This is a genomic window from Marimonas arenosa, from assembly GCF_030848945.1.
Taxonomy (GTDB): domain Bacteria; phylum Pseudomonadota; class Alphaproteobacteria; order Rhodobacterales; family Rhodobacteraceae; genus Marimonas; species Marimonas arenosa.
This window is the reverse complement of sequence record NZ_JANHAX010000005.1, coordinates 165,825-220,495: the sequence shown is the minus strand read 5'-3', so window position 1 is coordinate 220,495 and position 54,671 is coordinate 165,825. Positions and strand designations below refer to the sequence as shown.

At 64.7% G+C, this 54,671-nt stretch carries 62 protein-coding genes (2 of these 62 cut by a window edge); 54 read left to right on the top strand and 8 right to left on the bottom strand.

Translation table 11 applies throughout. The features are described 5' to 3' along the window. From NO357_RS16270 to NO357_RS16065, 42 genes are all read left to right on the top strand, one after another. Window positions 1-332, top strand: partial view of an isovaleryl-CoA dehydrogenase gene (locus tag NO357_RS16270; protein WP_306736763.1) — the 3' portion only. It extends 832 nt beyond the left edge of the window; the window shows 332 of its 1,164 coding nt (coding positions 833-1,164); the start codon falls outside the window, past its left edge; it ends in the stop codon at window positions 330-332. Next, window positions 329-823: a hypothetical protein gene (locus tag NO357_RS16265; RefSeq protein WP_306736762.1), complete on the top strand. Its 495-nt coding sequence runs from the start codon at window positions 329-331 to the stop codon at window positions 821-823. Before NO357_RS16270 ends, NO357_RS16265 begins: the two co-directional genes overlap by 4 nt. Continuing rightward, window positions 824-2,431: a carboxyl transferase domain-containing protein gene (locus tag NO357_RS16260; RefSeq protein ID WP_306736761.1), complete on the top strand. Its 1,608-nt coding sequence runs from the start codon at window positions 824-826 to the stop codon at window positions 2,429-2,431. Further along, window positions 2,428-2,805: a YybH family protein gene (locus NO357_RS16255; protein WP_306736760.1), complete on the top strand. Its 378-nt coding sequence runs from the start codon at window positions 2,428-2,430 to the stop codon at window positions 2,803-2,805. Before NO357_RS16260 ends, NO357_RS16255 begins: the two co-directional genes overlap by 4 nt. Window positions 2,806-2,877: 72 nt before the next feature. Next, window positions 2,878-3,831, top strand: a complete 954-nt coding sequence (locus NO357_RS16250; RefSeq protein ID WP_306736759.1) for an NAD(P)H-dependent flavin oxidoreductase — start codon at window positions 2,878-2,880, stop codon at window positions 3,829-3,831. Beyond that, window positions 3,825-4,265 (top strand): thermonuclease family protein, encoded by a 441-nt coding sequence (locus NO357_RS16245; protein WP_306736758.1) that lies wholly within the window; start codon window positions 3,825-3,827, stop codon window positions 4,263-4,265. The genes NO357_RS16250 and NO357_RS16245 overlap by 7 nt, the downstream gene beginning before the upstream one ends. Beyond that, the gene (locus tag NO357_RS16240) at window positions 4,265-4,675 is read left to right on the top strand and encodes an ASCH domain-containing protein (RefSeq protein WP_306736757.1); all 411 of its coding nucleotides are present in this window, start codon (window positions 4,265-4,267) and stop codon (window positions 4,673-4,675) included. The genes NO357_RS16245 and NO357_RS16240 overlap by 1 nt, the downstream gene beginning before the upstream one ends. Next, complete coding sequence (locus tag NO357_RS16235) at window positions 4,672-5,205, top strand: thermonuclease family protein (protein WP_306736756.1); 534 nt, start codon at window positions 4,672-4,674, stop codon at window positions 5,203-5,205. Before NO357_RS16240 ends, NO357_RS16235 begins: the two co-directional genes overlap by 4 nt. Window positions 5,206-5,263: 58 nt before the next feature. Continuing rightward, the gene (locus tag NO357_RS16230; protein ID WP_306736755.1) at window positions 5,264-5,755 is read left to right on the top strand and encodes an O-acetyl-ADP-ribose deacetylase; all 492 of its coding nucleotides are present in this window, start codon (window positions 5,264-5,266) and stop codon (window positions 5,753-5,755) included. A 96-nt stretch (window positions 5,756-5,851) separates the two neighbouring features. After that, window positions 5,852-7,798 carry an acetyl/propionyl/methylcrotonyl-CoA carboxylase subunit alpha gene (locus tag NO357_RS16225; protein ID WP_306736754.1) on the top strand — a complete coding sequence of 649 codons (1,947 nt, stop codon included), beginning with the start codon at window positions 5,852-5,854 and terminating at the stop codon, window positions 7,796-7,798. Window positions 7,799-7,981: 183 nt separating this feature from the next. Then, the gene (locus NO357_RS16220) at window positions 7,982-8,653 is read left to right on the top strand and encodes a glutathione S-transferase family protein (RefSeq protein WP_306736753.1); all 672 of its coding nucleotides are present in this window, start codon (window positions 7,982-7,984) and stop codon (window positions 8,651-8,653) included. 60 nt (window positions 8,654-8,713) lie between these two features. Next, window positions 8,714-9,580, top strand: coding sequence for a hydroxymethylglutaryl-CoA lyase (locus NO357_RS16215; protein ID WP_306736752.1), 867 nt, complete (start codon window positions 8,714-8,716; stop codon window positions 9,578-9,580). After that, a complete protein-coding gene (locus NO357_RS16210) occupies window positions 9,573-10,364 on the top strand; it encodes a crotonase/enoyl-CoA hydratase family protein (RefSeq protein WP_306736751.1) in 792 nt (263 codons plus the stop codon). Before NO357_RS16215 ends, NO357_RS16210 begins: the two co-directional genes overlap by 8 nt. Window positions 10,365-10,593: 229 nt before the next feature. Continuing rightward, a complete protein-coding gene (locus tag NO357_RS16205; RefSeq protein ID WP_306736750.1) occupies window positions 10,594-12,258 on the top strand; it encodes a vWA domain-containing protein in 1,665 nt (554 codons plus the stop codon). Between the two features lie 362 nt (window positions 12,259-12,620). Then, window positions 12,621-12,977 (top strand): NADH-quinone oxidoreductase subunit A, encoded by a 357-nt coding sequence (locus NO357_RS16200; RefSeq protein WP_306736903.1) that lies wholly within the window; start codon window positions 12,621-12,623, stop codon window positions 12,975-12,977. Then, complete coding sequence (locus tag NO357_RS16195) at window positions 12,968-13,498, top strand: NuoB/complex I 20 kDa subunit family protein (RefSeq protein WP_306736749.1); 531 nt, start codon at window positions 12,968-12,970, stop codon at window positions 13,496-13,498. Before NO357_RS16200 ends, NO357_RS16195 begins: the two co-directional genes overlap by 10 nt. A gap of 48 nt (window positions 13,499-13,546) precedes the next feature. Further along, window positions 13,547-14,152 carry an NADH-quinone oxidoreductase subunit C gene (locus NO357_RS16190; RefSeq protein ID WP_306736748.1) on the top strand — a complete coding sequence of 202 codons (606 nt, stop codon included), beginning with the start codon at window positions 13,547-13,549 and terminating at the stop codon, window positions 14,150-14,152. Beyond that, window positions 14,149-15,114: a sulfotransferase gene (locus tag NO357_RS16185; RefSeq protein WP_306736747.1), complete on the top strand. Its 966-nt coding sequence runs from the start codon at window positions 14,149-14,151 to the stop codon at window positions 15,112-15,114. Before NO357_RS16190 ends, NO357_RS16185 begins: the two co-directional genes overlap by 4 nt. Further along, complete coding sequence (locus NO357_RS16180; protein ID WP_306736746.1) at window positions 15,111-16,166, top strand: sulfotransferase family protein; 1,056 nt, start codon at window positions 15,111-15,113, stop codon at window positions 16,164-16,166. Before NO357_RS16185 ends, NO357_RS16180 begins: the two co-directional genes overlap by 4 nt. Window positions 16,167-16,170: 4 nt before the next feature. Next, complete coding sequence (locus NO357_RS16175; protein WP_306736745.1) at window positions 16,171-17,388, top strand: NADH-quinone oxidoreductase subunit D; 1,218 nt, start codon at window positions 16,171-16,173, stop codon at window positions 17,386-17,388. Then, the gene (locus NO357_RS16170; RefSeq protein WP_306736744.1) at window positions 17,385-17,669 is read left to right on the top strand and encodes a hypothetical protein; all 285 of its coding nucleotides are present in this window, start codon (window positions 17,385-17,387) and stop codon (window positions 17,667-17,669) included. The genes NO357_RS16175 and NO357_RS16170 overlap by 4 nt, the downstream gene beginning before the upstream one ends. Continuing rightward, the gene (locus NO357_RS16165; RefSeq protein ID WP_306736743.1) at window positions 17,669-18,862 is read left to right on the top strand and encodes an NADH-quinone oxidoreductase subunit E; all 1,194 of its coding nucleotides are present in this window, start codon (window positions 17,669-17,671) and stop codon (window positions 18,860-18,862) included. Before NO357_RS16170 ends, NO357_RS16165 begins: the two co-directional genes overlap by 1 nt. Window positions 18,863-18,919: 57 nt before the next feature. Then, entirely contained in the window at window positions 18,920-19,756 is an 837-nt protein-coding gene (locus NO357_RS16160; protein ID WP_306736742.1) for a helix-hairpin-helix domain-containing protein, read from the top strand. Window positions 19,757-19,768: 12 nt separating this feature from the next. After that, window positions 19,769-19,993 (top strand): DUF5337 family protein, encoded by a 225-nt coding sequence (locus NO357_RS16155; RefSeq protein ID WP_306736741.1) that lies wholly within the window; start codon window positions 19,769-19,771, stop codon window positions 19,991-19,993. A gap of 4 nt (window positions 19,994-19,997) precedes the next feature. Continuing rightward, the gene (gene nuoF, locus NO357_RS16150) at window positions 19,998-21,293 is read left to right on the top strand and encodes an NADH-quinone oxidoreductase subunit NuoF (RefSeq protein WP_306736740.1); all 1,296 of its coding nucleotides are present in this window, start codon (window positions 19,998-20,000) and stop codon (window positions 21,291-21,293) included. Window positions 21,294-21,298: 5 nt separating this feature from the next. Then, entirely contained in the window at window positions 21,299-21,658 is a 360-nt protein-coding gene (locus NO357_RS16145) for a hypothetical protein (RefSeq protein ID WP_306736738.1), read from the top strand. Window positions 21,659-21,813: 155 nt separating this feature from the next. Further along, window positions 21,814-22,212, top strand: coding sequence for a DUF5333 domain-containing protein (locus tag NO357_RS16140; RefSeq protein ID WP_306736737.1), 399 nt, complete (start codon window positions 21,814-21,816; stop codon window positions 22,210-22,212). Between the two features lie 20 nt (window positions 22,213-22,232). Next, window positions 22,233-24,260: an NADH-quinone oxidoreductase subunit NuoG gene (nuoG, locus tag NO357_RS16135; protein ID WP_306736736.1), complete on the top strand. Its 2,028-nt coding sequence runs from the start codon at window positions 22,233-22,235 to the stop codon at window positions 24,258-24,260. Beyond that, a complete protein-coding gene (locus tag NO357_RS16130) occupies window positions 24,257-24,688 on the top strand; it encodes a YNQ4 family lipoprotein (protein ID WP_306736735.1) in 432 nt (143 codons plus the stop codon). Before nuoG ends, NO357_RS16130 begins: the two co-directional genes overlap by 4 nt. Window positions 24,689-24,695: 7 nt before the next feature. Further along, the gene (gene nuoH / locus NO357_RS16125; RefSeq protein ID WP_306736734.1) at window positions 24,696-25,733 is read left to right on the top strand and encodes an NADH-quinone oxidoreductase subunit NuoH; all 1,038 of its coding nucleotides are present in this window, start codon (window positions 24,696-24,698) and stop codon (window positions 25,731-25,733) included. A gap of 2 nt (window positions 25,734-25,735) precedes the next feature. Next, window positions 25,736-26,230: an NADH-quinone oxidoreductase subunit NuoI gene (gene nuoI / locus NO357_RS16120; protein ID WP_306736733.1), complete on the top strand. Its 495-nt coding sequence runs from the start codon at window positions 25,736-25,738 to the stop codon at window positions 26,228-26,230. Next, window positions 26,227-26,634 carry a carboxymuconolactone decarboxylase family protein gene (locus tag NO357_RS16115; RefSeq protein ID WP_306736732.1) on the top strand — a complete coding sequence of 136 codons (408 nt, stop codon included), beginning with the start codon at window positions 26,227-26,229 and terminating at the stop codon, window positions 26,632-26,634. Before nuoI ends, NO357_RS16115 begins: the two co-directional genes overlap by 4 nt. Next, a complete protein-coding gene (locus tag NO357_RS16110) occupies window positions 26,631-27,239 on the top strand; it encodes an NADH-quinone oxidoreductase subunit J (protein WP_306736731.1) in 609 nt (202 codons plus the stop codon). Before NO357_RS16115 ends, NO357_RS16110 begins: the two co-directional genes overlap by 4 nt. Before the next feature lie 98 nt (window positions 27,240-27,337). Further along, window positions 27,338-27,724, top strand: coding sequence for a hypothetical protein (locus NO357_RS16105; protein ID WP_306736730.1), 387 nt, complete (start codon window positions 27,338-27,340; stop codon window positions 27,722-27,724). Window positions 27,725-27,869: 145 nt separating this feature from the next. Then, window positions 27,870-28,175, top strand: coding sequence for an NADH-quinone oxidoreductase subunit NuoK (nuoK, locus tag NO357_RS16100; RefSeq protein ID WP_306736729.1), 306 nt, complete (start codon window positions 27,870-27,872; stop codon window positions 28,173-28,175). 9 nt (window positions 28,176-28,184) lie between these two features. After that, window positions 28,185-30,344, top strand: coding sequence for an NADH-quinone oxidoreductase subunit L (gene nuoL / locus NO357_RS16095; RefSeq protein ID WP_306736728.1), 2,160 nt, complete (start codon window positions 28,185-28,187; stop codon window positions 30,342-30,344). Continuing rightward, a complete protein-coding gene (locus NO357_RS16090; RefSeq protein WP_306736727.1) occupies window positions 30,344-31,888 on the top strand; it encodes an NADH-quinone oxidoreductase subunit M in 1,545 nt (514 codons plus the stop codon). The genes nuoL and NO357_RS16090 overlap by 1 nt, the downstream gene beginning before the upstream one ends. A gap of 12 nt (window positions 31,889-31,900) precedes the next feature. Continuing rightward, window positions 31,901-33,340 carry an NADH-quinone oxidoreductase subunit NuoN gene (gene nuoN, locus NO357_RS16085; RefSeq protein WP_306736726.1) on the top strand — a complete coding sequence of 480 codons (1,440 nt, stop codon included), beginning with the start codon at window positions 31,901-31,903 and terminating at the stop codon, window positions 33,338-33,340. Window positions 33,341-33,445: 105 nt separating this feature from the next. Next, the gene (locus tag NO357_RS16080) at window positions 33,446-34,189 is read left to right on the top strand and encodes a biotin--[acetyl-CoA-carboxylase] ligase (RefSeq protein WP_306736725.1); all 744 of its coding nucleotides are present in this window, start codon (window positions 33,446-33,448) and stop codon (window positions 34,187-34,189) included. Between the two features lie 12 nt (window positions 34,190-34,201). Beyond that, window positions 34,202-34,981, top strand: coding sequence for a type III pantothenate kinase (locus NO357_RS16075; protein ID WP_306736724.1), 780 nt, complete (start codon window positions 34,202-34,204; stop codon window positions 34,979-34,981). Beyond that, window positions 34,978-36,648 (top strand): ribonuclease J, encoded by a 1,671-nt coding sequence (locus NO357_RS16070; protein WP_306736723.1) that lies wholly within the window; start codon window positions 34,978-34,980, stop codon window positions 36,646-36,648. The genes NO357_RS16075 and NO357_RS16070 overlap by 4 nt, the downstream gene beginning before the upstream one ends. After that, entirely contained in the window at window positions 36,645-37,199 is a 555-nt protein-coding gene (locus tag NO357_RS16065; protein ID WP_306736722.1) for a DUF4166 domain-containing protein, read from the top strand. Before NO357_RS16070 ends, NO357_RS16065 begins: the two co-directional genes overlap by 4 nt. On the opposite strand, the gene NO357_RS16060 is transcribed toward NO357_RS16065, so the two are convergent. The 5 genes from NO357_RS16060 to NO357_RS16040 all read right to left on the bottom strand — a co-directional run bounded on the left by NO357_RS16060 (window position 37,196) and on the right by NO357_RS16040 (window position 42,510). Further along, window positions 37,196-37,756, bottom strand: coding sequence for an HD domain-containing protein (locus NO357_RS16060; RefSeq protein WP_306736721.1), 561 nt, complete (start codon window positions 37,754-37,756; stop codon window positions 37,196-37,198). The genes NO357_RS16065 and NO357_RS16060 overlap by 4 nt on opposite strands. Before the next feature lie 88 nt (window positions 37,757-37,844). Further along, window positions 37,845-39,248, bottom strand: a complete 1,404-nt coding sequence (locus NO357_RS16055) for a DEAD/DEAH box helicase (protein WP_306736720.1) — start codon at window positions 39,246-39,248, stop codon at window positions 37,845-37,847. A gap of 171 nt (window positions 39,249-39,419) precedes the next feature. Next, window positions 39,420-40,394, bottom strand: a complete 975-nt coding sequence (locus NO357_RS16050) for a glycosyltransferase family 2 protein (protein ID WP_306736719.1) — start codon at window positions 40,392-40,394, stop codon at window positions 39,420-39,422. A 32-nt stretch (window positions 40,395-40,426) separates the two neighbouring features. Further along, complete coding sequence (locus NO357_RS16045) at window positions 40,427-40,864, bottom strand: DUF6869 domain-containing protein (RefSeq protein ID WP_306736718.1); 438 nt, start codon at window positions 40,862-40,864, stop codon at window positions 40,427-40,429. Window positions 40,865-40,902: 38 nt separating this feature from the next. Continuing rightward, complete coding sequence (locus tag NO357_RS16040) at window positions 40,903-42,510, bottom strand: peptide chain release factor 3 (protein WP_306736717.1); 1,608 nt, start codon at window positions 42,508-42,510, stop codon at window positions 40,903-40,905. Between the two features lie 164 nt (window positions 42,511-42,674). On the opposite strand from NO357_RS16040, the gene NO357_RS16035 reads away from it, so the two are divergent. The 3 genes from NO357_RS16035 to NO357_RS16025 all read left to right on the top strand — a co-directional run bounded on the left by NO357_RS16035 (window position 42,675) and on the right by NO357_RS16025 (window position 45,466). Beyond that, a complete protein-coding gene (locus NO357_RS16035) occupies window positions 42,675-43,028 on the top strand; it encodes a BrnA antitoxin family protein (RefSeq protein ID WP_306736716.1) in 354 nt (117 codons plus the stop codon). Window positions 43,029-43,556: 528 nt separating this feature from the next. Further along, window positions 43,557-44,336, top strand: coding sequence for an SDR family oxidoreductase (locus tag NO357_RS16030; protein WP_306736715.1), 780 nt, complete (start codon window positions 43,557-43,559; stop codon window positions 44,334-44,336). Continuing rightward, entirely contained in the window at window positions 44,336-45,466 is a 1,131-nt protein-coding gene (locus tag NO357_RS16025) for a YhaZ family DNA alkylation repair protein (RefSeq protein ID WP_306736714.1), read from the top strand. Before NO357_RS16030 ends, NO357_RS16025 begins: the two co-directional genes overlap by 1 nt. A 327-nt stretch (window positions 45,467-45,793) precedes the next feature. On the opposite strand, the gene NO357_RS16020 is transcribed toward NO357_RS16025, so the two are convergent. The 3 genes from NO357_RS16020 to NO357_RS16010 form a co-directional block, all read right to left on the bottom strand. After that, complete coding sequence (locus tag NO357_RS16020) at window positions 45,794-46,849, bottom strand: YeeE/YedE family protein (RefSeq protein ID WP_306736712.1); 1,056 nt, start codon at window positions 46,847-46,849, stop codon at window positions 45,794-45,796. Between the two features lie 67 nt (window positions 46,850-46,916). Continuing rightward, window positions 46,917-47,258, bottom strand: coding sequence for an ArsR/SmtB family transcription factor (locus tag NO357_RS16015; RefSeq protein WP_306736711.1), 342 nt, complete (start codon window positions 47,256-47,258; stop codon window positions 46,917-46,919). A gap of 83 nt (window positions 47,259-47,341) precedes the next feature. Further along, on the bottom strand, window positions 47,342-47,740 hold the full coding sequence (locus tag NO357_RS16010) for a thioredoxin family protein (RefSeq protein ID WP_306736710.1): 399 nt from the start codon (window positions 47,738-47,740) through the stop codon (window positions 47,342-47,344). Between the two features lie 86 nt (window positions 47,741-47,826). On the opposite strand from NO357_RS16010, the gene NO357_RS16005 reads away from it, so the two are divergent. From NO357_RS16005 to NO357_RS15965, 9 genes are all read left to right on the top strand, one after another. Continuing rightward, on the top strand, window positions 47,827-48,564 hold the full coding sequence (locus tag NO357_RS16005) for a cytochrome c biogenesis CcdA family protein (RefSeq protein WP_306736709.1): 738 nt from the start codon (window positions 47,827-47,829) through the stop codon (window positions 48,562-48,564). Window positions 48,565-48,593: 29 nt separating this feature from the next. Next, complete coding sequence (locus NO357_RS16000; RefSeq protein WP_306736708.1) at window positions 48,594-49,172, top strand: thioredoxin family protein; 579 nt, start codon at window positions 48,594-48,596, stop codon at window positions 49,170-49,172. Between the two features lie 141 nt (window positions 49,173-49,313). Further along, window positions 49,314-49,781: a sulfur oxidation c-type cytochrome SoxX gene (gene soxX / locus NO357_RS15995; protein WP_306736707.1), complete on the top strand. Its 468-nt coding sequence runs from the start codon at window positions 49,314-49,316 to the stop codon at window positions 49,779-49,781. A 50-nt stretch (window positions 49,782-49,831) separates the two neighbouring features. Next, complete coding sequence (gene soxY, locus NO357_RS15990; RefSeq protein ID WP_306736706.1) at window positions 49,832-50,254, top strand: thiosulfate oxidation carrier protein SoxY; 423 nt, start codon at window positions 49,832-49,834, stop codon at window positions 50,252-50,254. A gap of 19 nt (window positions 50,255-50,273) precedes the next feature. Continuing rightward, window positions 50,274-50,603 (top strand): thiosulfate oxidation carrier complex protein SoxZ, encoded by a 330-nt coding sequence (gene soxZ, locus NO357_RS15985; protein WP_306736705.1) that lies wholly within the window; start codon window positions 50,274-50,276, stop codon window positions 50,601-50,603. 60 nt (window positions 50,604-50,663) lie between these two features. Beyond that, on the top strand, window positions 50,664-51,518 hold the full coding sequence (gene soxA, locus NO357_RS15980) for a sulfur oxidation c-type cytochrome SoxA (RefSeq protein ID WP_306736704.1): 855 nt from the start codon (window positions 50,664-50,666) through the stop codon (window positions 51,516-51,518). 172 nt (window positions 51,519-51,690) lie between these two features. Beyond that, window positions 51,691-53,388 (top strand): thiosulfohydrolase SoxB, encoded by a 1,698-nt coding sequence (gene soxB, locus NO357_RS15975; protein WP_306736703.1) that lies wholly within the window; start codon window positions 51,691-51,693, stop codon window positions 53,386-53,388. A 200-nt stretch (window positions 53,389-53,588) separates the two neighbouring features. Next, window positions 53,589-54,209, top strand: a complete 621-nt coding sequence (locus NO357_RS15970) for a thioredoxin family protein (protein ID WP_306736702.1) — start codon at window positions 53,589-53,591, stop codon at window positions 54,207-54,209. Further along, window positions 54,199-54,671: the 5' portion of a c-type cytochrome gene (locus NO357_RS15965; RefSeq protein ID WP_306736701.1), read on the top strand. It continues 247 nt past the right edge of the window; only the first 473 of its 720 coding nucleotides appear in the window; it begins with the start codon at window positions 54,199-54,201; its stop codon lies beyond the right edge, outside the window. Before NO357_RS15970 ends, NO357_RS15965 begins: the two co-directional genes overlap by 11 nt.

Here is a 54,671-nt window from a genome sequence, read left to right as displayed (position 1 = left end):
AGCCGATCGGCAACTTTCAACTGATGCAGGGCAAGATCGCCGACATGTATACCGCGATGAACTCGTCGCGGGCCTATGTCTACGAGGTCGCCAAGGCCTGTGACCGGGGACAGGTCACCCGCCAAGACGCAGCGGCCTGTGTACTTTACGCCAGTGAAGAGGCGATGAAGGTGGCGCACCAGGCGGTGCAGGCCTTTGGCGGGGCGGGGTACCTCTCCGACAACCCGGTGGGCCGCATCTTCCGCGACGCCAAGCTGATGGAGATCGGGGCGGGGACGTCCGAGATCCGCCGCATGCTGGTAGGCCGTGAATTGATGGGGCTGATGGGATGAGGCTATCCTGGCTTGCCGTTTCCTGCTCGATAACGATCGCGCTGTCTTTTCAGGTCCAAGCGGAAGAGACAGCGACGCTCGATGTGCCGGATTGGTTCATGAAGTGCCTGTCGATTTCCGCCGATGCGCCGGGCGCGCAGGCCCGGGAGATGGATTGCGTCAACTTGGCAGAGCACTATTGCCGAACGACCAGAGAAGATGCTGCCGTTACGCCCTGTTTGGAAGGGCTGGAACGGGATGCGCTGGCGCGGAGCGAAGCGCTTTCGGCTCGGCTTGCTGGTTCGGAGGCCCCGCATGGGTTTAAGCCGCGGGAGCAGAGCCTTTTCGAGCGGCGTTTGAAGCGGGCGCTTGGAGGGGAAGAGTATACCTATACGGGTTGCGGCTCTGCCGGGACACAGGGAAGCTGTGGTTTTCTTGAAGTTGGCTTGCGGTTCGTGGAACTGCGTAGCCTGGCGCGGCAAGTCGGACTTACTTCAGACGAGAGTGATTGAATGAAACTGCAATCCCAAGCCATACCGTCTTCGGACGCGTTCAAGACGAACCGCGAGGGGCATCTGGACGCATTGCGCGTTGCGCAGGAAGCCGCTGAATTGGCAGCCGCGGGCGGCGGCGAGAAGGCACGCGAACGACATGTCAGCCGCGGCAAGATGTTGCCGCGGGAGCGGGTGGCGAACCTGCTCGATCCCGGCTCGCCTTTTCTCGAGATCGGCGTGACGGCGGCGCATGCGATGTATGACGGCGCAGCGCCCTGCGCGGGGATCATCTGTGGCATCGGGCAGGTACATGGCCGCGAGGTTATGGTGGTGTGCAACGACGCCACCGTGAAGGGCGGCACCTATTACCCGATGACGGTGAAAAAGCACCTGCGCGCCCAGGAAGTCGCCGAGCAGAATCATCTGCCTTGTATCTATCTGGTCGACAGCGGTGGCGCCAACCTGCCTAACCAGGACGAGGTCTTCCCCGATCGCGAGCATTTCGGCCGGATCTTCTTCAACCAGGCCAACATGAGCGCGATGGGCATTCCGCAGATCGCGGTGGTGATGGGATCGTGCACCGCCGGTGGCGCCTATGTGCCGGCGATGTCGGACGTGTCGATCATCGTCAAGGAGCAGGGCACGATCTTCCTCGCCGGTCCGCCGCTGGTGAAGGCCGCGACCGGCGAGGTCGTGACCGCCGAAGATCTGGGCGGCGGGGACGTGCACACGCGGCTGTCCGGCGTGGCGGATTACCTGGCCGAGGACGATGCCCATGCGCTGGCGCTGGCGCGGCGCGCGGTGGCCTCGCTCGCCGGTCCGGTCGGACCGTCGCGCGTCTTACCAGAAAGCTGGGAGGAGCCGGCTTTCGATCCCGAGGAAATCCTGGGCGTGGTGCCGGCCGATCTGCGCACGCCCTATGACATCCGCGAGGTGATCGCGCGGGTCGTGGATGGAAGCCGCTTCGATGAGTTCAAGGCGCGGTTCGGCGAAACGCTGGTCTGCGGGTTTGCCCAGGTGAAAGGCATTCCGATTGGGATCGTCGCCAACAATGGCGTGCTCTTTAGCGAAAGCGCGGTCAAGGGCGCGCATTTCGTGGAGCTGTGTTCGCAGCGCAAGATACCGCTGGTCTTCCTGCAAAACATCACCGGCTTCATGGTCGGCCGGAAATACGAAAACGAGGGCATTGCCCGGCACGGCGCCAAGATGGTCACGGCGGTGGCCTGCACGCAGGTGCCGAAGATCACCATGCTGGTAGGCGGCTCGTTCGGAGCGGGCAACTACGGCATGGCGGGTCGCGCCTACAGCCCGCGCTTTCTGTGGACCTGGCCCAACAGCCGCATTTCCGTAATGGGCGGCGAGCAGGCGGCGGGCGTTCTGGCCACCGTCAAACGCGACGCGATGGTGCGCGCGGGCGAGGATTGGAGCGCCGAGGAGGAGGCCGAGTTCAAGCGCCCCACGATCGAGATGTTCGAAGAGCAGGGCCACCCGCTCTATGCCAGTGCGCGGCTGTGGGACGACGGCATTGTAGATCCGCGCAAGACCCGCGATGTGCTGGCCCTGTCCCTGCGTGCGGCGCTGAATGCACCGATCGAGGAGACACGTTTCGGCGTGTTCCGGATGTGAGCATTCTGACCCAGGGCCAGGCAGAGGACAAGGCGCGCGATTGGGTGGCGGCCTGGAACCGGCGCGACCTGGAAGCGGTGATGGCGCATTATGCCGAGGAGGTCGAGATTTGCTCACCGCTGGTGGTGAAGCGGCTGGGGCGGGCAGACGGCTGGCTACGCGGCAAAAAAGAGCTGCAGAGCTATTTCGCACGCGGCATGAGCAATGAGGCGCTGCGTTTCGAGTTGGAGGACGTGCGGCTGGGGGTGAATGCGATGGTTGTGCTCTACGCCCGCGAAAACGGGATGCGCGTGGCCGATATGAGCGAGCTGGACGCTCAAGGCCTGATCCGCCGCATGGTGGCCTGCTATGCCGGGGGCGAGAGCGATGCGTGAGGCGGACCAGGAATTTCCAAATTTTCCTGGAAAGATTCTTCGAAAAAAATTGGCCGGCAGCGAGGGGATGTGATGGCGTATCTGCCGATAGAGACTCCGTTGACGCGGGCCTTCGGGCTGCGTGCGCCGATTGTCAGCGCGCCGATGGCCTTTGCCGGTGGCGGCCGCCTGGCGGCTGAAGTCAGCCGCGCCGGGGGGCTTGGCTTCATCGGCGGCGGATATGGCGACGGCGACTGGATCGAGGACCAGTGGAAATTGGCGGGTGACGCGGCTGTCGGCGTGGGTTTCATCACCTGGAGGCTGGCGGAGCGGCCGGAACTGCTCGACCGGGCGCTGGCGCGGGGGCCGCGCGCGGTGTTCCTGTCATTCGGCGATCTGGCGCCCTTTGCCGACAAGGTGAAGGCGGCCGGCGTGCCGTTGGTCGCGCAGATTCAGACGCTGGCGGCGGCGCGCGAGGCGCTTGCGGCCGGTGCTGACGTCGTCGTGGTGCAAGGCGCCGAGGCCGGCGGGCACGGCTCGGGTCGGGCGACACTGACGCTGGTGCCTGAGGTCGTCGACCTGGTGGCAGGTCGCGCGCTGGTGCTGGCGGCGGGCGGCATTGCCGATGGGCGCGGTCTGGCAGCGGCGCTGATGCTGGGGGCCGACGGGGTCAATGTCGGGACGCGGTTCTGGGCCAGCCGCGAGGCGCTGGTGGCGGGTGCGCAGCACGATGCGGCACTGGCCGCAAACGGAGATGCGACGGTGCGCTCATCCTTGCCGGATATGGCGCGCGGCTTTGACTGGCCGGGCGACTGGAACGTCCGCACCTTGCGTAACAACTGGATCCGGCGCTGGGAGGGCGAACCGGAGGGACCGGTATCGGACACGGCACGAGCCGAATACGCGCGCGGCGTCGCGGCGGGCGACCCTGAGGTCGCTCCGGCGATTGTGGGGGAAACCGTCGGGCTGATCCACGAGATCCTGCCGGCGGAGGACATCGTGACGCGGATGATGCGCGAGGCGCGGGAGGCGATGTCGCGATGGTGATCTTGGCGCGGGCCTTGATCCTGACCGCGGCGACGCTGGCGGTATGGCTTTACATCGTGCGCTGGCAGGCGCGCGGCGGGCAGGCCAATACCTGCGGGGTGAGCTACGTCTATGACGGGGATACCGTGGCGCTGGATTGTGGTGGGCGCGAAGTCACGGCCCGGTTACAGGGGCTGGATGCTCCCGAGACCCGCGATGCGGGCTGCGAGGCCGAACGGGTGGCAGGTAACGCGGCGACAGCGCGCCTGAGGGCGCTGGTGCGTCAGGGAGTTGTCACCTACCGCCGGCGCGGAACGGACAAATACGGCCGCTGGTTGATCCGGCTGAGTGTCGACGGGCAGGACGTGGCTGAGCGAATGATCGCCGAGAGGTTGGCGGTGCCCTATGCCGGCGGTGGCCGGATCGACTGGTGCAAGCGGTTGGGAGCGGCGTGATGGAGCTCGATCAGGCTCTGATGCGATTTCCGGGAGCGGTTGCGTTCCGCTACGGTGACGGGTCGGTCCTAAATGCGCAAATCCTGGCGCTGGTGCGGAGCGGCGCCAAAACGGTGACCTGCGATGCGCTCAAGGGATTCCAGGCGCGGGGAGAGGCTTTGCCTGAGGTCGGCCGAGTGGATATCGCCTGTGACTGGGACTGGTGCCCGGTTTGCGCGGTGGAGACGGTGGAGGTGCTGATCCTGCCGTTCGAGACGATGAGCGAAGAACTGGTGGCAGACCAGGGCGAATTCTCCCATCTCGCGGATTGGCGACGAGGTTACAGGTCGTATCTGGACCGCGGCGTGGGGTTCACGCCAGGCATCGAGATGGTGGTAGAACGGTTCCGGCTGGTGGAGGCGTTTGCATGACACGCCGCAACAACATCTTTACGTTCAGCCGCGACTATCCACGGGCCAGGAAACTCGACATGGGACTGCCGCCACGGCGTCCTCGGAGGCGCAACTGGCGCGGAAAGATGGGACTTTTCGTGGCGATTGCCATCCTGAGCGTTGCAGTTTTTCCCAGTGTTATTGATGCGGGGTTGAGCCTGACAAAGCAAAACACAGGGTGTCGTGTCTGGCGTATCGTCGATGGGGACACGGTGAAACTGAGCTGTCCGACATCGGGTTACGGATCGGGCCGGTTGCTTGGCTTTGACACGCCGGAATACAAGGCCCGCTGCCTACACGAGTTCGTCCTCGCGATCCGGGCGACCTATGTATTGCGCTGGCGATTCTGGACGGCGCGCCGTGTCTCGGTCACGGCCGTCGGCCGCGACAAATACGACAGGCGGCTGGTGCGTATGCGGCTTGATGGTCGCGACGTCGGTCCCGCGATGATCCGTGCGGGATATGCCCGTTCCTACGCGGGCGGGGCGCGTGATGGGTGGTGCCTGTGATGACGGAGCGGGTTATGCGGTTCGATCTTACGAAATCCGATTGGAACGGAGAGGAAGAATGATCGAGGTCTGGCGCGGGGATATCACCACGCTCGGGGTGGATGCGATCGTCAATGCGGCGAACTCCTCGCTTCTCGGCGGGGGTGGGGTGGACGGGGCGATTCACCGCGCCGCCGGACCGGACCTGCTGGCGGAATGCCGTGGGCTGGGTGGCTGTCCGACCGGCCAGGCCAGGATAACGCGAGGCTACCGCCTGCCGGCGAAATGGGTCATCCACACGGTGGGACCGGTCTGGCGGGGTGGCACGGCCGGTGAGGACGAATTGCTTGCCTCTTGTTACAGCGAGAGCGTGACGCTTGCGCGGGAAAAAGGCTGTGACAGTATTGCTTTCCCGGCGATTTCGACCGGAGTCTATGGCTTTCCCAAAGACCGGGCAGCGCGGATCGCGGTGCGGGTGCTGAAGGACGCGGGTATGCGCGTGGTGCTGGTGGCGTTCGACGGCGATACGGAAGCGCTGCTGCGGGCGATGGTCGAGGAAGCCAAGGCATGATGTGGTCAGACTGGGTCTGAGGGAATATTCGAAATGGCGCGGTTGCGTGTAACGGCAGAGGCAGGCGACCCGAACTGATTGCGAAGGAGACACGACATGTTCGACAAGATCCTGATTGCCAACCGGGGCGAGATCGCCTGCCGCGTGGCCAAGACCGCGCGCGCGATGGGGGTGAAGGTGGTGGCGGTCTATTCCGACGCCGACGCCGGCGCGGTGCATGTGGCCGCCGCGGACGAGGCGGTGCATATCGGCGGCTCGGCCCCGGCGGAAAGCTATCTGCGCGGCGAGCGTATCATCGAGGCGGCGCTCGCCACCGGAGCGCAGGCGATCCATCCGGGCTACGGCTTCCTCAGCGAAAACCCCGATTTCGTCCGCGCGGTCGAGGCGGCCGGGCTTGTCTTCATCGGACCGTCGGCCAGGGCGATCGACGCGATGGGGCTGAAGGATGCGGCGAAGAAATTGATGGAGGCGGCCGGGGTGCCGGTGGTGCCGGGATACCATGGCGACAACCAGGACCCCGAGCATCTGTCGGGCGCGGCGGATGCCATCGGTTATCCGGTGTTGATCAAGGCGGTGGCGGGCGGCGGCGGCAAGGGTATGCGGCTGGTCGAGAAACCGGAGGAATTCATGGATGCGCTGGCCAGTGCGCGGGGTGAGGCGAAAACAGCGTTCGGCAACCCGGCGGTGCTGATCGAAAAGTTCGTCGCCCAGCCCCGGCATATCGAGGTACAGATTTTCGGCGACGGCGAAAGGGCGGTGCATCTTTTCGAACGCGACTGTTCGCTGCAGCGCCGACACCAGAAGGTGATCGAGGAAGCGCCGGCCCCGGGCATGACCGCTGAGATGCGCGATGCGATGGGGCACGCTGCGGTGCGCGCGGCGGAGGCGATCGGCTACAAGGGAGCTGGCACAGTCGAGTTCATCGTCGACGGGTCAAAGGGGCTGCGGCCTGACGGGTTCTGGTTCATGGAGATGAACACCCGCCTGCAGGTGGAACATCCCATCACCGAGGCGATCACCGGCATCGACCTGGTGGAATGGCAGTTGCGCGTCGCGTCGGGCGAGGGGGTGCCGATGACACAGGACCAACTCTGCATCACCGGCCATGCCTTCGAGGCGCGGCTCTATGCCGAAGACGTGCCCAAGGGCTTCCTACCAGCGACCGGAACGCTGTCACATCTGCGCTTTGCCGCCGGCGCCCGCGCCGATAGCGGCGTGCGGGGGGGCGACACGATTTCGCCCTTCTACGATCCGATGATCGCAAAACTCGTCACCCATGGGCCGACGCGCGAGGTCGCGCTGAAGAAGATGGCGCAGGCGCTGCGCGAAACGCAGGTGGCCGGCACGGTGACGAATCTTGCGTTCCTGGGCGCGCTTTGCGGGCACGCGGGATTCGCGAGAGGGGAGGTCGATACCGGTTTGATCGCACGCGATCTCGATCGGCTTGTCACGGTGTCGGAGCCGGGGCCGCAGGTAATCGCACAGGCGGCGATGGCGGCGCTGAACCTGCTCGACGCGCCAGGTTGGGACAGGGGTTTCGCGTTGTGGCTGCCGGCGCGGCGTCGTGTAACACTGGATTGGGACGATGAGCCGCAGGAGTTGGCCGTCATGGTGCAACCCGGCGGCACGGTGCGGATCCAGACCGGCGATCGCGCGGTGGAAGCCGTGTGGCAGAACGGCTGGCGTTTCGACGGCACCCCGGCCGCACCCTGGGTTTTGATCGGCGGAGTCGTGACGGTGTTTGCGGACTATGGCCGGGCCTTCCGCGTTGTCGACCCTCTGGACCGGGCTATGGCGGGTAGCGCCGGATCGGGGCTGATCGAGGCACCGATGCCGGGGCTGGTCAAGGCGGTCTTCGCGGTCGCCGGTCAGGCGGTTTCCGCCGGGGACAGGCTGGCCGTGCTCGAGGCGATGAAGATGGAGCATGCCTTGCTGGCGGCCCGTGACGGGGTGGTGGCCGAAGTGCTGGTCGGGAACGGGGAACAGGTGGAAGCCGGCGCGGCGCTCATTCGTCTGGAAGAGGACGCGGAGGACGCCGCGTGAGTGCAATTTGTCCTGCTGTCTCGGGGCGGCACCCCGCTCCTGTGCCCCGGCCGCTTCGGCAGGCAGGAACGGCGTCGTCGCGCCCTGCGGTGCAGACGACGCGGATTATCGTGAAATCGTTGGCCGCTGCCAGGGTGCAGCGCCAGCCGGTGCTGAACCACACATGACGAGGAGTGGCGCGAGATGAGGGCAGACGGGATCAGGCTGCACAGCGTGGCGGGCTCGCGCTCGTTCCGGGTGTTGTGGCTGCTGTACGAGCTGGGACTGGAGCCGGAGGTGATCTCCTATGACATTGCCAAGGGTGATCTGCGTAATCCGGAGTTCCTGGGGCTGAGCCCGGCGGGACGGGTGCCGGTTCTGGAGATTGATAGGCAGGTATTGTTTGAAAGCGGTGCGATCGTGGAATACCTGGCCGAGACTCATCCGCAGGCGGGGCTGGCCCCGATGCCGGGCGAGCCCGAGCGCGCCAAGTATCTGACCTGGCTGCATTATGCCGAGACGGTGGGGGTGCTGATCCAGAACCTCAATCTGCAGCAGGTTTTCTTGCCCGACCCGTCAATGCGTTCGCCAACGGTAATCGGTATTGAAGTCAAACGGTTGGCGATCTCTCTGAAGCCTTTGGAACGGTTGTTTGCAGCGCAGGATTACCTGCTGGCGCGCGGCTTTTCGGCGGCCGATACGATGATGGGTTTCACCCTGGAATCGGCGCGTCACTACGTGCATTTCGACCGGTTCCCGGCGCTTTCGGCCTACAAGGCACGGATCGAGGCAAGGCCGGCCTATCAGCGGGCGCTCGAGACGGAGGGGTTGCAGCAGTTTTATGACCGCGAGTTCTATGAGGTGCCGGAAGGGTGAGCCGGGACGGCGGAAGCTCCTCGCGGGGATTTTCCTGGCGGGATGAAGGGGGAGGTGCAAGTGGCAGAATACGTTGAGATATTCGAGATGGGGCCGCGCGACGGGCTGCAGAACGAAAAACGGTTGATCCCGACCGAGGAGAAGATCGCGCTGGTCGATCTGTTGAGTGAGGCCGGGTTCCGGCGGATCGAGGTGGCGAGTTTCGTTAGCCCGAAATGGGTGCCGCAGATGGCCGACTCGGCCCAGGTGCTGGCGGGGATCACGCGCGCGCCGGGGGTGCGCTATGCGGCGTTGACGCCGAACATGCGCGGCTTCGAAGCGGCGGTGGCGGCGGGGGCCGACGAGATCGCGGTGTTCGGGTCGGCCTCGGAAGGCTTTTCGCGCGCCAATATCAATGCCAGCATTGCCGAGAGCATCGACCGGTTCGAGCCGGTGATTGCAGCGGCGAAAGCGATCGGGCTGCCGGTGCGGGGCTATATCTCTTGCGTCACCGACTGCCCCTATGACGGCCCGACCGATCCGGCGACAGTGGCCTATGTCGCGGATTTGCTTTTGAAAAAAGGTTGCTACGAGATCAGCCTCGGCGACACGATCGGGCAGGGCCGGCCGGAAACGATCGACGCCATGCTGGACGCGGTGTTGGATGTGGTGCCGGCTGACAAGCTGGCCGGGCATTACCACGACACCGCCGGGCGGGCGCTGGCCAATATCGATGTGTCGTTGGCGCGCGGTCTGCGGGTGTTCGACGCCGCGGTGGGCGGGCTTGGCGGCTGCCCGTATGCCCCGGGTGCGGCCGGCAACGTGGCGACAGAGGCCGTGCATGACCGGTTGAACGAACTTGGATATGATACCGGGCTTGATCGGCAAGTGCTTGAAAAGGCAGGGGAAATGGCGCGGAAAATGCGAGAGGACAAAGCCGATGTATGAGACACTGAACCTCGAGACGGACGCGCGCGGGGTGGCGACGCTGTGGCTCGACCGGGCCGACAAGCACAACGCGATGTCGGGCGAGATGATCGAAGAATTGTCCAGCGCGGCCAAGGCGCTGGACCAAGATGACGCGGTGCGCGTCGTGATCCTTGCCGCGAAAGGCAAGAGCTTCTGCGCCGGCGGCGATCTGCGCTGGATGCAGGCGCAGATGGCGGCGAAGGCCGAGCAGCGCCGCGCCGAGGCGCGCAAACTGGCGATGGCGCTTTATGCCCTCAACACCCTTTCCAAACCGTTAATCGCCCGGGTGCAGGGCAATGCCTTCGGCGGCGGCATCGGCATGATGTCGGTCGCCGATGTGGCGGTCGGGGCCGAAGGTGCCAAGTTCGGTTTGACCGAGGTTCGGCTGGGACTGATCCCGGCGACGATCAGCCCTTACGTGCTGGCCCGGATGGGCGAGACGCATGCCCGCAAGGTGTTCATGTCGGCCCGCATCTTCGACGCACAAGAGGCTGAAAAACTTAATCTTCTTTCGAGAGTGGTGGCCGCGGACGAGCTCGATGCGGCGGTCGAGGCAGAGGTCGCGCCCTATCTAAGTGCGGCCCCCGGTGCGGTGGCGGAATCGAAGCGACTGGCCCGGATGCTGGGCCCGGCGATCACCCCCGAGATCATCGACGCCACCATCGACCGGCTGGTGGCGACCTGGGAGGGAACGGAGGCGAGAGAGGGTATTGCCGCCTTCTTCGACAAGCGGCCCGCGCCCTGGGCAACGCCCGGGGGTTAATGGCACCGCACGGTCAAAATCGCCGGTATGGCAGCCTGGCTGGCAGGCTGGCTGGCCGCCTGTATTGCGAGTGAAATCGTCAGGCATTAACGGTTCGTTCAGTTAACGCCGCGCGCGGCCGAACCGTGGTGCGGAGCTTGGACGGTTCGGACTTGGGCGAACCGGCGCTGAGGTGTTAACCTGCGTCCGACGGACCGCGCGGCGGCCGGATTCTCTTGGGGAGTTTGCCATGATCTATCGGATTGTGACGGGTTTCGTCCTGGCTGCGTGGATGGCGCTGCCGACAGCGGCAGCGGCACAGGAGCGCAGCATGATCGTGCTGGACGGTTCGGGCTCGATGTGGGGCCAGATCGAAGGGCGTGCCAAGATCGAGATTGCCCGCGAGACCCTGCGCGAGGTGCTGGGACAGGTGCCTGAAGGTAACGAACTGGGGCTGATTGTCTATGGTCACCGGCGCAAGGGCGATTGCGGCGATATCGAGTTGGCGGTGAAGCCGCAGGCCGGAACCGCCGCGGCCATCATTTCCTTCGCCGACGGGGTCAGCCCGAAGGGCAAGACACCGCTCTCGGCCGGGGTGCGGCAGGCGGCCGAGGCGCTGCGCTTTACCGAAGACAAGGCGACGGTGATACTGGTTACAGACGGGCTGGAGACCTGCAACGCCGACCCCTGTGCGCTGGGCCGCGAGCTGGAACAGCTGGGCGTGGATTTCACCGCGCATGTGGTCGGGTTCGGCCTGTCGGCGGAAGAAGGCGCGCAGGTGGCCTGCCTGGCGGACGAGACCGGCGGGCGGTATTTCGAGGCCGGCAATGCCGAGGCGCTGGGCCGGGCGCTGGAGGAAACGGTGGTGAAGGTCGAGGCAGCGCCTGAGCCCGCGCCCGAACCGGAGCCTGAACCGGAACCGGCGGCGCCCGAGTTCAACCTGACCGCCCGAACCTACCTGGCGGAGGGGGGCCCGGTGCTGGACGAGCCCAACATCCGCTGGGATCTGCGCGCGGTAGACGCGGCCGGCAAGGTCGAGAAACGGGCGACCGACGGGCGGTATGCGGCAGAGTTCCGGGCTTCGGTCCCGGCGGGCGAGTACGAACTGGCGCTGCGGGTCGGCAAGGTCGAGCAACGCCAGCGGGTGACGCTGAGCGCCACCGAGGAAACCGTCCGGGACATCGTGCTGAATGCCGGGATCATCGAGGCCGTGGGCAAGCGCGCCGAGGGCGATGCCGAGGCCGACAAGACCATCCGGGTGGACGTGATTGCGGGCAAGCTGAAGGACGGCGCCTATGGCTCGGGCCGGTTCTACATGCCGGCGGGCGAGGTCACGGTGACCGGCCGCCAGGGCAAGGCCACGGCGGAACAGGTGGTGACGCTGGCCGCGGGCGAAACGGTGCAGATCGACGTCGTGGTCGGGTCGGGCGTGGTGATGCCCGGCGCGGTCTATGCCGCCGGCGGGCCGGTGGTGGACAGCGGCCAGATCCGCTTCGACGCGCTGAGCCCCGAGGCCGACATCACCGGTAAACGCAAGGTGATCCAGGGGGTGTATGGCAGCAAGGCCTTCGACCTGCCGGCCGGGCGCTATGTGTTGCGCGCGAAGCTGGACGAGGCGGTGGCCGAGAGTGCGCCGTTCGCGGTCGTCGCCGGCAAGCGGACCGAGGTCAGCATCGATCTGAACGCCGGGGTGGCGGGGATCGATGCACCGGGGGCGTACCGGATCGACGTGCTGGGCCCGGCCGACATCCAGGGCAAGCGCAAGCGGCTGGCGGGCAAATACGGCGAGGCATTCAACGTGACACTGTCGGCCGGGGACTATCTGGTGACGGTGCAGTACGAGAGCGACCGGGCCGACCAGGACGTGCCGCTGACGGTGACCGCGGGACAGCGCAGCGAACTGCGCGTCGAGTGATGCCGCGCGGCCCCCGCCGGCCTGGCCGTGCGGGGGCCGCCGCGGCCGGGCCGGGGGTCCAAAAGCCGGGCGAGTCGGGCCTTGCGGCGCCGGAAAAACAGTCCTGTGAAATGTTTCTTTGCGGGTTTCGCCGGCGGTGCGTGGGCGCGACCGATGCTGCAGTGCCGCGAAAGCCTTGCAAACAAAGGGCTGTGTGCCATCGTATACGCCCATTTCGGCAACACGTTCGCCGGTCAGAATATGTCCGGGCTTCGGTTGACCCTGCCGGGGGGCGGGGGTAAACCGAAGCTCAAGATTTCACGGACATAAGGGCCGTGAAACAGCCGGTAAAAGGAGCTTTCATCGTGGACCTCGCGGACGGGATGCTCAGGGAATACCTTCCCATTCTCATTTTCCTCGCCATTGCCATCGCTCTCGGGATCGTGCTGATCCTCGCCGCCGTGGTTCTGGCGGTGCGCAACCCCGACCCCGAGAAGGTGTCGGCGTACGAATGCGGCTTCAACGCCTTCGACGATGCGCGGATGAAGTTCGACGTGCGGTTTTACCTGGTGTCGATCCTGTTCATCATCTTCGACCTTGAAATCGCGATGCTTTTCCCCTGGGCGGTGGCCTTCAAGGATGTCAGCATGCTGGGCTTCTGGTCGATGATGGTGTTCCTGGCCGTGCTGACCATCGGCTTCGCCTATGAATGGAAGAAGGGGGCGCTGGAATGGTCATGACCGGAGCTAACACCGCCGGGGCCGACCCCGAGGTCGCAACCCAGGCGCTGAATGCCGAGTTGCAAGACAAGGGCTTCCTGCTGACCACCACGGAAGACATCGTCAACTGGGCCCGCACCGGGTCGCTGCACTGGATGACTTTCGGGCTGGCCTGCTGCGCGGTCGAGATGATGCATGCCTCGATGCCGCGCTATGACCTCGAGCGGTTCGGGGTGGCGCCGCGGGCATCGCCGCGCCAGTCGGACGTGATGATCGTGGCCGGCACGCTGACCAACAAGATGGCGCCGGCGCTGCGCAAGGTCTATGACCAGATGCCCGAGCCGCGCTACGTGATCTCGATGGGATCCTGCGCCAATGGCGGGGGCTATTACCACTACAGCTATTCGGTGGTGCGGGGCTGCGACCGGATCGTGCCGGTCGATGTCTATGTCCCCGGCTGCCCGCCGACGGCGGAGGCGCTGGTCTACGGCGTGATGCAGCTGGCGCGGAAGATCCGGCGGACGGGAACCATCGTGCGCTGAGGCGCAAGAGCAAGGCTGCGCCGGACGGGCGCGGGAAGGGGCAAGACGATGAGCGAGGCACTCAAGGAGCTGGGCGCACATATCGAGGCCAAGCGGCCCGATTGCGTGTTGGGCTGGGATGTTTCCCATGGCGAGCTGAATGTCGACGTGGCGCCGAGCGCGATTGTCGGCCTGGTGGAGTTCCTGAAGACAGACCGCGACTGCCGGTTCTCGACCCTGATCGATATCACCGGGGTGGACTACCCCGAGCGGCCCAAGCGGTTCGACGTGGTCTATCATTTTCTGAGCATGTACCAGAACCACCGCATCCGGCTGCGGGTGTCGATCCGCGAGGACGAGATGGTGCCGTCGATCACCGAGGTGCATCCCAGCGCCAACTGGTTCGAGCGCGAAACCTTCGACATGTTCGGGATCCTCTTCACCGGCCACCCGGACCTGCGCCGGATCCTGACCGACTATGGCTTCCGCGGCCATCCGCTGCGCAAGGATTTCCCGACCACGGGTTATACCGAGGTGCGCTATGACGAGGCGCAGAAGCGGGTGGTCTATGAGCCGGTGACGCTGGTGCAGGAATACCGCCAGTTCGATTTCATGTCCCCCTGGGAGGGGGCGGAATACATCCTTCCGGGCGACGAAAAGGACGCCGACGCTTGAGTGACCTGAGCCGCGATAACGCCACGGGCCGTGACGGGGACGGGATGCCCACGCTGGTCTTTGGCATCGGCACGCAGAAGGCGGGCACGACCTGGCTGTTCGACTGGCTGTCGGGCCGGTCGGACGTGCATGTTCCCTGCTTTCACAGCGGTGACCGGCGCACGCAGCTCAAAGAGGTTCACTACTTCGACAAGTACATTCCCGGGCAGACGCATCGCCAGATGCAGGCGCGCCGGGCGATTGCGCGCCAGGCGGCGCGGCTGGCGGATGGCAACGATGCGCTTCTGCCGGATCTGATCGAACGCCTGCAGGGCCGGCTGGAGCACCTGCGCCTGCTGATCGATGACAGCGGCGATGACAGGGCCTATCTTGACTGGATGCAGGCCGGCCGGGCGGGTGAGCCGGTGGTGATGGATATCACGCCGTCCTATTCGATGCTGGACCGGGCGGGCTTTGCCCGCATGGCGGCGTTGTCACCGAAGAGCAAGTTCATCCTGCTGCTGCGCGATCCGGTCGAACGGCTGTGGTCGGTGGCGCGCTATGCGCTGCGCGATGCGGCCGAGGCGCGGACCGATTTCGCGGCGGCCGTCGTCGCCCAGTTCAAGCGCGAGTTGACCGAGTTGGCGGAGAACCCTGTGCATCGATCGAACTATCGCCGGACGATCACCGAACTGGAGGCCGCGGTGCCGGTGGACAATATCTTCTACGGTTTCTACGAGGATCTGTTTACCGCGGACACGACCGAAGCGATCGCCGGTTTCCTGGGCATCGCGCCCGGCAGCCCGGATTTCGGCAAGGAAGTGAATGCCAGCAAGAGCCTGGCCATGCCCGCGGCTTTGCGCCGCGAAGCAACCGAGCGGCTGCAGGCGCAATATGATTTCGCTTTCGACCGTTTTGGCCGGAAGGTTCCGCAGAAATGGCGGGACGCCTACCAGGTGCTGTCGGTGGGAGAAGGCGTATGACGGGCGGTGCCGGAGCCAAAACGGGCCTTCGCGGCACGCGGGGCGCAGGCGGGGACGCTGAGCGGGAGACCGCGCCGGCCTGGCTGTTCTGCGTCGGTGCGCAGAAGGCAGGGACGACCTGGCTTTATGACTATCTGAGCCGGCACCCGGAGGTGCACGTGCCGCCGGTCAAGGAGCTTCACTATTTCAATGCGCGCCTCGATCCGCGGCAGGCCGGTTTCGCCGACAGGCGCCGCAAGCATCTTCGGCGGATCCGTCGCGGCGGAGCGGTCCGGGGGCTGGCGCGGATGGCGAGCCGCAAGCTTGGGCTGCATCGTCTCAGGACGGCGCACAATCCGGGGGACGTGACGTCGGGCGATCTGGTGGCGGCGCTGGTGGCGATGCATGACGATACCAGCGCGACCCATGACAGGTATCGCGACGTGGTGCTGCAGGGATGGCAGGGCGAGGCCGTGGTGGCGGATATCACGCCGGATTACGCGGTGATGCCGGGCGCGGCGTTCGCCCGCATGGCCGAGGATTTCCCGAATGCGCGATTCCTTTTCATCCTGCGCGACCCGATCTCGCGCACCTGGTCGCATATCCGGATGGTGCGCGACGAATGGATGCGGCGGAAGACCCGACAGATCAGCGCGGACGAGATCCTCGACAAGCTGGAAGCCGGAGGGCAGCGGCACATCCTGCGGCGGACGTCCTATCAGGACACCGTGCGCGCGCTGCGGCGCCAGGTGGGGGAAGACCGGCTGCTGTTCCTGTTCTACGAGACGCTGTTCGAGGACGCGACCATTGAACGGCTGTGCGCGTTCCTCGGGGTCGGGTTCGTGGCCGGGGATTATGAGAAATCCGTGCGCCAGGGCGGCTCGGGCGCGATGAGCCCGGAACAGAGGGCGCGCATCGGCGCGCTGGTGGCGCCGGTCTACGAACAGGTGCTGCGCCTTTTCGGCACCGATGTGCCGGCGCAGTGGGATCAGGACATGATGGCCAAGGCCAGGGCCGCGCTTCGCCGGAAGCGGGCCGAGAACCGGCGGGCGCAGCTCGCCAATGCGGGGTGATGGGATGGACGGCAAATTCGACGATGCCCTGACGGGCGAGCAGAAGATCCGCAACTTCAACATCAACTTCGGGCCGCAACACCCGGCTGCACACGGGGTTTTGCGGATGGTGCTGGAGCTGGACGGCGAGTTGGTGGAGCGCTGCGACCCGCATATCGGGCTGTTGCATCGCGGCACCGAGAAGCTGATGGAAAGCCGCACCTATCTGCAGAACCTGCCGTATTTCGACCGGCTGGATTACGTCGCGCCGATGAACCAGGAGCACGCCTGGTGCCTGGCGATCGAGAAGCTGACCGGCGTCGAGGTCCCGCGCCGAGCGAGCCTGATCCGGGTGCTGTTTTCCGAGATCGGACGCATTCTGAACCACCTGTTGAACATCACCACGCAGGCGTTGGATGTGGGGGCGCTGACGCCGCCGCTGTGGGGGTTCGAGGAGCGCGAGAAGCTGATGATCTTCTACGAGCGGGCCTGCGGGGCGCGGCTGCATGCCGCCTATTTCCGGCCCGGCGGCGTGCACCAGGACCTGCCGCCCGAGCTGATCGACGATATCGAAAGCTGGGCCACTAAGGATTTCCCGAAATTTCAGCGCGATATCGACACGCTGCTGACCGAGAACCGCATCTTCAAGATGCGCAATGCCGATATCGGCGTGGTCAACGAAGACGAAATCCAGAAATACGCCTTCTCAGGGGTGATGGTGCGCGGCTCGGGCCTGGCTTGGGACCTGCGCCGGGCGCAACCCTATGAATGCTACGATGAGTTCGACTTCCAGATCCCGGTCGGCAAGAACGGCGATTGCTATGACCGCTATCTCTGCCGGATGGCCGAGATGGAAGAGAGCCGCAAGATCATCCTGCAGGCGATCGAGAAACTGCGGGCGCCGGAAGGCCAGGGCGATGTGCTGGCACGCGGCAAGCTGACCCCGCCCAAGCGCGGCGAGATGAAGACCTCGATGGAGGCGCTGATCCATCACTTCAAGCTCTACACCGAGGGCTTTCACGTGCCCCCGGGCGAGGTCTATGTCGCCGTCGAGGCGCCCAAGGGCGAATTCGGCGTCTATCTGGTCTCGGACGGGTCGAACAAACCCTACCGCGCCAAGATTCGCGCGCCGGGCTATCCGCATCTGCAGGCGATGGATCACGTCGCCACCGGCCACCAGTTGGCCGACGTGGCGGCGATCATCGGCACCATGGATATCGTGTTTGGGGAGATCGACCGGTGAAGAAGTACGTTCTCGTGATGGCCGCCGGTTCGGCGCTGACGGGCTGCATGGCGATTCCGCCGCAGGGGATCACCCCGGAGATGCGGCAAGATTACCTGACCGCCGTGGCCAGCATCGGCTGTGTCTTGCGCGATGAAAGCGATTACCAGCCGGTCGAGCTGCAAGCGGGGCTGACTCGCGAGCAGGCGCTCCAGCTGACCCAATATCATCTGACCTGGGGCAATGCCGAGAAGCTTCCCGGCGACCAGGGCGTGAAAATCACCACGGGAGCCTGTGCCTGATGCTGCGCCGTCTTCACCACGAACAGCCCGAGAGCTTCGCCTTCACGCCGGAAAACCGGGTATGGGCGGAAGCGCAGATCACCAAATACCCGGAGGGCCGCCAGGCCAGCGCGATCATTCCGCTGCTGTGGCGGGCGCAGGAGCAGGAGGGCTGGCTGAGCCGCCCGGCCATCGAGCATGTCGCCGACATGCTGGGGTTGGATTACATCCGGGCGCTGGAAGTGGCGACGTTCTATTTCATGTTCCAGCTGCAGCCGGTGGGCGAGGTGGCGCATATCCAGGTCTGCGGCACGCTGAGCTGCATGATCTGCGGCGCCGAGGACCTGATGGCGGTGCTGAAGGACAAGGTGGCGGAACATCCGCACCTGCTGAGCGCCGACGGCAAGTTTTCCTGGGAAGAGGTCGAGTGCCTGGGGAGTTGCTCGAACGCGCCGATGGCGCAGATCGGCAAGGATTATTACGAGGACCTGACGCCGGAGCGACTGGGCGAGATCATCGACGAGATGGCGGCGGGCAAGGTGCCGGTGCCGGGGCCGCAAAACGGGCGTTACGGCGCCGAGCCGCTGGCGGGGCTGACTTCGCTGACCGACTATGACAGCGGTAAGACACAATACAACGCCAGCGCTCAGTTGGCGGTGGATCTGGGCGATACGGTCAAGCGGATCGACGGCACCGAAGTTCCGGTGACGACGCCGTGGCTGGACGCGAAGACGCGCGCCGGCAAAGGCAAAGCAAAGCCGACGGCGCCGAAGAAAACCTCGGCCGCAAAGGCCAAGGCGGCCGAGCCGAAACCGGCGGCCGAGACGACGGCCGACAAGACCGGCGCCACCAAGCAGGCAGCCAAAGCCGTGTCGAAGGGCAAGCCCGCCACGAAACCGGCAGCAACGCCTAGCCCGGCGCCGGCGCCGGCCAAGGAGAAGAAGCCGCGCACGATGACGGCGCCACGTAAATCCGGGGCCGACGACCTCAAGCTGATCGGCGGGGTCGGACCGAAGCTGGAAGCAACCCTGAACGAGCTGGGGTTCTGGCATTTCGACCAGATCGCGAAATGGACCGAAGCCGAGGTGGCCTGGGTCGACGCGCGGCTGAAGTTCAAGGGCCGGATTACCCGCGACAACTGGATCGACCAGGCAAAGACCCTGGCGGACGGCGGCGAGACCGAGTTCTCGCGCAAGGCACGAAAAGGCAAGTAAAAGGTCAAAAAGAGCAGAACAGACTAGACGTTCAACCGGGAAAAGGGGGATGAAACCATGATGGAAAAACTAGGGGCCTGCGGGCTGATCAGCTGGCTGATCGGGCTGGTGGCTGCGATTGCCGCCTATGTGGCGTCGGTCGAGGCCGTGACCTGGATTCCGGCTCTTCTGATCGCGATTGCGATCGGTGGTTTCGTCGGTCTGGTTCTGAGCCATCTGTTCTGTGGCAGCGCCGAAGCCGGCCACGGCGCGGCGTCGCACGCGGCGGCGTCGGAACCGAAGCATTCCGCGCTGGTGCAGGAAGCGCTGGACGAGGCTGAAGCCGGGGCGCTGGATGCCGGCGCCGAGGCCGCGGGGATCGACCCGGCCAAGGCGGCCGCGGACAAGGCCACGGTCGATGCGGCGATTGCTGCAGAGGCGGCGGCGGAGACCGGCGGCAAGGTCGCGATCAAGTCGACGTTGCTGGCTGGCGAAGAGGAGTTGGCGTCGCGCAAGGGCACGTGGAAATACGAAGGGGCAGGTGCCTCTGCACCGGCCGCCGCAACCCCCGCCGCCGCTGCCGCGCCGGACTACGACAAAGACGGCGTGCACGAGGGCGAAGACGAAGGCACGCGACCCGAAGCGCTGTCTGGTCCGCGTGGAGGCGAGGCCGACAACCTGAAGGAAATCAAGGGGATCGGGCCGAAACTCGAGATCCTTTGCAACGAGCTGGGGTTCTATCATTTCGACCAGATCGCGAACTGGACGGCGGACGAGGTGGCCTGGGTCGACGCCAACCTGAAGGGCTTCAAAGGCCGCGTCAGCCGCGACAACTGGGTGGAACAGGCCAAAGTCCTGGCTGCGGGCGGGGAGACCGAGTTCTCCAAGCGCGTGGACAAGGGCGAGGTCTATTGAGGGAGCGGATGAGTGAACGGCGATTTTCGGGAACATCTGGCACGCAAGCAGCGCATGGCCGCGCTGTTGATCGCGGGCGCGGGCGTGTTCTGGGTGTTGGCGGAGCTCATCGGTTCGGAATACGGGTGGAGCGCGCGTGTGCGGGCTCTGCCGACAATGATTGCTGGCGCGGGCTTCATCTGGGCGCTGGCAATCGTGTGGCAAATCTGGCGGGCGCGCCGGGATATGGAAGGCTAAAGCGATGCTGAAGGACCAGGACCGCATCTTCACGAACCTTTATGGCATGCACGAGCGCACCCTCGCAGGCGCCAAGGCGCGCGGCCATTGGGACGGCACGGCGGAGATCATCGCGCGTGGACGCGAGCGCATCGTCGAGGAGATGAAGGCGAGCGGCTTGCGCGGCCGCGGCGGCGCGGGGTTCCCGACCGGCCTCAAGTGGTCGTTCATGCCGAAGGAGAGCGACGGGCGACCGGCCTACCTGGTGGTCAATGCCGACGAATCCGAGCCCGGCACCTGCAAGGACCGCGAGATCATGCGCCACGATCCGCACACGCTGATCGAGGGCTGCCTGATCGCCAGTTTCGCGATGGGGGCGCACACGGCGTATATCTATATTCGCGGAGAGTACATTCGAGAGCGCGAGGCGCTGCAGGCGGCGATTGACGAAGCCTATGACGCCGGGCTGCTGGGGCCGAATGCAGCCGGCAGCGGCTGGGATTTCGACCTCTACCTGCATCATGGCGCCGGGGCTTACATCTGCGGTGAGGAAACCGCGCTGCTGGAAAGCCTCGAAGGCAAGAAGGGCATGCCGCGGATGAAGCCGCCGTTCCCGGCCGGTGCCGGGCTGTATGGCTGCCCGACCACGGTGAACAACGTGGAATCGATTGCCGTGGTGCCGACGATTTTGCGGCGCGGGGCCGAGTGGTTCGCCGGGTTCGGCCGGCCGAACAATTCCGGCACCAAGGTTTACGCCATCTCGGGTCACGTGAATAACCCCTGCGTGGTAGAAGACACCATGTCGCTGCCCTTCGAGGAACTGATCGAGCGCCATTGCGGCGGTATCCGCGGCGGCTGGGACAACCTGCTGGCGGTGATCCCGGGCGGGTCGTCGGTGCCCTGCGTGCGGGGCGAGAACATGCGCGAGGCGGTGATGGATTTCGACGCTTTGCGCGAGGTGGGATCGAGCCTCGGCACGGCGGCGGTCATCGTGATGGACAAGAGCGTCGATCCGATCAAGGCGATCTGGCGGCTGAGCAAGTTCTACAAGCACGAAAGCTGCGGCCAGTGCACGCCCTGTCGCGAAGGCACCGGCTGGATGATGCGGGTGATGGAGCGGCTGGTGAAGGGCGAAGCCGAGCTGGAAGAGATCGACATGCTGTTCGACGTGACCAAGCAGGTCGAGGGCCACACGATCTGTGCCCTGGGCGACGCGGCGGCCTGGCCGATCCAGGGGCTGATCCGCAATTTCCGCGAGGAAATCGAGGACCGGATCAAGGCGGCCAAGACGGGCCGCATGGGCGCGATGGCGGCGGAGTGAGAGAGATGCGGGCAAAACAAATTACCATACTGACCCTGGTGGCGAGCCTGCTGGCGTCCTGCGGGGCGGTGGACCGGCTGCGGCCGAAGAAGGGGCTCTATTTCGACGGTCACCAGTTCCGGGCCCGGGCCCAGCAGGTGGGCGAGGAGCGCGAGGACTTCGCGGTCACGGTTGCCCGCGCCAGCCAGAGCGCCGAGGGCGCGCGCGAGGCGGGTCGGCACGCGGCGGTGACCTATTGCATCGAACAGTTCGGCCGCTCGGAGATCGACTGGGCCACTGGACAGGGACCGGATGACGAGGGGCTGGCGAGCCGGATCGTCGATGACAAGCTGACATTCACGGGGCGGTGCAAAGGGTGGTCGTGATCCGCGCATATCTGCGGCCTGACAGGCAGAACCCCGCCGGAACGGCCGGGAAATCAGCCTGTTATTGCATATCAGGGCCGCGCTCACCCATCTCGGGCAGCGAAGGGGGGCGCGTGTCGGCGCTCCTCAACGACTGCATGAGAGGAGTGAAACCCATGCGACCCATGATTGCCGCCATTGTCGGCCTGACCCTGGCCACCGCCGCCGAGGCGAAAACCCCGCTGCGCGACGTGCCCGCGATCGATGACAGGATGTTATCGGTGGCGCTGGCGCTGGAAATCAGCGAGAAATGCGGCGAGATCGACGCCCGCACCCTGAAGGGGCTGAATTACCTGTGGTCGCTGAAGCGCAAGGCCAACGCGCTGGGTTATAGCGACGACGAAATCAACACTTACCGAAAAAGCCCGGAAGAAAAGGCGCGGATCCGCTCCAAGGGCGAAACCTATGTCAAATCCAAGGGGCTCAATCCGAACAGGGCGCAAGACCTGTGCAAGCTCGGTCATGCCGAGATCGCACAGGGCAGCCTGATCGGGAGCCTGCTGAAAGCAAAGTGAGCCAGGAAAGTGAATCTGGGATGAGCGACCTACGCAAGATCATCATCGACGGTCAGGAGATCGAAGTCGACGGCGCCATGACGCTGATCCAGGCCTGTGAAGCGGCGGGGATCGAGGTGCCACGCTTCTGCTATCACGAGCGGCTGTCGATCGCCGGCAACTGCCGGATGTGTCTTGTCGAGGTTGTCGGCGGGCCGCCCAAGCCCGCCGCCTCCTGCGCGATGCAGGTGCGCGACCTGCGGCCGGGGCCGGAAGGTCAGCCGCCGGTGGTCAAGACCAACTCGCCGATGGTCAAGAAGGCGCGCGAGGGGGTGATGGAGTTCCTGCTGATCAACCACCCGCTGGATTGCCCGATCTGCGACCAGGGCGGCGAATGCGACCTGCAGGACCAGGCGATGGCCTATGGCGTCGATTTCTCGCGTTTCCGCGAGCCGAAGCGGGCGGTCGAGGATCTGAACCTCGGGCCGCTGGTGGCGACGACGATGACGCGCTGCATTTCCTGCACCCGCTGCGTTCGGTTCACCTCGGAAGTGGCCGGCATCAGCCAGATGGGCCAGACCGGGCGCGGTGAGGATGCCGAGATCACGTCGTATCTGAACCAGACTTTGGACAGCAATCTTCAGGGCAACATCATCGATCTGTGCCCGGTGGGGGCGCTGACCTCGAAACCCTATGCCTTCACGGCGCGGCCCTGGGAGCTCAGCAAAACCGAGTCGATCGACGTGATGGATGCGCTGGGGTCGAACATCCGGATCGACACCAAGGGCCGCGAGGTGATGCGGATCCTGCCGCGCAACCATGACGGCGTGAACGAGGAATGGATTTCCGACAAGACCCGGTTCATCTGGGACGGGCTGCGCCGGCAGCGGCTGGACCGGCCCTATGTGCGGGAAGGTGGCAAGCTGCGCCCGGCAAGCTGGGGTGAAGCGCTGGGCGTCGCGGCGGAAAAGATAAAGGGCGCGTCCAAGCTGGCGGGACTGGTCGGAGATCTGGTGCCGGTCGAAGCGGCGTACTCGCTGAAACAGCTGGTCGAAGGTCAGGGTGGTCAGGTCGAGTGTCGGGTGGACGGAGCTAAGCTGCCGGCCGGCAACCGTTCGGGCTATGTCGGAACCGCGACGATCGAGGAGATCGAGGACGCGAAATTCGTCCAGCTGATCGGCACCAACCCGCGCGACGAGGCGCCGGTATTGAATGCACGCATCCGCAAGGCTTGGATCAACGGGGCGCAGGTCGGGCTGGTCGGCGAAGCCGTTGATTTGACGTATGATTACGCCCATGTCGGGACGGATCGGGCGGCGCTGGAAAGCCTGCTGAACCACGAATATGGAGAGGTTCTTGACGCGCCCAGCATCGTGATCGTCGGCCAGGGCGCGATTGCCGAGGCCGATGGCGAAGCGGTGCTGGCCGCGGCGATGAAACTGGCCGAAGACACGCAATCGAAACTGCTGGTTCTGCACACGGCGGCAGGTCGTGTCGGGGCGATGGACGTGGGTGCGGTGACCGAGGGCGGGATGAAGGCGGCCACCGAAGGCGCCGACGTGATTCTGAACCTCGGGGCCGACGAAATCGAGATCGAGCCGGGCGCGTTCGTGATCTATCAGGGCAGCCACGGCGATCGGGGGGCGCATCGCGCCGACGTGATCCTGCCGGGCGCGGCCTGGACCGAGGAGCAGGGGCTGTTCGTCAACACCGAAGGGCGGCCGCAACTGGCGCTGCGGGCCAATTTCGCCCCTGGCGAGGCCAAGGAAAACTGGGCCATCCTGCGGGCACTGTCGGGCGAACTGGGGGCGGTGCTGCCCTGGGACAGCCTGGCGCAGCTCCGGCAGGCGCTGGTGGCCGAGGTGCCGCATCTGGCGATGATCGACCAAGTCCCCGAGAACGAGTGGCAACCGGTGCAAGCCGGCAAGCTGGGCAAGGGCAGCGTCGGCTTCCGCGGCGCGGTCAGCGATTTCTACCTGACCAACACGATTGCGCGCGCCAGCGAGGTGATGGCGGAGCTGAGCGCCATGGCGCAAGACCGCGCCGCAGGGAAGCTGGCCGCCGAATGACCCTGGGTGTCTGCATATCCCCCCGGGCGTTGGCGGTTCTGCCGCTGGCCGTGCTGGTGATGGGCTGTGACACGGCGCCTTCGGGCACGGAGGTGAGCCGCTTTGCGCCGGCGCCCGCCGGGCTCGACTATCGTGGCATCGAAACGCGGCTGCTCGATGGCGACCTGGTGCAGTTCCTGGTCGAAACCGGCCCGGGCGCGGACCGGGTGCATCTCGAGCGCTACGCCGAATGTGCGGCGGCGCAGTATGCGCTGATCCGCGGCTATGGCTTTGCGCGCCACGTGCGCACGAGCGTGGCGCAGTTGGAAACCGGCTGGATGGGCGATGCGGTCTATACGATCTCGCCGAGCCTGCCCGATGGCGTGACGAAAATCGATGCGGAGGTGGTCGCGGCCACCTGCGCCGAAGACGGAATACCGATGGTATGAGGACCAGATGGCAGACTTCCTGACGACTCCTTTTGGAATATTCGTGCTGATCGTGGCGCAGTGCCTGGCAGTCATCGCCTTCGTGATGATCAGCCTGCTGTTCCTGGTCTATGGCGACCGTAAGATCTGGGCCGCGGTGATGATGCGGCGCGGCCCCAACGTGGTGGGTGCGTTCGGGTTGCTGCAATCGGTGGCCGACGCGCTGAAATACGTGGTGAAAGAGGTGGTGGTGCCGGCGGGGGCCGACAAGCCGGTGTTCTTCCTGGCGCCGCTGACCAGTTTCGTGCTGGCGATCCTGGCCTGGGCGGTGATCCCGTTCAATGACGGCTGGGTTCTGAGCGACATCAACGTCGCTATTTTATTCGTGTTCGCGGTCTCGTCGCTCGAGGTTTACGGCGTGATCATGGGCGGCTGGGCGTCGAACTCGAAATATCCGTTCCTTGGCAGCCTGCGCTCGGCGGCACAGATGATTTCCTATGAGGTGTCGCTGGGCCTGATCATCATCGGCGTGATCATCTCGACCGGGAGCATGAATTTCGGTGACATCGTGCGGGCGCAGGATGGCAATTACGGCTTCTTCTCGTGGTACTGGCTGCCGCATTTCCCGATGGTGTTTCTGTTCTTCATCTCGGCGCTGGCCGAGACCAACCGGCCGCCCTTCGACCTGCCTGAGGCGGAAAGCGAACTGGTGGCGGGGTACCAGGTGGAATATTCGGCGACGCCGTTCCTGCTGTTCATGGCCGGGGAATACATCGCCATCTTCCTGATGTGCGCGCTGACATCGCTGTTGTTCTTCGGCGGCTGGCTGTCGCCGATTCCGGGGCTGCCGGATGGCGTCTTGTGGATGGTGGCGAAGATGGCGTTCTTCTTCTTCCTCTTTGCCATGGTGAAGGCGATCACGCCGCGGTATCGCTATGACCAACTGATGCGGCTGGGCTGGAAAGTGTTCCTGCCCTTCAGCCTGGTCTGGGTCGTGTTCGTGGCCTTCGCAGCGAAATTCGACTGGTTCTTCGGCGCCTATGCGCGCTGGACTGTGGGGGGCTGAGCATGGCCAATATCGACTACAAACGCGCCGCGGGCTATTTCCTGCTGACCGATTTCGCCAAGGGCATGTGGCTGGGGCTGAAGTATTTCTTCGGCCCCAAGGTGACGCTGAACTATCCGCACGAGAAAGGGCCACTGAGCCCTCGGTTCCGCGGTGAGCATGCGCTGCGGCGGTATCCGAACGGCGAGGAGCGCTGCATTGCCTGCAAGCTGTGCGAGGCGATCTGCCCGGCGCAGGCGATCACCATCGACGCCGAGCCGCGCGACGACGGATCGCGCCGCACCACGCGCTATGACATCGACATGACGAAATGCATCTATTGCGGCTTCTGCCAGGAAGCCTGCCCGGTGGATGCCATCGTCGAGGGCCCGAATTTCGAGTTCGCCACCGAGACCCGCGAGGAGCTGTTTTACGACAAGGCCAAGCTTCTGGCGAACGGTGAGCGCTGGGAAGCCGAGATTGCCCGTAACCTGGAACTGGACGCACCTTACCGATGAGCGACGCGAAAACCCCTTTCGAGCTGATGATGCAGCAGGCGCAGGAGATGGCCAAGGCCTTCAACCCGGCGCTGGAGAGCTTTTCGCCGAAAGGCTTTGAAAAGCTGTGGCCGACCATGCCGAAAGAGGTCATGGAGATGTTCTTCGGCAAGGGGCTGAGCCAGGAGGGGCTGGACGCCAAGACCCGGCTGCTGCTGACGCTGGCGGGGATGACGATGCAGGGCGCCCAGGCCGAAACGCCCTATCGCATGACAGTGCGTCACCTGCTGGAGGCCGGCGCCACCAAAGAAGAGATTGCCGAGACCATCGCCCAGATGGCGATGTTCGCCGGCATACCCGCCATGACCAAGGGCATGGACCTTGCCCGCGAAGTGCTGGCCGAGAACGAGGAAGATGAGACATGACAGTCGCGAGCCTTGCCTTTTACCTGTTTGCCACGGCCGCCATCATCGGCGGGTTCTTCACCGTGGTGAGCCGTAACCCGGTGCATTCGGTGCTGTTCCTGATCCTGAGCTTTCTCAGCGCGGCGGGACTCTTTGTGCTTTTGGGGGCCGAGTTCCTCGCCATGCTGCTGCTGATCGTCTATGTCGGCGCGGTCGCGGTTCTGTTCCTGTTCGTGGTGATGATGCTCGACGTCGATTTCGCCGAGCTGAAGGCAGGGATGGCGCAATATCTGCCGATCGCACTGGCCATCGGCGTGGTGCTTCTGATGCAGTTGGGGATCGCGTTTGGCGACTGGCATGTCGCCGAGGGGGCCGAGGCGGCGCGGGCGGCGGTGGCCCCGGAGGGGGTGGAAAATACCGCCGCGCTCGGGTTGCTCCTCTATGACAAGTACTTCCTGCTGTTCCAGCTGGCCGGGCTGATCCTGCTGGTGGCGATGATCGGGGCCATCGTGCTGACCTTGCGCCATCGCGACTATGTCAAGCGCCAGGACGTGCTGCAGCAGATGTGGCGTGATCCGGCCAAGGCGATGGAACTGAAAGACGTGAAACCGGGGCAGGGGCTGTGATCGGCAAGGTGCTCATAACGGCTCTGGCTCTCGTGGCCGGCGGCGGCGCGGCCCATGCGCTGACGCCTTTGCCACCGTGTGACGGCGAAGAGGGCGGCATGAAGGTGTATGACGCCTGGTCGTTCGGCTACGACGACTCCGGCTTCGTCATCGAGGGCTATGTCAACCTCGACAGGGACGGGGTGATCGGCGGGGCGGACGGTCCGGTGCCGGCGCTGAACGATTTCAATGGCATGCGGATCACCGATTGCCGCACCGGTCGGATGCTGGCGCTGGACGGTGTGTTTCCGTCCGATATGGACGTTCTGACGGCGACCGAGTTTCTGCGCGCCAAGGTCCAGGGCGAAAAGCGGTTTCGCCTGACCGACATCGAGAAGGCGGCCGAGGCCGTCTATGGCAATAAAAAATACGTGCGCATCATCAAATTGCGCGAGATCGAAGAAACATGTGCCTGCAGGGAGTATTTTCCCGGGCTGTGGAAATGACGGCAAGGCGGGGTGACATGGCGCCCGTGGCGCCCGGGGCCTGACCCGGGGCCCCGCCCGCGAAGAAAAAAGGTCCCGGATCAAGCCCGGGACGCGAAGTGAAAAGGACCGGGCGCAGGCCCGCAAAAAGGAACCGAGGGACGACATGATCGGACTTGAACATTACCTGACGGTGGCGGCGGTGCTGTTCGTCATCGGCATTTTCGGCCTCTTCCTGAACCGGAAGAACGTGATCATCCTGCTCATGTCGATCGAGCTGATGCTGCTGGCGGTCAACATCAACCTCGTCGCCTTCTCGAGCTTCTCGGGCGATCTGGTGGGGCAGATCTTCACGCTGCTGGTGCTGACGGTGGCCGCGGCCGAGGCTGCGATCGGGCTCGCGATCCTGGTCGTCTTCTTCCGCAACCGCGGCACTATCGACGTCGAAGACGTCAACGTGATGAAAGGGTAAGGGGCAGTCATGGAAACCATCATTCTTCTGGCGCCGCTTTTTGCCTCGGTCATCGCGGGGTTCGGTTGGCGGCTGATCGGCGAGACGGCGGCGATGTGGCTGACCACCGGCGTGCTGTTCCTGATCTGCATTCTGTCGTGGATCGTGTTCCTCGGCCATGACGGGACGACGCAGCATATCGAGATCTTCCGCTGGGTGCAGTCCGGTACGCTCGACACCAGCTGGGGTATCCGGGTGGACCGGCTGACGGCGATCATGCTGATCGTGGTCACCACCGTGTCGGCGCTCGTCCACCTCTATTCCATCGGCTACATGGGCCATGACGAGAACTGGAGCGAAGGCGAGAGCTACAAGGCGCGGTTCTTTGCCTACCTGAGCTTCTTCACCTTCGCCATGCTGGCGTTGGTCACGGCCGACAACCTGGTGCAGATGTTTTTCGGCTGGGAGGGCGTCGGCGTCGCCTCGTACCTGCTGATCGGCTTCTATTACAAGAAACCCAGCGCCAACGCCGCCGCGATCAAGGCTTTCGTGGTCAACCGGGTCGGTGATTTCGGCTTCGCGCTGGGTATCTTCGGGCTGTTCTTCCTGGTCGACTCGATCCAGATGGACGACGTTTTCGCCGCCGCGCCGGCGCTGGCAGAAACCCAGCTGAGCTTCCTGTGGACCGAGTGGAACGCTGCCAACCTGCTGGCCTTCCTGCTGTTCGTCGGCGCCATGGGCAAGTCGGCACAGTTGTTCCTGCACACCTGGCTGCCGGACGCGATGGAAGGCCCGACGCCGGTTTCGGCCTTGATCCACGCCGCCACCATGGTGACGGCGGGCGTGTTCCTGGTCTGCCGGATGTCGCCGCTGATCGAATATGCGCCCGAAGCCAAGATGTTCATCGTCTATATCGGGGCGCTGACGGCGTTTTTCGCCGCCACCGTTGGCCTGGTGCAGAACGACATCAAGCGGGTGATCGCCTATTCGACCTGTTCGCAGCTGGGTTACATGTTCGTGGCCGCGGGTGTGGGCGTGTACTCGGTGGCGATGTTCCACCTGTTCACCCACGCGTTCTTCAAGGCGATGCTGTTCCTGGGCGCCGGTTCGGTGATCCATGCGATGCACCATGAGCAGGACATGCGCAATTATGGCGGGCTGCGGAAAAAGATCCCGCTGACCTTCTGGGCGATGATGATCGGGACGCTGGCGATTACCGGCGTGGGCATACCGCTGACCACGATCGGGTTTGCCGGGTTCCTGTCGAAGGACGCGATCGTCGAGAGCGCCTTTGCCGGCACCGATGGCGGGTTCGCCTTCTGGGCGCTGGTGATCGCGGCGCTGTTCACCAGCTTCTATTCCTGGCGGCTGATGTTCATGACCTTTTTTGGCAAGCCGCGCGGCGACAAGCACGCCCACGAGCATGCCCATGAAAGCCCGGCGGTGATGACGATCCCGCTGGGGGTTCTGGCGCTGGGCGCGGTCTTTGCCGGCATGATCTGGTACGGCTCGTTCTTCGGTAAGCACGAACAGGTCAACGCCTTCTTCGGCATCCCGGCGCATCATGCCGAAGCCGCGGATCACGGCGAGGACAAGGCGGGCGATCATGCGGCAACCGACAGCCAAGCGGCAGCGACGACGGAGAGCCACGCGGCGGCGACAGACGACCATGGCGTTGCCGCCACGCCGGCGGCGGACGCCAATGCGATGGCGCAGGATGCCCATGCTGGCGCTGCGCCGCAGGGGGCGATCTTCATGGCGCCCGACAACCACGTGATGGACGAGGCACACCATGCCCCGAAATGGGTCAAGGTCAGCCCGTTCGTGGCAATGCTGATCGGCTTCGTCGTGGCCTTCTGGTTCTACATCCTTGATCCGGCGATGCCGAAGCGTCTCGCCGAGAGCCAGCGGCCGCTCTACCAGTTCCTGCTGAACAAGTGGTATTTCGACGAGCTCTACGACCTGATCTTCGTACGGTCCGCCAAGGCCGTGGGCCGGTTCTTCTGGAAACGCGGCGATGGCACCGTCATCGACGGCACGATCAACGGCGTGGCCATGGGGGCCATCCCCTATCTCACCCGCCTCGCCGGCAAGGCCCAGTCGGGCTACATCTTTACCTATGCCTTCGCCATGGTGATCGGGATCGTGATCCTGGTCAGCTGGATGGTGATCTCCGGGGGGGCGCACTGATGGACAACCTTCTTTCCATTGTCACCTTCATCCCGGCGCTGGCGGCGCTGATCCTGGCGGTGTTCCTGCGCGGCGAGGACGAGGCGGCGCAGATGAACGCCAAGTGGGTGGCGCTGCTGGCGACCGCACTGACCTTCCTGGTGTCGCTGTTCATCCTGGCGCAGTTCGACCCCGCCGACACCGGTTTCCAGATGGTGGAAGAGCGCGCGTGGCTGCTGGGGCTGCAATACAAGATGGGCGTCGACGGCATCAGTGTGCTGTTCGTGATGCTGACCACCTTCATCATGCCGCTGACCATCTATGCCAGCTGGGGCGTCACCACCCGGGTCAAGGAATACATGATCGCTTTCCTGGTGCTGGAAACGCTGATGCTGGGCGTGTTCATGGCGCTCGACCTGGTGCTCTTTTACCTGTTCTTCGAAGCCGGGCTCATTCCGATGTTCCTGATCATCGGCATCTGGGGCGGCAAGGAACGGATTTATGCCAGCTTCAAGTTCTTCCTCTACACTTTCCTCGGCTCGGTGCTGATGCTGGTGGCGATGGTGGGGATGTTTTCCGATGCCGGCACCACCGACATGGTGCAGTTGCTCAATCACCAGTTCGGCTCGGAGACGTTCTCGCTGGCCGGGATCCAGATCGTCGGCGGGATGCAGACGCTGCTGTTCCTGGCCTTCTTTGCCTCGTTTGCCGTGAAAATGCCGATGTGGCCGGTGCATACCTGGCTGCCTGATGCCCACGTGCAGGCGCCGACCGCCGGGTCGGTGGTGCTGGCGGCGATCCTGTTGAAGATGGGCGGCTATGGCTTCCTGCGCTTCAGCCTGCCGATGTTCCCGGTGGCCAGTGACCTGTTGGCGCCGCTGGTGTTCTGGATGAGCGCCATCGCCATCGTCTATACCTCGCTGGTGGCGATGGTGCAGGAGGACATGAAGAAGCTGATCGCCTATTCCTCGGTTGCCCACATGGGATACGTGACCATGGGCATTTTCGCCGCGAACCAGCAGGGCATCGACGGCGCGATCTTCCAGATGCTGTCGCACGGCTTCATCTCGGGGGCGCTGTTCCTCTGCGTCGGGGTGATCTATGACCGGATGCACACCCGCGAGATCGACGCCTATGGCGGGCTGGTGAACCGGATGCCGGCCTATGCGCTGATCTTCATGTTCTTCACCATGGCCAATGTCGGCCTGCCGGGCACCTCCGGGTTCATCGGCGAATTCCTGACGCTGATGGGGATCTTCCAGGTCAACACCTGGGTGGCGCTGTTTGCCACCTCGGGCGTGATCCTGAGCGCGGCCTATGCGCTGTGGCTTTACCGCCGGGTCGCCTTCGGTGCGCTGATCAAGGAAAGCCTGAAGACCATCGAAGACATGACCGGACGTGAAAAGGCGATCTTCGCGCCGCTGGTGGCGATGACGCTGATCCTCGGCGTTTACCCGGCGCTGGTCACGGACATCATCGGCCCCTCGGTCGAGGCGCTGATCGGCAATTATGAAACCGCCCTGGTGGATGCTGGCGCATCCGCCAAGGTCGCGGCGTCGCACTGACGGAGAGAAACGATGATCCAGGCTGATCTGACACTTATCCTGCCCGAGCTCGTGCTTGCACTCTTCGCGATGGCGGCGCTGATCTTTGCGGTGTATGCCGGCAAGGACAAGCTGGCCGCGCCGATCCTGTGGTTGACCGCCGGCCTTATGGCGGTACTGGCGGCCTGGATCGGGATCACCGGCGAGGGCAGTCGCACCGCTTTCGGCGGCATGTTCATCGACGACGGTTTCGCCCGGTTTGCCAAGATCACCATTCTGCTCAGCGCCGGTGCGGTACTTGTGATGGGCCAGGAGTTCATGGCGCGGCGCGACATGCTGCGGTTCGAATACCCGATCCTGGTGGCGCTGTCGGCCGTCGGTATGATGATGATGGTTTCGGCCGGCGACCTGATGGCGCTTTACATGGGGCTCGAGCTGCAGAGCCTCGCGCTTTACGTGGTCGCCGCGATGCGGCGCGACAGCGTGCGGTCGACGGAAGCCGGGCTCAAGTATTTCGTGCTCGGCGCACTTTCCTCGGGACTGCTGCTGTATGGGGCGTCGCTTGTCTATGGCTATGCCGGGACCACGCTTTTCACCGGCATCATCGCCGCGGCCGGTGAGGGCCAGGCACCGATCGGGCTGCTGCTGGGCCTGATCTTCGTGATGTCGGGGCTGGCCTTCAAGGTTTCGGCGGTGCCGTTCCACATGTGGACACCGGATGTCTATGAAGGCTCGCCGACGCCGGTGACGGCGTTTTTCGCCACCGCCCCGAAGATGGCGGCGATGGGGCTGTTCGCCCGCGTGCTGCATGACGCCTTCGGCGGTGTCAGCGCCGACTGGAGCCAGGTGCTGGCGCTGCTGTCGCTGCTGAGCATGTTCCTGGGCGCCGTGGCGGCGATCGGTCAGACCAACATCAAACGGCTGATGGCCTATTCGTCGATTGCCCATATGGGCTATGCGTTGATGGGTCTGGCTGCCGGCACGGCCTTTGGCGTGCAGGCGATGCTGGTCTACATGGCGATCTATGTGACCATGAATGTCGGCACCTTCGGCTTCATCCTGACGATGGAGCGCGATGGTCAGCCGGTGACGGATATCTCGGCGTTGAATCAATATGCCACCCGGGCCCCGGGCAAGGCGCTGGCGATGTTGATCCTGTTGTTCAGCCTTGCCGGCGTTCCGCCGCTGGTCGGCTTTTTCGGCAAGCTCTACGTGCTGCGTGCGGCTTACGAAGCCGGTCTCGCCTGGCTGGCGGTGGCCGGCGTGATCGCCAGCGTGATCGGCGCCTTCTACTACCTCCGGATCGTCTATTTCATGTATTTCGGCGAGGAGGGCGAGGGCCTCGACCGCAGCCGGGCCTCGGTGCCGGCCGGGTTCCTGATGGCCAGCGCGGCGGTGATGCTGTTCGGCGTGGTCAATCTTTTCGGCATCGAAGGCCTGGCGCAGGCGGCGGCGGCGGCGCTGGTGAACTGATCTTGTTAGGCGAATGGCAAACGCCCGCTTTACCGGCGGGCGTTTCGCATTTGGAGCGGCCTGGATTTGAGTATTTTCAGCAAGATGAAGCAGGGGGGGGTGCGCGTGAGCGACTGGCCGCAGGGATATGGCCGCCGGGTGCTGGCGGAGGTCGACAGCACCATGGCCGAAGCGGCGCGGATCGGGCCGGGGCTGGCCGGGCCGGAATGGATTCTGGGACTGCGGCAGACGGCGGGGCGCGGGCGGCGCGGACGGGCCTGGCGCGACCCCGAGGGGAATTTCGCGGCAACGCTGGTGATGCGGCCCGACGCACCGCCGGATCAGGTGGCGCTGAGGTCCTTCGTCGCGGCGCTGGCGCTTTTCGATGCCTGCGTCGCGGTGACGGGCCGGGCCGAGGGGTATGCGCTGAAATGGCCCAATGACGTGCTGCTGAACGGTGGCAAGCTGGCCGGGATCCTGCTGGAATCGAGCGGGCAGGGCGGGCGGATCACCCATGTCGCCATCGGCATCGGTGTGAACCTGGTGAACGTGCCGCCGGCGGTGGATGACGGCGCGGTGGCGCCGGTGTCGCTGGCCGGGGAAACCGGCGTGACGGTCACGCCCGAGGCTTTCCTTGACGTATTGGCACCGGCCTGGGCCAGGCGCGAGCAGGTGTTCCGCGATTACGGCTTTGCGCCGATCCGCGAGGCCTGGCTGGCGCGCGCGGCGCGGCTGGGGGAAGAGATCGTCGCGCGCACCGCCCGCGAGGACTGCCGCGGCGTCTTCGAGACGGTGGACGAGCAGGGCAATCTTGTTCTATCCACCCCGAAAGGCCGCCGGGCAATCGCCGCGGCGGAGGTGTTTTTCTGAAGGAGCGGCCCCATGCTGCTGTGCATCGATTGCGGTAATACGAACACGGTGTTTTCGATCTGGGATGGTGAGAGGTTTCTTTGCACGCTCCGGACCTCGACCCACCATGCGCGCACGGCGGATGCCTATTTCACCTGGTTTTCGACCCTGATCAAACATTACGGGATCGAGACCGATATCACCGAGGTGATCATTTCATCGACCGTGCCGCGGGTGGTGTGGAATCTGCGGGTCTTTGCCGACCGGTTCTTCAACGCCCGCGCCCTGGTGGTGGGCAAGCCGGAATGCGCGCTGCCGCACCCGCCGCGGGTGGACGAGGGCACGCAGGTCGGGCCCGACCGGCTGGTCAATGCGGTGTCGGCCTTCGACCGGCATGGCGGTGATATCATCGTGGTCGATTTCGGCACCGCCACCACCTTCGACGTGGTGTCGAAGGACGGCGCCTATATCGGCGGGGTGATCGCGCCGGGGGTGAACCTGAGCCTGGAGGCGCTGCACATGGCCGCCGCGGCGCTGCCGCATGTCGACATCACCAAGCCGCAGAGGGTGATCGGCACCAACACCGTGGCCTGCATCCAGTCGGGCGTGTTCTGGGGCTATGTCGGGCTGGTCAAGGAAATCTGCGCCCGGATCAAGGCCGAGCGCGAGCGCGACATGCAGGTGATCGCCACCGGCGGGCTGGCGCCGCTGTTCCAGCAGAGCGAGGCGTTGTTCGATGCCTTCGAGGAAGACCTGACGATGCACGGGCTGACCGTGATCCACCAATACAACAAGGATATCGGCAACTTATGAGCAGCAAGCGAATGATTTACCTCCCCCTCGGCGGCGCGGGGGAGATCGGCATGAACGCCTATGTCTATGGCTGGGGCGAGCCGGACAAGGAACGGCTGATCCTGGTCGACCTTGGCGTGACCTTTCCGGACATGGATGGCAGCCCCGGGGTCGACCTGATCATGCCGGACATGAGCTGGCTCATTGAAAACCGCGACCGGCTGGAGGCGATCTTCATCACCCATGCGCATGAGGATCACATCGGCGCGGTGGGCCGCTTTCCCGAGCTGGTGAAGGACGCACCGGTCTATGCCCGCGCCTTCACCGCGCATCTGGCGCGCGAAAAAATGGAGGAGTCCGGGCTGGACCCGCGCAAGGTCAAGACGGTGTCGCCCTGGCCGGAGGTGGTGCAGGCCGGACCGTTTTCCATCGGCTACGTGCCGGTGTCGCATTCGATTCCGGAAAGTGCCGGGCTGGTGATCGATACGCCCGGAGGCCGGGTGGTGCATTCCGGTGATTTCAAGATCGATCATACGCCGGTGGTGGGCGAGCCGTTCGACGAAGACGTCTGGCGCGAGATCGCCAAGCCGGGCGTGAAAGCGCTGATGTGCGATTCAACCAACGTGTTTTCCCGAAGCCAAGGCCGGTCAGAGGCCGAACTGGAGCCGCAGATCGAAGAGCTGTTCGCCCGGGCCAAGGGCATGGTGGTGGCAACGACATTTGCGTCGAACGTGGCACGGCTGAAGACGCTGGCCGAAGCGGCGGAGCGGGCCGGGCGCTCGATCTGTCTGCTGGGCCGGGCAATGCGCCGGATGATCGAGGCAGGGGTCGAAACCGGGGTGTTGACCGGTTTTCCGCGGGTGATCAGCCCGGAGGATGCCCAGAGCCTGCCGCGCGAAAACCTGATGCTGCTGGTGACCGGCAGCCAGGGCGAGCGCCGGGCGGCCAGCGCCCAACTGGCGCGCGGCAAATACAACGGGCTGGAGATGAAGGAGGGCGACATGTTCCTGTTCTCCTCGAAAACCATCCCCGGCAACGAGCGCGGCGTCATCCGGATCATGAACCAGTTCTCGGAGATGGGTGTCGACGTGGTGGACGAACACGCCGGCTTCTACCACGTCTCGGGCCATGCCAACCGGCCGGACCTCTTGACGATGCACAACCTCGTCGATCCGCAGATGGTGATCCCGATGCATGGCGAACACCGGCACCTGCGCGAGCACGTGAAACTGGCCAAAGAGCAGCGCCGCCAGGGGATCGTGGCGGTCAATGGCATGATGATCGACCTTAGCGGCAACGCGCCGAGTGTGGCCGAGTATATCGAGACCGGGCGGACCTATCTCGACGGTTCGGTGCAGATCGGGGCGCTGGACGGGATCGTGCGGGATCGGATCCGCATGGCACTCAATGGTCATGTGGTGGTGACGCTGATTCTGGACGAGCACGACGAGCCACTGGGTGATCCCTGGTGCGAGTCGATGGGTCTGGCGGAAACCGGGCGGAGCCGGACGCCGCTGGTTGAAATCCTCGAGGCCGATCTTGGGCAGTTCCTTGGGCGGGCGAGCGAGAAGACGCTGGCCGATGACGACAAACTGGAGACCGAGCTCAAGCGTATCGTGCGCAGGGTCAGCCAGGACGAGATCGGTAAGCGCCCGGAGGTGACGGTGATCACGTCCCGGTTGGCGTGAGTGCTTTGAACGTCTTCCGCGACCTTCTGGGGCCACGGTATGACGATCTGCCCGGGGCAGTGCAGAGGTTTCATGAGCCTGCCCATGACCATTACCGCGGCACCGCCTTTTCAGGCGGGAGCGATCACGCGCTGGCGCGGCTGATCCGGCGGGTGTTCGGCTTTCCCGAAACCGGCGCCGAGCTGGATGTCGAAATTTGGCTCAGCCAGGAAAACGGCCGCGACCGTTGGTGCCGGCGCTTCGCGGCGCGGCGGTTTTCGTCGAGCTTTTCCGCTGCGCCCGATGGCGTGCTGGACGAGCGGTTTCCACCTTTTCGCTTCGGCTTTCACCTGCAAGCCGAGGGCGGGAGGATGCACTGGGTGTTCCGGCGTTGGTCGCTGGGGCCGGTGCCGCTGCCGCGTTTTCTGGGGCCGAGGATCGAAACCTGGGAGACCGAGGCGGTTGATGGCGGTTTCGAGTTCTACTCGCACGCGGATTTTCCGCTGATCGGGCGGCTGATCCACTATCATGGCGTGGTTCACCCGGTCCCGCCGGCCGAGGTGCGGAACTAGGCGGCGAGGTGCTCCATCTCGGCCACGGCGCGGGCAAGGCGCCTGCCGAGGTCTGGCCGGGCAAGCCGGGCGAGGCTGTCGGCCAGCGACCGATAATACCAGAGCGTGCCGTCGCGGCCGGCGGTGAAGCGGTCGAAGACCGCGGGGCCGTGGCGGCGGAGGTCCTCGGCGATGGCGGTCGCGTTGTGCAGCTTGTCGCAGGTGGTGACGAGGATCGCTTTGGCTGATTTCTGCGGCAGATTTGCCAGATAGGCATGTTTGCGTGTGTCCCAGGCGGGTTTGGGCGCGGTGCCGTCAGAATCGCTGCATTCAGCAACGATGGCGGCGACGTCGGGGCCGAAGCGGTCACTCAGAGTTTCGCGGCTCTGGCCGGCGTCCTCGATCGCGTCGTGTAACAGCCCGGCGATGGCCGTATTTTCGTCGCCGCCATGTTCCAGCACCAGGGCGGAGACCGCCATGAGATGCGAGAGATAGGGGATGGACGTGCCCTTGCGGGTTTGTGTGCGGTGCCAGGCCGCGGCACAGGCAAGCGCATCGTCGAAACGATGTGTCAGCATGGATGCCTCTCGATTTTCAGGGAAAAGCCGTAGAGCCACCGTGGCGGTGGCTTCTACGTCTTGCATATGGGGTCTTGTCGGAGCCGCGTCAACCGGCGCGGCGTTCGTCGAAGCTCTTGGCGATGAAGCCGGGCAGGTGGTCGCCCATGCCGACGATGTTGTTGTCGGCATCCTTTTTGCCGCGCTGCGAGCGGCTGCGGGGCTCCTCGCGGGCAGTGTCGTCCTTGCGCGGTTTGTCGTCCGCACGGGCCTCGCGCGGGGTTTCGTCGGGCTTGGGCTTGCGGCTGCGGCTGCGCTTGGGCTGGTCGTCGGAGCGGTCTTCGACCTTCTCCGGCTGGGCCCCTGCCAGCGGGTTGTCGAGCCGGGGGATCTGTTTGTCGATCAGGCGTTCGACATCGTCGAGGTTTTTCTCGTCGCGGGTCGAGCACAAGGTGATCGCCTTGCCCGCGCGCCCTGCGCGGCCGGTTCGGCCGATGCGGTGCACGTAATCCTCGGCGTGGCCGGGAACGTCGAAGTTGAAGACATGGCTGACCGCCGGTACGTCGAGCCCGCGCGCCGCCACGTCGGAGGCGATCAGCAGTTTGAGCTCGCCATTGCGGAAGCCATCCAGCGTGCGCGTGCGCTGCGACTGGTCGAGATCGCCGTGGATAGGCGCCGCGTCGTAGCCGTATTTCTTCAAGGATTTTGCGACGATATCGACATCGGTCTTGCGGTTGCAGAAGATGATGGCATTGGTCAGCTTGTCCCCCTCGGCATCGATCAGCGCGCGCAAGAGCTTGCGTTTCTCGCTGTCGGCGCGGTCGCGGCGCGAGGGTTTGAACATCACCACGCCCTGTTCGATGGTCTCGGAGGCCGTGGCCTGGCGGGCGACCTCGATGCGGGCGGGGTTCGACAGGAAGGTGTTGGTGATACGCTCGATCTCGGGCGCCATGGTGGCCGAGAAGAACAGCGTCTGGCGGGTGAAGGGCGTGAGCGAGAAGATGCGTTCGATATCGGGGATGAAGCCCATGTCGAGCATCCGGTCGGCTTCGTCCACCACCATGACCTGCACGCCGGTGAGTAGCAGCTTGCCACGTTCGAAATGGTCGAGCAGGCGACCCGGCGTGGCGATCAGAACGTCAACGCCCTTGTCGATCAGCGCGTCCTGTTCCTTGAAGCTGACGCCGCCAATCAGCAGCGCCTTGGTCAGCTTGACGTTCTTGGCATAGGTGTCGAAGTTTTCGGCCACCTGGGCCGCCAGTTCGCGCGTCGGGCAGAGCACCAGGCTGCGGGGCATGCGGGCGCGGGCCCGGCCGCGGGCCAGCATGGTGATCATCGGCAGCACGAAGCCGGCGGTCTTGCCGGTGCCAGTCTGGGCGATACCCAGCACGTCGCGGCCTTCGAGCGCCGGCGGAATGGCGCCGGCCTGGATTGGTGTCGGGGATTCGTAGCCCGCCTCTTCGACGGCCTTAAGTACCTTCGGATCGAGCTTCAGGTCTGAAAATTTTGTCATTTGTATCCGTGGTTTACGGACACGTCTTGGCCCGTAGCGTCTGTCGTGGGTCGGCCTGGACGGCCCGTGGTTGTCCACATCTCTGACCCGCGCGCGATGTTTAGGGAAATTCTGGCGAATGGTCAATGGAGACAGGTTACGGGGGCGCTTTCGCCGCGCTTTGTTGCCGAACTAGAAACAAAACTGGGCTAGATCGGGAAAGTGTTTCGCTAGCTTCGCGTCGAGATCAAGTGTGTGGCAACGCAACAGCCCGTGGTCCTGCAGTTTACGGCGCAGCGCGGGGGTGGCGCGGCACACCTCGTCATAGAAGGCATGCAAGCCGGCCTCGCCCTCATGCTCGAGAATGAAGGTAAAAAGCTCGTGCATCGTGAGCCCGCCGCTTTCGCGGGTCCGGGTGGGGGCGAGATCCGGGCGGTAGGAGCCGTTCTTAAGGCGGTAGCGGAAGCGCGCCAGCCAGTCGGTGAGAGAAGGCGCATGCATGTGGCACAGCTCGGTGGCCTCGAACTCTTGCTGGCCGGGGTTCTGTTGGCCGCCGATGATCACGTTGTGGATCCTGACGTCGACCTCGTCGAGCCCGGTGCGGATGAAGAGCTTGCCCGCGACATGGCTGAGGAAACCGCCGTTCAACTGGGCGCCGTAGGTGGGATAGATCGCGCCGGTCTGGGCGTTGCGGGTGGCGCGGTCGCGAGCCATCGCCTTGAAGCAGGTTTGGCCCGGCGGCATGTCGCGGACACCTTCGGATGACAGCGCCTCGATCGGGCGGACGCGGGCACAGGTACACTCCGCGGAGAGGGCCTCAAGTTGATCCTCTAAGGGATTGCCTGGCAAAAGAAACTCGTCGACGTCGATATGCGCCAGCCAGTCGAGATCGTCGGCCTTGTGGCGATAGGCATGACGCGCGTTCTGGGTCTGGCGGACCTGATGCTTGGTGGGGCGGCGGGGGCGGCGCCAGTGGGCTTCGTCGGCCAGTTCGATGTGGATCCTCGGGTGCTGCGACAGGCGGTCGACGGCGTCTTGGTTGGCGTCGTCGAGATAGATCAGCAAGCGATGCGCGCCGAGGTCAAGGTGATGGGCGGCAAAGGTCGCGATATCGCGCAGGGGGGCCTTGATGGTGGAGACGATGCCCCATTTCGGCGGGTTGCTCATTGTAGGAATATTGGCCGGATGGTGAGAGCTGGTCAATCGGGCAGATCGTTGGGGGGAAGAGGATCGCCTGCATCCATATCGGGGCCGGGCGCACGAGCCGCGAGGATGCGTTGCCAGCCCGGGCTGTCCTGCCGTTTTTGTGGCCAGACCCCTGACAACATGAAACGAAATCGGGCGGAGGTGCGCGCCAGCGTCTCGGCACGTGGCACGAAAGCGTCAGGGTGATCGGCCAAAAGCTGTTCGAGGCTACCTGCCGCGACGACGCCTGCGATCTGCGTCGTGGAAACCAGCCTTATCATGCGCAACGTGAGGTCCCAGGCCATCTCGGGGTCGTCATATTCCAGTGACGACAGGCACGAATAGGCCCACGCGTAGGCTTCATCGGCTTCCGCCGCAGCATAATGCGCCAGCACGGCGGCGGCTACGCGGTCGGCCGAGAATTGACCGTCACGTTGGCAAGGGCGCGGCATGCCGGGATCGCAAAGAAGGCAATCGGGCCGTGCCGGGTTCAAACCATCATTTCCTTCGTCGCCGACAAGGTCACGTCCGGAAAATCGCGCTCGATGCGGTCGATGTCCCATTGCAGCCGGGTCAGGTAGACGATGTCGCCATCATGGTCGTGCGCGATGTGCTGTTTATTGGCATTGGTAAACTTTTCAACGGCTTGCTTGTCGCCGCTCACCCATCGGGCCGAGGTGAACTGGGACTGCTCGAAACGCACCGGGATGCCGTATTCCAGCTCGATCCGCGACGCCAGAACCTCGAACTGCAGGGCGCCGACGACGCCGACGATGAAGCCCGAGCCGATGGCGGGCTTGAAAACCTTGGCGGCGCCTTCCTCGGCGAATTGCATCAGCGCCTTTTCCAGGTGCTTGGCCTTCATCGGGTCGGTGGCGCGCACGCCTTGCAGCAGTTCCGGTGCGAAGGAGGGGATGCCGGTGACGCGCAGCGCCTCGCCTTCGGTCAGGGTGTCGCCGATGCGCAGCTGGCCGTGGTTGGGGATGCCGATGATGTCGCCGGCCCAGGCCTCTTCCGCCAGTTCACGGTCGGAGGCAAGGAACATCACCGGGTTGGTGATGGCCATCGGTTTCTTCGAGCGCACATGGGTCAGTTTCATGCCGCGGATGAAGTGCCCCGAGGCGAGGCGGACGAAGGCGACCCGGTCGCGGTGCTTGGGGTCCATATTGGCCTGAACCTTGAAAACGAAGCCGGAAACCGTTGTTTCCTCAGGAGAAATCTGGCGTGGCTCGGCGGATTGCGGTTGCGGTTCCGGGCCGTAGGTGGCGATGCCGTCCATCAGTTCCTTGACCCCGAACGAGTTGATCGCCGAGCCGAACCAGATCGGCGTCATGTGGCCTTCGAGCACCGATTGCGGGTCGAGCGCAGGCAACAGCTCGCGGGCCATTTCGACTTCTTCGCGGAGCTGTTCGAGCAGGATTTCTGGCACATGTTTTTCGAGAAGAGGGTCATCCAACCCCTTGATTTTGATGGTTTCCGCGACCCTGTTGCGGTCGGCCCGGTCCATCAGTTCGAGCCGGTCATTGAGCATGTCGTAGCAGCCCAGGAACTCGCGACCCATGCCTATCGGCCAGGACGCTGGGGTCACGTCGATCGCCAGCATCTCCTGGATCTCGTCGATGATATCGAAGGTGTCGCGGCTTTCGCGGTCCATCTTGTTGCAGAAGGTCAGGATCGGCAGGTCGCGCAGCCGGCAGACTTCGAACAGCTTCCGGGTCTGGCTTTCCACCCCCTTGGCGCCGTCGATCACCATGATCGCGGCATCGACGGCAGTGAGGGTGCGATAGGTGTCCTCCGAGAAGTCCGAGTGCCCCGGAGTGTCGACAAGATTGAAACGGAAAGTCTTGAAATCGAACGACATTGCCGAGGCCGAGACAGAAATGCCGCGATCCTTTTCCATCTGCATGAAGTCCGAGCGGGTGCGCCGCGCCTCGCCCTTGGCGCGAACCTGGCCGGCCATCTGGATGGCCCCGCCGTAAAGCAGGAATTTTTCGGTCAGCGTGGTCTTGCCGGCATCCGGATGCGAAATGATCGCAAAGGTGCGGCGCCGCGCGATTTCGGGCGGCAGAGCGGGGCGGTTTGCGGCGGTGTCCAACATGAGCGCGCGTATAGGTAAGGAATGCGGCAATGGCAAGAATGGTGGCGTCGGGCCGGCTGGCTGGCGCGCCGGCTGGCCTCCTGTCTGGCGTACGGTGGGCAGAAGCGGCGTTAACCTTTGGTCGCTAGACCTTTCCGCGATCTTAACGACGATGGGGGCGCGAGATGAGCGAGAGCAGGCGAGTTGCCGAAGTGCGAATGATGGAAGAGCTTCGCAAGTTCCAGCAGGAGCTGTCGGAGAACTGGGTCGACCGGTCGCTGCCTGAAGGGTGGAACGGGCTCGACATGTCGGCGCCGCTTCCGGTGGTGAAGGAGAAGGTGACGCTCAGGCTCGATGCCGACATGGTGCGCTGGTTCCGCAAGCTGGGGCCGGGCTATGGGACGCGGATCAACACGATCCTGCGGATATACTGGCAGGCCCTCTTGGCGGGCCGCGTCACGTCGCATTGGGATGAGAACGAGGTTGCGCCCGCCTTCATGGCCCTGCTCGAGCGCATGGGCGGAGAGGAGGAGGGGTAGAGGGTGCCGCCGTGGCCTGGGAGTCGGGGCCCCGGGATCTGGCCCCCTGTCGCTGTTGCGGGAGAAGGGAAAACGGCCTGGAGTTGTTCATCGGGTTTCCGCGCGGATAGCCGCGAAGACGCTGCACGCTTCCCGACCTGCGGCTCCCGGGGCAGCGATCGGGTGAGGCGGTGAGGGCCGCTGAAGGTCAAAGGATCTGGCTGTACAGAGCGTCATGCCGAACCGCTTGGGCGCCGCCCCGCGGGGCGGCGCCCAAGCGGCTTGTGGTCGGAACGCCCGAGGTCCGCATTGGGCCGAAACCGCCATTCCACCCCGGGCATTCGGGTGCGTGGCACCGCCTCGACGTATCGAGGGCCCCGGGGCTGCACCTCGGGCTGAGCGCAGGTGTTGTCTGCGGCGGTCTCTGCCGGAGACGGGTTGGGCCGCGCGTATGGTCTGAGCGGGTCGATCATCGGGCACTGGCCTTGGCTGGCTGCTTGGGGTTTTATGGCTGACAGTCGAATGGGAATCAGCAAAGGGAGAGCGCGCATGGATCTGGGACTTGCAGGAAAGAAGGCGATCGTCTGCGCCTCGTCAAAGGGGCTGGGGCGCGGTTGCGCCGAGGCGCTGGCGGCGGCGGGTGTCAATCTGGTGATGAACGCGCGCAGCGACGGGCCGCTGAGACAGGCGGCCGAGGAGATCGCCGCGGCGCATGGGGTCACCGTGGTGCCGGTGGCCGCCGACATCACCAGCGAGGATGGCCGGGCGCAGGTGCTGGATGCCGCCGGCGAGGTCGATATCCTGGTGAACAATGCCGGCGGGCCGCCGCCGGGCATGTGGTATGACTGGGAGCGCGAGGACTTCATCCGCGCGCTCGACGCCAACATGCTGACGCCGATCGCGATGATGAAGGCCTGTCTGCCGGGGATGATGAGCCGCGGCTGGGGCCGGGTGGTCAACATCACCTCGCAAAGCGTGAAGGCGCCGATCGCGGTGCTGGGGCTTTCCAATTCGGCGCGCGCCGGGTTGACCGGCTATGTCGCCGGCACCGCGCGGCAGGTGGCGGGATCGGGGGTGACGATCAACAACCTGCTGCCGGGGATCCACGCCACCGACCGGGCGATATCGCTCGATACCAAGGTGGCGCAGGAGCAGGGTATTTCCATGGAAGAGGCCAAGGCGCAGCGCTGCACCTCGATTCCCGCCGGGCGCTATGGCACGGCGGAGGAATTCGGCGCCGCCTGCGCCTTCCTGTGCTCGCAACATGCCGGGTTCATCGTCGGTCAGAACATCCTGCTCGACGGCGGCGGGGTGAACATGACGCTCTGATGGCGCAGGGGTTTTCGCTCGCCGATCAGCTGTTCAACGCCGGCAAGGTCGTCGGGCTGGGCCAGCGGGTTGCGGCGGCGGCCCCGGGGTTCGCGGCCAGCGCCTTCGCCGAAGCGGTCATGGCGCGGCTGCCGGAGCTGGAGCTGAAGGCGCGGATCGGCTGGATCGCCGAATGCCTCGACGCCCGGCTGCCGCGGGACTTCGAAGACTTGGCCGCGGTGATCCTGGCGGCGTTGCCGCCGTCCTGCGATCCGGGCCTCAGCGACGGCGACTTCGGCGATTTCATCTACGCGCCACTGGGCGAACTGGTGGTGCGGCGCGGGCTGGACCGGCCGGAGCGGGCGCTGGACCTGCTGGAGGAACTGACCCAGCGCTTCTCGATGGAATACGCGATCCGGCCGTTTCTCAATGCCCATGAGGATCTGGTCTTTGCCCGGCTCGCGGCGTGGTGCGGCCATCCGCATTACCATGTGCGGCGGCTGGTCAGCGAAGGCACGCGGCCGAAACTGCCCTGGGGCAGCGGCATCGCGGCGGATCCGGCCCGGGCGCTGCCGCTGCTCGACGCGCTTCATGGCGATGCGACGCGGTTCGTGACGCGATCGGTGGCCAACCATCTCAACGATCTCAGCAAGCTGATGCCAGAGGTGGTGATCGACCGGCTGGAGGGCTGGGCCACGGCGGGGCGGCAGGCGCCGGAAGAGTTCGGCTGGATGCGGGCGCATGCCCTGCGGACGCTGGTGAAGGATGGCGACGCGCGGGCGCTGGCGTTGCTGGGCTATCGCGCCGATGCGCCGGTGCGGCTGGCGGCGCTGGAGCTCGACCGGGCACGGTTGCAGGCGGGAGAACCGTTGCGGTTCGCCGTGGTGCTGGCGGCTGACGCGGACAGCCCGGTGCTGGTCGACTACGTGGTGCATTTCCATCGCGGTCCGGGGCAGGCGCCGCGGCGCCGGGTGATGAAGCTGGGCCAGGCGGTGGTGCAACCGGGGCAGGCGCTGCGGCTGGAAAAGCGCTATCGCCTGCCGAAAGCGGCGACCACGGTCAAGGTGGTGCCGGGGCCGCACCGGCTCGAGGTGCAGGTCAACGGCCGGGTGCTGGGCGGGGTGGATTTCGAGGTCGTGGACGCGGGTTAGGCCCGCCCGTTGCCGCGGCGCGCGATGCCTCCGGCGGAGCGGTTGAGAAAACCAAATCAGCCGTGCTGTAGAAAAGACCCCCGATGGCAAACGCCACCGGGAGCTTCTTCCGTTGCGGTCATCGGCTCCTCAGCCTGTACCGCACCCACGCTTCCAACCGGACGGAGTTAACGAAACCTTGCTTCTTGCGTTCCGCAAATACCTCGGGGGTTTGGGGGCAGAGCCCCCAAGGGCCGGCCGCGCGAAGCGAGGCCCCCGGCGACGCGCGCCGCGCGGCGCAATCGCTTGGATCGGGGGACGCGCGCCACGTGGCGCGCCGGCATGCGCCTATTCCGCCGGCTGGAAGCCCTCGATCAGCTGGCGCAGGCCGACCGCGGCACCGGCGAAGATCGCGGCGAAGGTGACCGGGGCGGAAAAGCTCAGCACCGAAAATGCCGAGATCGCCTGGCCGACGGTACAGCCCATGGCGATCACCGCCCCGGCGCCCATCATCGCGGCGCCGACGATCTGGCGCTTGAGCTCGCGCGGGTCCTCGCAGGCCTCCCAGCGGAAGTGGCCCTTGATCAGCGAGCCGGCGAAGGCGCCGAGGCCGACGCCGAGAATCGAACCCACCGCGAAGGAGGGCGCCCGGGCCGAGGCGGTCATGGCATAGAGCAAGGTTTCGCCGACCGGGGCGGCAAAGGAATGCGACACCACCGGCACCGCGTCAAAGCCCGTGGCCGCGACCCATGCGGTCCCGGCCCAGCCCGAGACAATCGCAAGCCCCACGACCATGCCCCAGAACAGCATTTTCGGCTTGGCGAGGAAGGCGCGCGAGGCCAGTGCCCCGGCGATGACCAGCGCCCCGGTGAGCAGGCCGATCCTGCCGACCGTCAGCCCGGTCGACGCGCTGAGGGCATGGGCGATGCCGGGCGGGCGGCCGGTGACCTCGGCCTGGGGAAAGAGCCAAATCCGCAGGCCGGCCAGCGGACCCGAGAGCACGACATAGGCCGACACCCCCATCACCAGCACGATGACGAAGGCCCTGAGATCGCCACCGCCCAGACGGGCGATCGAGCCGTAGCCGCAATTGCCCGAGAGCGCCATGCCGTAACCGAACATCAGACCGCCCAGGATCGAGGCCAGCGGCATCCAGCGGATCGAGAGATAGAAACTCTGCTCCGGGACCAGCCAGCCGGAGGCTGTCAGTGCCGAGGTGCCGAGAATGGCGACACCGATCGCCAGCACCCACATTCGCATACGCAGGCTGGAGCCGCCGTAGAGCAGATCCTCGATGGCGCCCATGGTGCAGAAGCGCCCGAGCCGGGCGGCGAGGCCCAGAAGCAGGCCACCGGCGAGCCCGATCAGGGCGACCAGCGCGTTTTCGCTGAGATATTCGAGCATTGCGCCCCGTTGGTCCTTCCTTCGGTCGTCTGCGCCCGGTCCGGCGCGACGGGCCCGACAGGCGGACCTAGTCGCAGTCGTCGGCGCAGAACAACTCGTAAACGAGTTCGAGTATACGTCTGGGGCGGTTGTCGGCCAAGCGGTAATAGATCGCCTTGCCGTCGCGGCGCGGCACCACCAGGCCTTCGAGCCGCAGGCGCGACAGTTGCTGCGAGACCGCCGCCTGCCGGGCCGCGAGCAGCTCTTCGAGCTCGGTCACCGATTTCTCGCCGGTCACGAGGTGGCACAGGATCATCAGCCGGCCTTCGTGGCTGACGGTTTTCAGGAAGTTCGACGCGGTCGTGGCATTGGCGACGAAGCGGTCGAGGTCATCCTCGCTCATGTCTTTATCGAATACCGGCAGAGCCATCTTCAAACGATCCCTCAGTTGGACACCGGACTTGTTGGGCCGGGTACTTTTCCGTTGTTTGTCCTGCACCCTTGCGTGGGCGCTTAACCTTGTCTTTGCGCCGAAGACGCGGCGGTCGGGGCCTGGTAATCGGTTTTGGCCTTGAGCATCATGCCGAGCAGGCCCCAAAAGAAATCTTCGCCGGGATAGCCCTCGATCCGGCCCAGTTCGCGCCCGTTCTCGACCAGGATGAAGGTCGGGGTAAATGAGACTTTACGGTCAAAGGTCATGCCGTCGGGTGCGCCATCGCGCAGGTCGACACGGCGCAACGGGGCGAAGGCGCCTTCGGGGGACTGCGGATAGATCGGGCCGATCACGGCGTGCCACTCCATGCAGTAGGTGCAACCCTTCTGCTCGACCATCACCAGTTCGGCGGCGGCGAGCGGCGTGGCGATTGCCATCCAGAACAGCGAAACCAGAGAAGTGACGGCGCGTTTTACCATGTGACGGCTGACCGCTTCAGATTGACCGACGATTAAACACATCATAATCTGATAATGTGATTTCTTCAAGGGAGGGAAGAAACGCCGTGCTCGACATCACCTATCTCGGCGCCTTGATGGCCGGGCTCGGGGCGTTTTTCACCCCCTGCATCCTGCCAATGGTTCCCTTTTACCTGAGTTACATGGCCGGCATTTCGATGGCCGAGTTGCGAGGCGACGGCGAGATCGCCCCGGGGGCGCAACGGCGGCTGGTGATCTCGGCCCTGATGTTCGCGCTGGGCGTGACCTCGATCTTCATGCTGATGGGCATGGGGGCGACGGCGCTGGGGCAGACCTTCGCCGAATGGAAGGGAACGCTGGCCTATGTCGCGGCGGCGGTGATCTTCGTCTTCGGGCTGCATTTCCTGGGCATCATTCGGATCGGCTTCCTGATGCGCGAGGCGCGGATGGAGTCGAAAAGCGACCCGACCACCGTTCTGGGCGCTTATGTGATGGGGCTGGCGTTCGGGTTTGGCTGGACCGCCTGCGTCGGACCGGTGCTGGCCTCGATCCTGATGATCGCCAGTGGCATGGGTGACATTTCCAAGGGCGCGGCGCTGCTGGCGGTGTTCGGGATGGGCATGACCGCGCCCTTCGTCATCGCCGCCTTTTTCGCGCGGCCGTTCCTGGCCTGGATGCAGCGGCACCGGGCGAAGATGGTCTATGTCGAAAAAGTGATGGGCGTGATGCTGATCATGTTTGCCATCCTGATCGCAACCGATACCGTGAACCTGATTTCGAACTGGATGGTCGAGACATTCCCGAGTTTTAGCAGCCTCGGTTGAGGCGCCCGGGATCAAGAGGGAGGAAAGAGATGAAGCGTTTTCTGGTGACCTTGGCCATGTTGGTCGGCTTTGCGGGTATGGCGGCGGCCGAGATCGGCGATGACGGGCTGCACAAACAGCCGTGGATGCGCGACACGTTCAAGGATCTGCGCGAAGATCTGGAGGAGGCCAACGCGGAGGGCAAGCGGCTGGTGCTGTTCGTCGAGCAGCGCGGCTGCATCTATTGCAAGAAGATGCATGAAGAGGTGTTCGTGGTTCCCGAGCTGTCGGACTACATCGAGGAAAACTTCTTCGTGGTGCAGATGAACCTGCACGGTAATGACGTGGCCACCGATTTCGACGGCGAAGAGACCGAACAGAGCGCGCTGATGCGCAAGTGGGGCATCCTGTTCACGCCGACGCTGATCTTCCTGCCCGAGGAGGCCGACGCGGGCAAGACCGCGGTGCAGGCATCGGTGGCGACGATGCCGGGCGCTTTCGGTTTCCACACCACCTATGACATGTTCCACTGGGTGCGTGAAAAGCGCTATGAGAACCAGGACGAGGAAGATTTCCAAAGATATCACGCCCGAAAGTTCCTGGAACGCACCGGAAAAGACAGTGAATGAGCAAGAATATTGCCTGCGCGCGCAATATTCCGGCCGGCCGTTCAATTCATTCCTATGAATTTGTTGTTGCGTTCTCGCGGCCATGTGGCCTAGATTGGTCGGAGCTAACCTGACGGAACGAAGGTAGCGAAGGGAGGAAAAATGAGGTTTACCACACTCACACTGGCGGCGGCATTGTGCGCCGGCGCTGCAACCGCGTCGGAAGTGGCGCCGGGCGACGTCGTGTTCAACGGCAGCGCCGTGGAGGCATCGCTGACCGGCGTCGCCGGCAATGCCGACGAGGGGATGAAGGTCTATTCGTCCAAGAAGATGGGCAACTGCATCGCCTGCCATCAGATCAGCTCGGTCGACGCGCCCTTCCCGGGCAACGTGGGCCCGAGCCTCGACGGTGTCGGCGACCGCTGGAACGTTGCCGAGCTGCGCGGAATCCTGGTCAACTCGAAGATGACGTTCGAGGGCACGGTGATGCCGGCCTATTACAGGGTCGACGGCTTCATCCGTCCGGGCAACCGTTATACCGGCAAGGCGGCGGACGACACGTTCGGTCCGCTTCTGGAAGCCCAGCAGATCGAAGACCTGGTCGCGTTCCTGAGCACTCTGAAAGAGTGATCGGTGAGCCTGCGACCGCTCAACAGACACACAGTTTAAGGAGAGAGAGAATGAGCTTCTCACGACGCGATACGCTGGCGCTTGGTGCCGGTGCCGTGGCTCTGACCGCTCTGCCGCTGCGCGTGGGCGCCGCGGCGTCGGTCGAGGAAGTGGTGGCCGGGTTCACCGGCGGGGCAGACGTAGGCGAGGGCGGCGTGACGCTGACCGCGCCGGAGATCGCCGAAAACGGCAACACCGTGCCGATCGGCGTGGCCGCCGAGGGCGCCGCCGCGATCCTGCTGGTTGCCAGCGGCAACCCGAACCCGAACGTCGCCACCTTCAACTTCGGCGAACTGGCCGGCAGCGCCAGTGCCAGCACCCGGATCCGCCTGGCGGGCACCCAGGATGTGATGGCGATCGCCAAGATGGCGGACGGCAGCTTCAAGAAGGCATCCCAGACCGTAAAGGTCACCATCGGCGGCTGCGGCGGCTGAGACAACAGGAGACGAGACAATGGCAAGTGGTGTTAAACCCCGCGTGAAAGCCCCGAAATCGGCCTCTGCCGGTGAAACCGTCACGATCAAGACCCTGATCAGCCACAAGATGGAATCGGGTCTGCGCAAGGACAAGGACGGCAACCTGATCCCGCGCTCGATCATCAATCGCTTCACCTGCGAGTTCAACGGCAAGAGCGTGATCGATGTGGAAATGCAGCCCTCGATCTCGACCAACCCGTATTTCGAGTTCGAGGCCACGATCCCGGAAGCCGGTGACATGAAGCTCACCTGGTACGATGACGATGGATCGGTCTACGAGGACAGCAAGTCGATCGCGGTCGGCTGAGCACAGGCGCGCCCCGCTCCGCAGAAGGGTGGGGCGCCGGAAATCTAGGGAGGAAACCGTATGAAATTCAAGACGATGTCCGTCATCGCTGCGGTCGCCATGGCTCTGCCGACATTCAGTATGGCTGATCCGGACGACGACAAGCTGGTGATCAACGGCGAAATCGAAGTGGCTACCAAGGTGGCGCCGGCGGCGCACCTGGATGGTGCGCTGAGCGAGGTTATGTCAGGCTGGCATTTCCGCAACGACGACACCCAGGCCATGGAAATGGACGATTTCGACAACCCGGGCATGCTCGGGGCCGAAAACGGCATGGCGATCTGGGAAGCCGCCGAAGGCAGCGAAGGCAAGTCCTGCGCCGATTGCCATGGCGATCCGGCGGAAAGCATGAAAGGCGTCAGGGCGAGCTATCCCAAGTTCGACGAAAAGGCCGGCACGCTGATGACCGTGCAGATGAAGATGAACGAGTGCCGCACCGAACGGATGGGCGCCGAGGCGTGGAAATACGACGCCGGCAAGGCGATCGACGTCGAGGCGATGATCGCGTCGCATTCGCGCGGCATGCCGGTGAACGTGGCGATCGACGGCCCCGCCGCCCCGTTCTGGGAAAAGGGCAAGGAGATCTACTACACCCGTTACGGCCAGCTGGAGCTGTCCTGCGCCTCGTGCCACGAGGAGAATTACGGCAACATGATCCGGGCCGACCATCTCAGCCAGGGTCAGATCAACGGCTTCCCGACCTACCGTCTGAAGAACGCCAAGCTTAACGGGGTGCACTCGCGCTTCAAGGGCTGCATTCGCGACACCCGTGCGCACACCTTCAGCCCGGGTAGCGACGAGTTCATCGCACTGGAACTCTATGTCGCTTCGCGCGGGATGGGGCTCGGCATCGAGGGCCCGTCGGTGCGGAACTGATCGGGATCGGGCCGCCTGCGCGGCCCGACTCGCCCGGGGGGCGCTGCCCCCCGGTCACAAAATCCTTGGATTTTGTGACTTCCCCCCGGAGTATTTCCGGCAAGATGAAGCAGGGCGGGGTGCCGGTGATGGGCGGCCCGCCGTTTTTTTCCAACAGAATGAGGGCGGTGTCATGATCTCACGGCGCGATTTTCTTCAGGTTTCGATGGCGGCGTCGGCGCTGCTGGGCAGCAGCGGCTTCGGCAACTGGGCGCGGCTGGCGGCGCAGCAGGCGCTGAGCCAGGACCAGCTGCTGGAGTTCGAAACTTACGGCAATGTCAGCCTCATTCACGTCACCGATATCCATGCCCAGTTGAAACCGATCTATTTCCGCGAGCCCGAGATCAACCTCGGCGTCGGCGAGGCCCGTGGACAGATGCCGCACGTCACCGGCGCCGATTTTCGCAGGGCCTACGGGATCGACGATGGATCGCCCGCGGCCTATGCGCTGACCTATGACGATTTCACCGCGCTGGCGAAGACCTATGGCCGGGTCGGCGGCATGGACCGGGTGGCGACGGTGGTGAACGCGATCCGGGCCGATCGGCCGGACGCGCTGCTGCTCGATGGCGGCGACACCTGGCACGGCTCCTATACCTGCTATCACACCGAAGGCCAGGACATGGTCAACGTGATGAACGCGCTGAAGCCCGACGCGATGACCTTCCATTGGGAGTTCACGCTGGGCAGCGAGCGGGTCAACGAACTGGTCGAGGGGCTGCCGTTTGCCGCGCTGGGCCAGAACATCTTCGATGCCGAATGGGATGAGCCGGCGGAGCTGTTCAAGCCCTATCAGTTCTTCGAGCGCGGCGGGGTGAAGGTGGCGGTGATCGGCCAGGCCTTCCCCTATATGCCGATCGCCAACCCGCGCTGGATGTTCCCGGAATACAGTTTCGGCATCCGCGACGAGAACATGCAGGCGATGGTCGACGAGGTCCGCGCGGCGGGGGCGGAACTGGTGGTTTGCCTGAGCCACAACGGTTTCGATGTCGACAAGAAGATGGCCGGGCGGGTCACCGGCATTGACGTGATCCTGTCGGGTCACACCCATGACGCGCTGCCCGAACCGGTGCAAGTGGGGCAGACCTTCATCATCGCCAGCGGTTCGAACGGCAAGTTCGTCAGCCGGGTCGATCTCGATGTGCGCGATGGCAAGATGATGGGCATCCGCCACAAGCTGATCCCGATCTTCTCGGACGTGATCGCGCCCGATCCGGCGATGACGGCGCTGATCGACGAGCAACGGGCGCCCCATGCCGACAAGCTGGCCGAGGTGATCGGCCATACCGACGAGGTGCTGTATCGCCGCGGCAATTTCAACGGCACCTGGGACGATCTGATCTGCAACGCGCTGATCAGCGAGCGCGAGGCCGATATCGCGATGAGCCCGGGCGTGCGCTGGGGGCCGAGCCTGTTGCCGGGTGATCCGATCACCCGCGAGGATATCTGGAACGTCTGCTCGATGACCTATGGCAAGGCCTATCGCAGCGAGATGACCGGCGAATTCATCCAGGTCATCCTGGAGGACGTGGCCGACAACCTGTTCAACCCGGATCCCTACTATCAGCAGGGCGGCGACATGGTGCGGATCGGCGGGCTTGGCTATCGTATCGACGTGACCAAGCCGCAGGGCGAGCGGATCACCGAGATGACGCTGTTGAAGACCGGCGAGGCGATTGATCCGGCGAAAACCTATGTCGTGGCCGGTTGGGCCAGCGTCAACGAAGGCACCGAGGGGCCGCAGATCTGGGACGTGATCGAGAACCACGTGCGGAAGGTCGGGACGGTAACGCTGGAGCCCAACACCAGCGTGCAGGTCGTCGAGGGCTGACGCTCGCGCGCCCCAAACCAGTAAGAAAAATCGCGCACGGCCGGGGGTTTGCCCCGGCCGTTGTCGTTTCCGCGGGTTGTCGATCCGGCCGGCGCGACACGCATCGGATGCAGGCATGCAAACATTCTCGGATGAGATTATTTTTTTGGCGTTTCGTGTCCGGCGTGTCATACTGGCGGTGGTAACAGGGAGGAGTTGCCATGTTGACGCGACGCAGCGTGCTGGCGTCGGGGGTCGCTTTGGCGGCCGCGGGGCCAGTGTTGGGGGCCGGGAGTGACACCGGCGCGGAGGTGCATGTCGAGCTCGGGGATGACGGGCTGCACAAGCAGCCGTGGTTCCTCGACAGTTTCCTGGAACTGGGCGACGATCTTCAGGCCGCCGCCGACAATGGCCGGAACCTGATGGTGATCTGGGAGCAGAACGGTTGCCCCTATTGCCGCGAGTTGCACTACGTGAATTTCCAGCGCGCGGAGATCACCGACTTCATTCAGGCGCATTTCGACGTGATTCAGCTCGACATGTTCGGCGCCCGCGAGGTCCGGGATTTCGACGGCGAAACGCTGGAAGAACGGCGGCTGGCTGAAAAATGGGGCGTGCAGTTCACCCCGACGACTCAATTGTTCCATGCCGAAAACGCGGGCGCGGGCACGCTGCGGGAGGCCGAGGTGTTCCGTATGCCGGGATACCTCAAGCCGTTCCATTACCTGAGTTCGCTCGAATACGTGGTGGCTCAGGACTACAAGAACCAGGGCTTCCAGCGGTTCTTGCAGGACAAGTTCGAGAAACTGCGCGAACAGGGGATTGATCCGGATGTCTGGTAGAGTTCTGGGCGCTGCGGCGCTGGCGCTCGGGGTGGCGGTGGCGGCCCCGGCCTGGGGAGAGGGCCATGCCGAGCCGATCGGCGATGCCGAGGCGGGGGCCGAGGTGTTCGACTATTGCGTCGGCTGTCACGAGGTTGGGGCCGGAGCCGAAAACGGCATCGGGCCACATCTCAACGGGATCTTCGGCCGAACCGCCGGTTCGATTGAAAACTACAAATATTCCAAAGGCTTGACGCGTGAGGGCAAGCTGGGAATGGTGTGGGATCTGGAGCATCTCGACGCCTATCTCACCAATCCCAAGGCACTGGTTTCCGATACCCGGATGAGTTTCGACGGGCTGGACGACAAGACGGAACGCGACGACGTGCTGGCCTATCTGCGGCAATTCTCGGACAACCCGCAAAACATTCCCGAAGCCGCGCCGACGGCACGCCCGCCCGAGGTCGAGTTGCCGCCGGAGAT

What these genes read in the sequence shown, in the direction of transcription:
- NO357_RS16265 (WP_306736762.1), top strand. Translation starts at nt 329, where the DNA reads ATGAGGCTATCCTGGCTTGCCGTTTCCTGCTCGATAACGATCGCGCTG.
- NO357_RS16260 (WP_306736761.1), top strand. Translation starts at nt 824, where the DNA reads ATGAAACTGCAATCCCAAGCCATACCGTCTTCGGACGCGTTCAAGACG.
- NO357_RS16250 (WP_306736759.1), top strand. Translation starts at nt 2,878, where the DNA reads ATGGCGTATCTGCCGATAGAGACTCCGTTGACGCGGGCCTTCGGGCTG.
- NO357_RS16245 (WP_306736758.1), top strand. Translation starts at nt 3,825, where the DNA reads ATGGTGATCTTGGCGCGGGCCTTGATCCTGACCGCGGCGACGCTGGCG.
- NO357_RS16240 (WP_306736757.1), top strand. Translation starts at nt 4,265, where the DNA reads ATGGAGCTCGATCAGGCTCTGATGCGATTTCCGGGAGCGGTTGCGTTC.
- NO357_RS16235 (WP_306736756.1), top strand. Translation starts at nt 4,672, where the DNA reads ATGACACGCCGCAACAACATCTTTACGTTCAGCCGCGACTATCCACGG.
- NO357_RS16230 (WP_306736755.1), top strand. Translation starts at nt 5,264, where the DNA reads ATGATCGAGGTCTGGCGCGGGGATATCACCACGCTCGGGGTGGATGCG.
- NO357_RS16225 (WP_306736754.1), top strand. Translation starts at nt 5,852, where the DNA reads ATGTTCGACAAGATCCTGATTGCCAACCGGGGCGAGATCGCCTGCCGC.
- NO357_RS16220 (WP_306736753.1), top strand. Translation starts at nt 7,982, where the DNA reads ATGAGGGCAGACGGGATCAGGCTGCACAGCGTGGCGGGCTCGCGCTCG.
- NO357_RS16210 (WP_306736751.1), top strand. Translation starts at nt 9,573, where the DNA reads ATGTATGAGACACTGAACCTCGAGACGGACGCGCGCGGGGTGGCGACG.
- NO357_RS16205 (WP_306736750.1), top strand. Translation starts at nt 10,594, where the DNA reads ATGATCTATCGGATTGTGACGGGTTTCGTCCTGGCTGCGTGGATGGCG.
- NO357_RS16200 (WP_306736903.1), top strand. Translation starts at nt 12,621, where the DNA reads ATGCTCAGGGAATACCTTCCCATTCTCATTTTCCTCGCCATTGCCATC.
- NO357_RS16195 (WP_306736749.1), top strand. Translation starts at nt 12,968, where the DNA reads ATGGTCATGACCGGAGCTAACACCGCCGGGGCCGACCCCGAGGTCGCA.
- NO357_RS16190 (WP_306736748.1), top strand. Translation starts at nt 13,547, where the DNA reads ATGAGCGAGGCACTCAAGGAGCTGGGCGCACATATCGAGGCCAAGCGG.
- NO357_RS16180 (WP_306736746.1), top strand. Translation starts at nt 15,111, where the DNA reads ATGACGGGCGGTGCCGGAGCCAAAACGGGCCTTCGCGGCACGCGGGGC.
- NO357_RS16175 (WP_306736745.1), top strand. Translation starts at nt 16,171, where the DNA reads ATGGACGGCAAATTCGACGATGCCCTGACGGGCGAGCAGAAGATCCGC.
- NO357_RS16165 (WP_306736743.1), top strand. Translation starts at nt 17,669, where the DNA reads ATGCTGCGCCGTCTTCACCACGAACAGCCCGAGAGCTTCGCCTTCACG.
- NO357_RS16160 (WP_306736742.1), top strand. Translation starts at nt 18,920, where the DNA reads ATGATGGAAAAACTAGGGGCCTGCGGGCTGATCAGCTGGCTGATCGGG.
- nuoF (WP_306736740.1), top strand. Translation starts at nt 19,998, where the DNA reads ATGCTGAAGGACCAGGACCGCATCTTCACGAACCTTTATGGCATGCAC.
- NO357_RS16145 (WP_306736738.1), top strand. Translation starts at nt 21,299, where the DNA reads ATGCGGGCAAAACAAATTACCATACTGACCCTGGTGGCGAGCCTGCTG.
- NO357_RS16140 (WP_306736737.1), top strand. Translation starts at nt 21,814, where the DNA reads ATGCGACCCATGATTGCCGCCATTGTCGGCCTGACCCTGGCCACCGCC.
- nuoG (WP_306736736.1), top strand. Translation starts at nt 22,233, where the DNA reads ATGAGCGACCTACGCAAGATCATCATCGACGGTCAGGAGATCGAAGTC.
- NO357_RS16130 (WP_306736735.1), top strand. Translation starts at nt 24,257, where the DNA reads ATGACCCTGGGTGTCTGCATATCCCCCCGGGCGTTGGCGGTTCTGCCG.
- nuoH (WP_306736734.1), top strand. Translation starts at nt 24,696, where the DNA reads ATGGCAGACTTCCTGACGACTCCTTTTGGAATATTCGTGCTGATCGTG.
- nuoI (WP_306736733.1), top strand. Translation starts at nt 25,736, where the DNA reads ATGGCCAATATCGACTACAAACGCGCCGCGGGCTATTTCCTGCTGACC.
- NO357_RS16115 (WP_306736732.1), top strand. Translation starts at nt 26,227, where the DNA reads ATGAGCGACGCGAAAACCCCTTTCGAGCTGATGATGCAGCAGGCGCAG.
- NO357_RS16110 (WP_306736731.1), top strand. Translation starts at nt 26,631, where the DNA reads ATGACAGTCGCGAGCCTTGCCTTTTACCTGTTTGCCACGGCCGCCATC.
- NO357_RS16105 (WP_306736730.1), top strand. Translation starts at nt 27,338, where the DNA reads ATGAAGGTGTATGACGCCTGGTCGTTCGGCTACGACGACTCCGGCTTC.
- nuoK (WP_306736729.1), top strand. Translation starts at nt 27,870, where the DNA reads ATGATCGGACTTGAACATTACCTGACGGTGGCGGCGGTGCTGTTCGTC.
- nuoL (WP_306736728.1), top strand. Translation starts at nt 28,185, where the DNA reads ATGGAAACCATCATTCTTCTGGCGCCGCTTTTTGCCTCGGTCATCGCG.
- NO357_RS16090 (WP_306736727.1), top strand. Translation starts at nt 30,344, where the DNA reads ATGGACAACCTTCTTTCCATTGTCACCTTCATCCCGGCGCTGGCGGCG.
- nuoN (WP_306736726.1), top strand. Translation starts at nt 31,901, where the DNA reads ATGATCCAGGCTGATCTGACACTTATCCTGCCCGAGCTCGTGCTTGCA.
- NO357_RS16075 (WP_306736724.1), top strand. Translation starts at nt 34,202, where the DNA reads ATGCTGCTGTGCATCGATTGCGGTAATACGAACACGGTGTTTTCGATC.
- NO357_RS16070 (WP_306736723.1), top strand. Translation starts at nt 34,978, where the DNA reads ATGAGCAGCAAGCGAATGATTTACCTCCCCCTCGGCGGCGCGGGGGAG.
- NO357_RS16060 (WP_306736721.1), bottom strand. Translation starts at nt 37,756, where the DNA reads ATGCTGACACATCGTTTCGACGATGCGCTTGCCTGTGCCGCGGCCTGG.
- NO357_RS16055 (WP_306736720.1), bottom strand. Translation starts at nt 39,248, where the DNA reads ATGACAAAATTTTCAGACCTGAAGCTCGATCCGAAGGTACTTAAGGCC.
- NO357_RS16050 (WP_306736719.1), bottom strand. Translation starts at nt 40,394, where the DNA reads ATGAGCAACCCGCCGAAATGGGGCATCGTCTCCACCATCAAGGCCCCC.
- NO357_RS16045 (WP_306736718.1), bottom strand. Translation starts at nt 40,864, where the DNA reads ATGCCGCGCCCTTGCCAACGTGACGGTCAATTCTCGGCCGACCGCGTA.
- NO357_RS16040 (WP_306736717.1), bottom strand. Translation starts at nt 42,510, where the DNA reads ATGTTGGACACCGCCGCAAACCGCCCCGCTCTGCCGCCCGAAATCGCG.
- NO357_RS16035 (WP_306736716.1), top strand. Translation starts at nt 42,675, where the DNA reads ATGAGCGAGAGCAGGCGAGTTGCCGAAGTGCGAATGATGGAAGAGCTT.
- NO357_RS16030 (WP_306736715.1), top strand. Translation starts at nt 43,557, where the DNA reads ATGGATCTGGGACTTGCAGGAAAGAAGGCGATCGTCTGCGCCTCGTCA.
- NO357_RS16025 (WP_306736714.1), top strand. Translation starts at nt 44,336, where the DNA reads ATGGCGCAGGGGTTTTCGCTCGCCGATCAGCTGTTCAACGCCGGCAAG.
- NO357_RS16020 (WP_306736712.1), bottom strand. Translation starts at nt 46,849, where the DNA reads ATGCTCGAATATCTCAGCGAAAACGCGCTGGTCGCCCTGATCGGGCTC.
- NO357_RS16015 (WP_306736711.1), bottom strand. Translation starts at nt 47,258, where the DNA reads ATGGCTCTGCCGGTATTCGATAAAGACATGAGCGAGGATGACCTCGAC.
- NO357_RS16010 (WP_306736710.1), bottom strand. Translation starts at nt 47,740, where the DNA reads ATGGTAAAACGCGCCGTCACTTCTCTGGTTTCGCTGTTCTGGATGGCA.
- NO357_RS16000 (WP_306736708.1), top strand. Translation starts at nt 48,594, where the DNA reads ATGAAGCGTTTTCTGGTGACCTTGGCCATGTTGGTCGGCTTTGCGGGT.
- soxX (WP_306736707.1), top strand. Translation starts at nt 49,314, where the DNA reads ATGAGGTTTACCACACTCACACTGGCGGCGGCATTGTGCGCCGGCGCT.
- soxY (WP_306736706.1), top strand. Translation starts at nt 49,832, where the DNA reads ATGAGCTTCTCACGACGCGATACGCTGGCGCTTGGTGCCGGTGCCGTG.
- soxZ (WP_306736705.1), top strand. Translation starts at nt 50,274, where the DNA reads ATGGCAAGTGGTGTTAAACCCCGCGTGAAAGCCCCGAAATCGGCCTCT.
- soxA (WP_306736704.1), top strand. Translation starts at nt 50,664, where the DNA reads ATGAAATTCAAGACGATGTCCGTCATCGCTGCGGTCGCCATGGCTCTG.
- soxB (WP_306736703.1), top strand. Translation starts at nt 51,691, where the DNA reads ATGATCTCACGGCGCGATTTTCTTCAGGTTTCGATGGCGGCGTCGGCG.
- NO357_RS15970 (WP_306736702.1), top strand. Translation starts at nt 53,589, where the DNA reads ATGTTGACGCGACGCAGCGTGCTGGCGTCGGGGGTCGCTTTGGCGGCC.